54 protein-coding genes and 2 pseudogenes (1 of these 56 cut by a window edge) are annotated in these 54,646 nt (G+C 68.6%); 24 read left to right on the forward strand and 32 right to left on the reverse strand.

Annotated elements, in window-relative coordinates; all coding sequences use genetic code 11:
- Window positions 1–313: 313 nt before the first annotated feature.
- Window positions 314–514, forward strand: coding sequence for a hypothetical protein (locus tag A8M77_RS05790; RefSeq protein ID WP_086920594.1), 201 nt, complete (start codon window positions 314–316; stop codon window positions 512–514).
- An 81-nt stretch (window positions 515–595) separates the two neighbouring features.
- Here the strand turns inward: A8M77_RS05790 and A8M77_RS05795 are convergent, their stop codons facing one another.
- From A8M77_RS05795 to orn, 3 genes are all read right to left on the reverse strand, one after another.
- Window positions 596–2,041, reverse strand: a complete 1,446-nt coding sequence (locus tag A8M77_RS05795) for an NAD-dependent succinate-semialdehyde dehydrogenase (RefSeq protein ID WP_086920595.1) — start codon at window positions 2,039–2,041, stop codon at window positions 596–598.
- A gap of 211 nt (window positions 2,042–2,252) precedes the next feature.
- Window positions 2,253–4,064 carry a DEAD/DEAH box helicase gene (locus tag A8M77_RS05800; protein ID WP_086920596.1) on the reverse strand — a complete coding sequence of 604 codons (1,812 nt, stop codon included), beginning with the start codon at window positions 4,062–4,064 and terminating at the stop codon, window positions 2,253–2,255.
- Window positions 4,065–4,276: 212 nt separating this feature from the next.
- The gene (gene orn, locus A8M77_RS05805) at window positions 4,277–4,873 is read right to left on the reverse strand and encodes an oligoribonuclease (protein WP_086920597.1); all 597 of its coding nucleotides are present in this window, start codon (window positions 4,871–4,873) and stop codon (window positions 4,277–4,279) included.
- Window positions 4,874–4,938: 65 nt separating this feature from the next.
- Here orn and A8M77_RS05810 point away from each other — a divergent pair, with 65 nt between their 5' ends.
- The 4 genes from A8M77_RS05810 to A8M77_RS05825 are packed head-to-tail and all read left to right on the forward strand — an operon-like array spanning window position 4,939 to window position 8,656.
- Window positions 4,939–6,210, forward strand: coding sequence for a M48 family metallopeptidase (locus A8M77_RS05810; RefSeq protein WP_086920598.1), 1,272 nt, complete (start codon window positions 4,939–4,941; stop codon window positions 6,208–6,210).
- Window positions 6,211–6,225: 15 nt separating this feature from the next.
- Entirely contained in the window at window positions 6,226–6,564 is a 339-nt protein-coding gene (locus A8M77_RS05815) for a 4a-hydroxytetrahydrobiopterin dehydratase (protein ID WP_086920599.1), read from the forward strand.
- Window positions 6,565–6,581: 17 nt separating this feature from the next.
- Window positions 6,582–7,532, forward strand: a complete 951-nt coding sequence (rsgA, locus tag A8M77_RS05820) for a ribosome small subunit-dependent GTPase A (protein WP_086920600.1) — start codon at window positions 6,582–6,584, stop codon at window positions 7,530–7,532.
- A complete protein-coding gene (locus A8M77_RS05825; RefSeq protein WP_086920601.1) occupies window positions 7,529–8,656 on the forward strand; it encodes a glycosyltransferase family 4 protein in 1,128 nt (375 codons plus the stop codon). Before rsgA ends, A8M77_RS05825 begins: the two co-directional genes overlap by 4 nt.
- Before the next feature lie 3 nt (window positions 8,657–8,659).
- On the opposite strand, the gene hisC is transcribed toward A8M77_RS05825, so the two are convergent.
- From hisC to rpsP, 7 genes are all read right to left on the reverse strand, one after another.
- Complete coding sequence (gene hisC, locus A8M77_RS05830; protein ID WP_086920602.1) at window positions 8,660–9,739, reverse strand: histidinol-phosphate transaminase; 1,080 nt, start codon at window positions 9,737–9,739, stop codon at window positions 8,660–8,662.
- A gap of 3 nt (window positions 9,740–9,742) precedes the next feature.
- Window positions 9,743–10,744 (reverse strand): CobD/CbiB family protein, encoded by a 1,002-nt coding sequence (locus A8M77_RS05835; RefSeq protein ID WP_086920603.1) that lies wholly within the window; start codon window positions 10,742–10,744, stop codon window positions 9,743–9,745.
- A 56-nt stretch (window positions 10,745–10,800) separates the two neighbouring features.
- On the reverse strand, window positions 10,801–11,520 hold the full coding sequence (locus A8M77_RS05840; protein WP_086920604.1) for a CoA pyrophosphatase: 720 nt from the start codon (window positions 11,518–11,520) through the stop codon (window positions 10,801–10,803).
- A gap of 167 nt (window positions 11,521–11,687) precedes the next feature.
- Window positions 11,688–12,065 carry a 50S ribosomal protein L19 gene (gene rplS, locus A8M77_RS05845; protein ID WP_086920605.1) on the reverse strand — a complete coding sequence of 126 codons (378 nt, stop codon included), beginning with the start codon at window positions 12,063–12,065 and terminating at the stop codon, window positions 11,688–11,690.
- A 107-nt stretch (window positions 12,066–12,172) separates the two neighbouring features.
- Entirely contained in the window at window positions 12,173–12,922 is a 750-nt protein-coding gene (gene trmD, locus A8M77_RS05850) for a tRNA (guanosine(37)-N1)-methyltransferase TrmD (RefSeq protein WP_086920606.1), read from the reverse strand.
- A 21-nt stretch (window positions 12,923–12,943) separates the two neighbouring features.
- Window positions 12,944–13,498: a ribosome maturation factor RimM gene (gene rimM / locus A8M77_RS05855; protein WP_086920607.1), complete on the reverse strand. Its 555-nt coding sequence runs from the start codon at window positions 13,496–13,498 to the stop codon at window positions 12,944–12,946.
- A 17-nt stretch (window positions 13,499–13,515) separates the two neighbouring features.
- Window positions 13,516–13,779 carry a 30S ribosomal protein S16 gene (gene rpsP, locus A8M77_RS05860; protein WP_077000602.1) on the reverse strand — a complete coding sequence of 88 codons (264 nt, stop codon included), beginning with the start codon at window positions 13,777–13,779 and terminating at the stop codon, window positions 13,516–13,518.
- 164 nt (window positions 13,780–13,943) lie between these two features.
- Here rpsP and A8M77_RS05865 point away from each other — a divergent pair, with 164 nt between their 5' ends.
- Both A8M77_RS05865 and A8M77_RS05870 read left to right on the forward strand, forming a co-directional pair.
- Complete coding sequence (locus tag A8M77_RS05865; protein WP_086920608.1) at window positions 13,944–14,465, forward strand: GNAT family N-acetyltransferase; 522 nt, start codon at window positions 13,944–13,946, stop codon at window positions 14,463–14,465.
- Complete coding sequence (locus tag A8M77_RS05870) at window positions 14,462–14,908, forward strand: hypothetical protein (protein ID WP_086920609.1); 447 nt, start codon at window positions 14,462–14,464, stop codon at window positions 14,906–14,908. Before A8M77_RS05865 ends, A8M77_RS05870 begins: the two co-directional genes overlap by 4 nt.
- Before the next feature lie 60 nt (window positions 14,909–14,968).
- Here the strand turns inward: A8M77_RS05870 and A8M77_RS05875 are convergent, their stop codons facing one another.
- Window positions 14,969–16,363: a sigma-54-dependent transcriptional regulator gene (locus A8M77_RS05875; RefSeq protein WP_086920610.1), complete on the reverse strand. Its 1,395-nt coding sequence runs from the start codon at window positions 16,361–16,363 to the stop codon at window positions 14,969–14,971.
- Window positions 16,360–18,162, reverse strand: coding sequence for a sensor histidine kinase (locus tag A8M77_RS05880; protein WP_086920611.1), 1,803 nt, complete (start codon window positions 18,160–18,162; stop codon window positions 16,360–16,362). Before A8M77_RS05880 ends, A8M77_RS05875 begins: the two co-directional genes overlap by 4 nt.
- Window positions 18,163–18,293: 131 nt before the next feature.
- Here A8M77_RS05880 and A8M77_RS05885 point away from each other — a divergent pair, with 131 nt between their 5' ends.
- Both A8M77_RS05885 and A8M77_RS05890 read left to right on the forward strand, forming a co-directional pair.
- A complete protein-coding gene (locus A8M77_RS05885) occupies window positions 18,294–18,926 on the forward strand; it encodes a DUF4166 domain-containing protein (RefSeq protein WP_086920612.1) in 633 nt (210 codons plus the stop codon).
- Window positions 18,923–20,389 (forward strand): TIGR01777 family oxidoreductase, encoded by a 1,467-nt coding sequence (locus tag A8M77_RS05890; protein WP_086920613.1) that lies wholly within the window; start codon window positions 18,923–18,925, stop codon window positions 20,387–20,389. Before A8M77_RS05885 ends, A8M77_RS05890 begins: the two co-directional genes overlap by 4 nt.
- A 20-nt stretch (window positions 20,390–20,409) precedes the next feature.
- Here the strand turns inward: A8M77_RS05890 and A8M77_RS05895 are convergent, their stop codons facing one another.
- The 5 genes from A8M77_RS05895 to hda form a co-directional block, all read right to left on the reverse strand.
- Complete coding sequence (locus A8M77_RS05895) at window positions 20,410–21,420, reverse strand: inorganic phosphate transporter (protein ID WP_086920614.1); 1,011 nt, start codon at window positions 21,418–21,420, stop codon at window positions 20,410–20,412.
- 12 nt (window positions 21,421–21,432) lie between these two features.
- Entirely contained in the window at window positions 21,433–22,077 is a 645-nt protein-coding gene (locus tag A8M77_RS05900; RefSeq protein WP_086920615.1) for a DUF47 domain-containing protein, read from the reverse strand.
- An 89-nt stretch (window positions 22,078–22,166) separates the two neighbouring features.
- Window positions 22,167–22,622 carry a 2-amino-4-hydroxy-6-hydroxymethyldihydropteridine diphosphokinase gene (folK, locus tag A8M77_RS05905; RefSeq protein ID WP_086920616.1) on the reverse strand — a complete coding sequence of 152 codons (456 nt, stop codon included), beginning with the start codon at window positions 22,620–22,622 and terminating at the stop codon, window positions 22,167–22,169.
- Between the two features lie 5 nt (window positions 22,623–22,627).
- On the reverse strand, window positions 22,628–24,193 hold the full coding sequence (gene pcnB, locus A8M77_RS05910) for a polynucleotide adenylyltransferase PcnB (RefSeq protein ID WP_086920617.1): 1,566 nt from the start codon (window positions 24,191–24,193) through the stop codon (window positions 22,628–22,630).
- A 28-nt stretch (window positions 24,194–24,221) separates the two neighbouring features.
- Entirely contained in the window at window positions 24,222–24,911 is a 690-nt protein-coding gene (gene hda / locus A8M77_RS05915; RefSeq protein WP_086920618.1) for a DnaA regulatory inactivator Hda, read from the reverse strand.
- A 206-nt stretch (window positions 24,912–25,117) separates the two neighbouring features.
- Here hda and purM point away from each other — a divergent pair, with 206 nt between their 5' ends.
- The 4 genes and pseudogenes from purM to A8M77_RS05935 all read left to right on the forward strand — a co-directional run.
- Complete coding sequence (purM, locus tag A8M77_RS05920) at window positions 25,118–26,158, forward strand: phosphoribosylformylglycinamidine cyclo-ligase (protein ID WP_086920619.1); 1,041 nt, start codon at window positions 25,118–25,120, stop codon at window positions 26,156–26,158.
- Between the two features lie 16 nt (window positions 26,159–26,174).
- The gene (locus A8M77_RS05925; protein ID WP_238136727.1) at window positions 26,175–27,230 is read left to right on the forward strand and encodes an AI-2E family transporter; all 1,056 of its coding nucleotides are present in this window, start codon (window positions 26,175–26,177) and stop codon (window positions 27,228–27,230) included.
- 109 nt (window positions 27,231–27,339) lie between these two features.
- On the forward strand, window positions 27,340–27,912 hold the full coding sequence (locus tag A8M77_RS05930; protein WP_086920621.1) for an isochorismatase family protein: 573 nt from the start codon (window positions 27,340–27,342) through the stop codon (window positions 27,910–27,912).
- Between the two features lie 16 nt (window positions 27,913–27,928).
- Window positions 27,929–28,276, forward strand: a pseudogene (locus A8M77_RS05935) (AraC family transcriptional regulator); the annotation flags it as partial.
- 104 nt (window positions 28,277–28,380) lie between these two features.
- Here A8M77_RS05935 and A8M77_RS05940 read toward each other — a convergent pair.
- From A8M77_RS05940 to murJ, 3 genes are read right to left on the reverse strand one after another with little or no spacing between them, the layout of a single operon-like run.
- Window positions 28,381–28,806 carry a bleomycin resistance protein gene (locus A8M77_RS05940; protein ID WP_086920622.1) on the reverse strand — a complete coding sequence of 142 codons (426 nt, stop codon included), beginning with the start codon at window positions 28,804–28,806 and terminating at the stop codon, window positions 28,381–28,383.
- Window positions 28,806–29,657 (reverse strand): SirB1 family protein, encoded by an 852-nt coding sequence (locus A8M77_RS05945; RefSeq protein WP_086920623.1) that lies wholly within the window; start codon window positions 29,655–29,657, stop codon window positions 28,806–28,808. Before A8M77_RS05945 ends, A8M77_RS05940 begins: the two co-directional genes overlap by 1 nt.
- A 56-nt stretch (window positions 29,658–29,713) precedes the next feature.
- Window positions 29,714–31,279, reverse strand: coding sequence for a murein biosynthesis integral membrane protein MurJ (gene murJ / locus A8M77_RS05950; RefSeq protein ID WP_086920624.1), 1,566 nt, complete (start codon window positions 31,277–31,279; stop codon window positions 29,714–29,716).
- Between the two features lie 118 nt (window positions 31,280–31,397).
- Between murJ and rpsT the strand changes: the two genes are divergently transcribed.
- On the forward strand, window positions 31,398–31,709 hold the full coding sequence (rpsT, locus tag A8M77_RS05955) for a 30S ribosomal protein S20 (RefSeq protein WP_086920625.1): 312 nt from the start codon (window positions 31,398–31,400) through the stop codon (window positions 31,707–31,709).
- 122 nt (window positions 31,710–31,831) lie between these two features.
- On the opposite strand, the gene A8M77_RS05960 is transcribed toward rpsT, so the two are convergent.
- A complete protein-coding gene (locus tag A8M77_RS05960; RefSeq protein ID WP_086920626.1) occupies window positions 31,832–32,167 on the reverse strand; it encodes a DUF3579 domain-containing protein in 336 nt (111 codons plus the stop codon).
- A 156-nt stretch (window positions 32,168–32,323) separates the two neighbouring features.
- Here A8M77_RS05960 and A8M77_RS05965 point away from each other — a divergent pair, with 156 nt between their 5' ends.
- The 7 genes and pseudogenes from A8M77_RS05965 to A8M77_RS05990 all read left to right on the forward strand — a co-directional run bounded on the left by A8M77_RS05965 (window position 32,324) and on the right by A8M77_RS05990 (window position 38,903).
- Window positions 32,324–33,529 (forward strand): aspartate aminotransferase family protein, encoded by a 1,206-nt coding sequence (locus A8M77_RS05965; protein ID WP_086920627.1) that lies wholly within the window; start codon window positions 32,324–32,326, stop codon window positions 33,527–33,529.
- Window positions 33,526–34,458, forward strand: coding sequence for an ornithine carbamoyltransferase (gene argF, locus A8M77_RS05970; protein ID WP_086920628.1), 933 nt, complete (start codon window positions 33,526–33,528; stop codon window positions 34,456–34,458). Before A8M77_RS05965 ends, argF begins: the two co-directional genes overlap by 4 nt.
- A gap of 83 nt (window positions 34,459–34,541) precedes the next feature.
- Window positions 34,542–35,180: an arylformamidase gene (kynB, locus tag A8M77_RS05975; protein WP_086920629.1), complete on the forward strand. Its 639-nt coding sequence runs from the start codon at window positions 34,542–34,544 to the stop codon at window positions 35,178–35,180.
- Entirely contained in the window at window positions 35,177–36,466 is a 1,290-nt protein-coding gene (gene kynU / locus A8M77_RS05980) for a kynureninase (protein WP_086920630.1), read from the forward strand. Before kynB ends, kynU begins: the two co-directional genes overlap by 4 nt.
- Before the next feature lie 4 nt (window positions 36,467–36,470).
- Window positions 36,471–37,313, forward strand: coding sequence for a tryptophan 2,3-dioxygenase (gene kynA / locus A8M77_RS05985; RefSeq protein ID WP_086920631.1), 843 nt, complete (start codon window positions 36,471–36,473; stop codon window positions 37,311–37,313).
- A gap of 16 nt (window positions 37,314–37,329) precedes the next feature.
- A pseudogene (locus A8M77_RS35105) lies at window positions 37,330–37,437 on the forward strand (4-hydroxybenzoyl-CoA reductase); the annotation flags it as partial.
- Between the two features lie 218 nt (window positions 37,438–37,655).
- Entirely contained in the window at window positions 37,656–38,903 is a 1,248-nt protein-coding gene (locus tag A8M77_RS05990) for an SMI1/KNR4 family protein (RefSeq protein WP_086920632.1), read from the forward strand.
- A gap of 87 nt (window positions 38,904–38,990) precedes the next feature.
- On the opposite strand, the gene A8M77_RS05995 is transcribed toward A8M77_RS05990, so the two are convergent.
- From A8M77_RS05995 to A8M77_RS06010, 4 genes are read right to left on the reverse strand one after another with little or no spacing between them, the layout of a single operon-like run.
- Complete coding sequence (locus tag A8M77_RS05995) at window positions 38,991–40,172, reverse strand: FAD-dependent monooxygenase (RefSeq protein WP_086920633.1); 1,182 nt, start codon at window positions 40,170–40,172, stop codon at window positions 38,991–38,993.
- Between the two features lie 5 nt (window positions 40,173–40,177).
- Entirely contained in the window at window positions 40,178–40,456 is a 279-nt protein-coding gene (locus A8M77_RS06000) for a DUF6587 family protein (RefSeq protein WP_086920634.1), read from the reverse strand.
- Window position 40,457: 1 nt separating this feature from the next.
- On the reverse strand, window positions 40,458–42,356 hold the full coding sequence (feoB, locus tag A8M77_RS06005) for a ferrous iron transporter B (protein WP_086920635.1): 1,899 nt from the start codon (window positions 42,354–42,356) through the stop codon (window positions 40,458–40,460).
- Window positions 42,349–42,630 carry a FeoA family protein gene (locus tag A8M77_RS06010; RefSeq protein WP_086920636.1) on the reverse strand — a complete coding sequence of 94 codons (282 nt, stop codon included), beginning with the start codon at window positions 42,628–42,630 and terminating at the stop codon, window positions 42,349–42,351. Before A8M77_RS06010 ends, feoB begins: the two co-directional genes overlap by 8 nt.
- Window positions 42,631–42,738: 108 nt before the next feature.
- Between A8M77_RS06010 and A8M77_RS06015 the strand changes: the two genes are divergently transcribed.
- Window positions 42,739–44,199, forward strand: a complete 1,461-nt coding sequence (locus A8M77_RS06015) for a C13 family peptidase (RefSeq protein ID WP_086920637.1) — start codon at window positions 42,739–42,741, stop codon at window positions 44,197–44,199.
- A gap of 50 nt (window positions 44,200–44,249) precedes the next feature.
- Here the strand turns inward: A8M77_RS06015 and acnA are convergent, their stop codons facing one another.
- Both acnA and A8M77_RS06025 read right to left on the reverse strand, forming a co-directional pair.
- Window positions 44,250–47,018: an aconitate hydratase AcnA gene (gene acnA / locus A8M77_RS06020; protein ID WP_086920638.1), complete on the reverse strand. Its 2,769-nt coding sequence runs from the start codon at window positions 47,016–47,018 to the stop codon at window positions 44,250–44,252.
- A 118-nt stretch (window positions 47,019–47,136) separates the two neighbouring features.
- A complete protein-coding gene (locus A8M77_RS06025; protein ID WP_086920639.1) occupies window positions 47,137–47,553 on the reverse strand; it encodes a hypothetical protein in 417 nt (138 codons plus the stop codon).
- Between the two features lie 132 nt (window positions 47,554–47,685).
- On the opposite strand from A8M77_RS06025, the gene A8M77_RS06030 reads away from it, so the two are divergent.
- Both A8M77_RS06030 and A8M77_RS06035 read left to right on the forward strand, forming a co-directional pair.
- Window positions 47,686–48,513: an MmyB family transcriptional regulator gene (locus A8M77_RS06030; protein ID WP_086920640.1), complete on the forward strand. Its 828-nt coding sequence runs from the start codon at window positions 47,686–47,688 to the stop codon at window positions 48,511–48,513.
- A 104-nt stretch (window positions 48,514–48,617) separates the two neighbouring features.
- Entirely contained in the window at window positions 48,618–49,118 is a 501-nt protein-coding gene (locus tag A8M77_RS06035) for a pyridoxamine 5'-phosphate oxidase family protein (RefSeq protein ID WP_086920641.1), read from the forward strand.
- Window positions 49,119–49,174: 56 nt separating this feature from the next.
- Here the strand turns inward: A8M77_RS06035 and acnB are convergent, their stop codons facing one another.
- The 5 genes from acnB to A8M77_RS06060 all read right to left on the reverse strand — a co-directional run.
- Window positions 49,175–51,766: a bifunctional aconitate hydratase 2/2-methylisocitrate dehydratase gene (gene acnB / locus A8M77_RS06040; RefSeq protein WP_086920642.1), complete on the reverse strand. Its 2,592-nt coding sequence runs from the start codon at window positions 51,764–51,766 to the stop codon at window positions 49,175–49,177.
- Between the two features lie 61 nt (window positions 51,767–51,827).
- A complete protein-coding gene (locus A8M77_RS06045; RefSeq protein ID WP_086920643.1) occupies window positions 51,828–52,391 on the reverse strand; it encodes a hypothetical protein in 564 nt (187 codons plus the stop codon).
- A 28-nt stretch (window positions 52,392–52,419) separates the two neighbouring features.
- The gene (locus tag A8M77_RS06050; protein WP_086920644.1) at window positions 52,420–53,418 is read right to left on the reverse strand and encodes an HpcH/HpaI aldolase/citrate lyase family protein; all 999 of its coding nucleotides are present in this window, start codon (window positions 53,416–53,418) and stop codon (window positions 52,420–52,422) included.
- Entirely contained in the window at window positions 53,415–54,191 is a 777-nt protein-coding gene (gene tam, locus A8M77_RS06055) for a trans-aconitate 2-methyltransferase (RefSeq protein WP_086920645.1), read from the reverse strand. Before tam ends, A8M77_RS06050 begins: the two co-directional genes overlap by 4 nt.
- Window positions 54,192–54,308: 117 nt before the next feature.
- Window positions 54,309–54,646: the final stretch of a malate dehydrogenase gene (locus A8M77_RS06060; RefSeq protein WP_086920646.1), read on the reverse strand. 649 nt of this gene lie beyond the right edge of the window; only the last 338 of its 987 coding nucleotides appear in the window; its start codon lies beyond the right edge, outside the window — the gene reads right to left on this strand; it ends in the stop codon at window positions 54,309–54,311.

Genomic DNA, 54,646 nt, shown 5'->3' on the forward strand with positions numbered 1-54,646 from the left:
GAACTTTCTCGGTACGCTGGCTATGGGCGAACCGAGGTCACGACCAGAAGAACAAGCGCAAGGCAAACGCCGCCGACAAAAACGGCCTCAGCCAACAACTCACGAAGCGGAGGACGGGGAAAGTCGAGCTGTGCGGCTGTTGGGGATGATGGCTGCTGCGGGGATGCCTCTCGCATGGTTTCGCTCCTCTTTGCCTGACTGGCTCCTTCCACTATAAGTCGAAAGCACCATAGATGGGAACTTTTCACATTTTCCCTCTACTCACATCAATGCTGAGTTCAAAAGTTCTAAATACACCCCGAAAATTGGCGGCATGAAAGACCCGAACGACTTCTACACGAACACCGGATGGTGGGCAGACAAGCCGGAACGGGAGATCCGGCCCTCGTCCTTCCAGCCACTCGCCGGACCTTTTCGTGCCCGGCGGAATGAACGCGTATGGACCAAGGCGGCGCTGATGGTGTCCTTGATGGCCACGTTCGGCTGGGCCGTCCTGCGACTGGCTGGCATGTGATTCGGCCCGGCGCGTTCACGCAGGCGACGTGCAAAAAAAACGCGGGCATGCCGCCCGCGCTCCTGTGTCGGCAGACCGGCTTCAAACAGCCATGATCGACACCGCCTTGGTGTTGAGATAGGCCTCCATCGCCTCCGGCCCGCCCTCGGAGCCGTAGCCCGAGTCCTTGATCCCGCCGAAGGGCATCTCCGGCGAGGGCGCGGCCGGCTGGTTGATCCACAGCATGCCCACCTCCACGCGCTGCGACAGCAGGTGCGCGTTCTTGATCGAGCGCGTGAAGGCATAGCCGGCCAGCCCGAAGGGCAGCCGGTTGGCCTCGGCGATCGCGTCCTCCAGCGCGTCGAAGCCGCGGATCGCCGCCACCGGGCCGAAGGGCTCGTTGTTGAACACGTCCGCCTCCAGCGGCACGTCCGTCAGCACCGTGGGCGCGAAGAAGTTGCCGCTGGAGCCCACGCGCTCGCCGCCCGTGGCGATCGTGGCGCCCTTCTTGCGGGCATCGTCCAGCACCTGCGCCATGGCCGTGAGCCGGCGCGCATTGGCCAGCGGGCCGAGCGTGGTGCCTTCGGCCAGGCCGTCGCCCAGCTTGAGGCTCTCGGCGTTCTTGACCATCGCCTGGGCGAACTCGGCCTTGATGCTGTTGTGCACCAGAAAGCGCGTGGGCGAGATGCACACCTGCCCGGCATTGCGCCACTTGGCGCCGCCGGCGGCCTTCACGGCCAGGGCGATGTCGGCGTCCTCCGCGACGATCACCGGCGCGTGGCCGCCCAGCTCCATGGTGGCGCGCTTCATGTGCTGGCCGGCCAGGGCCGCCAGCTGCTTGCCCACGGGGGTGGAGCCGGTGAAGGTGACCTTGCGGATGATGGGGTGCGAGATCAGGTAGCTGGAGATCTCGGCCGGGTTGCCGAACACCAGGCCCACGGTGCCGGGGGGCACACCGGCCTCGACGAAGGTCTGCAGCAGGGCCGCGGGCGAGGCCGGCGTTTCCTCCGGCGCCTTCACCAGGAAGGAGCAGCCGCAGGCCAGCGCGGCGCCGAGCTTGCGCACGATCTGGTTGATGGGGAAGTTCCAGGGCGTGAAGGCGGCCACGGGGCCGACGGGCTCCTTGATCACCAGCTGCTGGGCCGCGAGGTTGCGCGAGGGGACGATGCGCCCATAGACGCGGCGGCCTTCGTCGGCGAACCACTCGATGATGTCGGCGCCGGCCAGCACCTCGACGCGGGCCTCGGCGAAGGGCTTGCCCTGCTCCAGGGTCAAGAGGCGTGCGATCTCGGGGGCGCGCTCGCGAAGAAGAGCGGCGGCGCGGCGCATGGTGGCGGCGCGCTCGTTGGCGGGGACTTTGCGCCAGGCCTCGAAGCCGCGCTGGGCGGCCTCCAGGGCGCGGTCCAGGTCGGCGATGCCGGCGTGGGCGACCTTGCCGATGGGCTGGCCGGTGGCCGGGTTGATCACGTCCAGGGTCTTGCCGCTGGCAGCGTCGGTCCATTCGCCGTTGATCAGCAGCCGGGTGTCCACGTAGCTCGTTGTGCTCATGTCGGTCCTTGGGATTCTTTCAGGGGGATATTGGGATTCGAACGGGGCGGGCGCGAGGCCGCTCCGGGTGTCATTGTCGCCCGGCCTGGCGCCTCGCTCGGGCCAGGGGTGCAAAGCCCTTCCCCCGGCGCTCCACACCATGGAACTCGGATGCCTCGCGCAGAAAAAAGCCCGCCTCATGGAGGCGGGCTTGGCAAGGAACAGGGGCCGGTCAGCGGCTCGGCTTGAACGCACGCGGCGGGCGCGCATCACGCGGCGCGAAGGCCTTGGTGCCGCCGTGCGCACCACCATGGCCGCGACCCGCGCCGGCGCCGCTGCGCGACGCGTTCTCGCCCCAGCCGGGCTTGCGACCGTAACCGCCGGCCTCGTCACGGGCGCCACCGAAGCCGCCCTTGCCCTGACTCTGGCCTTGGGCCTGGAAGCCGCGGGATGCGCCAGCTCCATGGCCACCGCGCGGCGCCCCGCGCTCGTTGAAGCCGCTGGCACCGGCATAGCCACCACGCGGTCCGCCGAACTTGCGGTCGCGCGAATGGTTGTCGCGGCTCTCGCGGCCACGGCCGCCGAAATCGCCCTGGGGACGGCCCTGCGGGAAGCGCTGCTGCGGCTCCAGGCCGGGGATCACCTCCGCCGTGAAGGGCTGGCGGCTGTAGGCCTCGATGTCGAAGATTTTGCGGCGGTCGCGGAACTCGGCAAAGGTCACGGCCAGGCCGTCGCGGCCCGCCCGGCCGGTGCGGCCGATGCGGTGCGTGTAGTCCTCTGCCTTCATCGGCAGGCCGAAGTTGAAGACGTGGGTGATGGTGGGTACGTCGATGCCGCGCGCGGCCACGTCGGTGGCCACCAGGATCTGCACCTGGCCCTGACGCAGCGCCATCAGCCGGCGGTTGCGCAGGCCCTGGCTCAGCGCGCCGTGCAGCGCGACGGCGCTGAAGCCGTCCTGCTGCAGGTCGGCGGCCAAGCCGTCACACTCGATCTGCGTGCTGGCGAAGACGATGGCCTGGTTGATGGTGGTATCGCGCAGCCAATGGTCGAGCAGCTTGCGCTTGTGCTGGGCGTTGTCGGCCCAGAACAGCACCTGCTTGATGTTGGCGTGCTTTTCCTGCGGGGTGTCGATGGTCACGCGCTGCGGCTCGCGCATCACGCGCTGCGCCAGTTGCTGGATGCGCGGCGCGAAAGTGGCGCTGAACATCATGGTCTGCTGGCGCTCGATGGTGAGCTGGTTGATCTCGGCCAGGTCGTCAGCGAAGCCGAGGTCGAGCATGCGATCGGCCTCGTCGACCACCAGGAACTTGACCTGGTCGAGCTTGATCTGCATCGAGCGCTGCAGGTCGAGCAGGCGGCCGGGCGTGGCGACTACGAGGTCGGCGTTCTGCAGGCGTGCGATCTGCAGTTGGTAGGGCATGCCGCCCACCACATTGGCGATGCGCAGGCCGCGGCAATGGCGCACGAGGTCGATGGCGTCGTGCGCGACCTGCTGGGCCAGTTCGCGCGTGGGGCACAGCACGAGCGCGCCGGGGGTGGCGGGCTTGAAGTGGCGCGGATTGGTCGGGTCCTTGCGCTTGGCCTTCTTGGGCAGCGTTTCTCCGCGCGCGGCGGCTTCGGCGACCAGGCGCTGATGCTCGGCTTGGGCGGCCGCCGCGGCTTCGGCCTGGCGCTGCAGCAGGGTGTGCAGCACGGGCAGCAGGAAGGCGGCGGTCTTGCCGCTGCCGGTCTGGCTGGACACCATCAGGTCGACGAAACGCGTGGCGCCATCGGCGGCGCCGCTGGCGCCCATGGCACGCGGGATCGCCTGCGCCTGCACGGCGGTGGGTTGGGTGAAGCCGAGGTCCTCGACGGCAGCGATCAGTTCACTCGCCAGGCCCAGTTGGATGAAGCCGTTGGGCTGCTTGGGCTCGGCCGCCTCGACGGCGTCGAGCGCCTCGAAGGCCTGACTGTCCTCGGTGGTGGGAATCGACTCGCCGCGGGCGGCGAAATCATCGGATTGCACAGGCGCGAACTCGCCCTGCGCTTCAAAAGCGTCGGTCATTCAGAAATCTCATGCGCGGGTGCCGCCGCAGGCGGCACCCCGTCGGGTGGTGAAAAACATCAACCATCCAACGACGTTCAGCAGTGACTCTCGTCGCTGCCGCGGCCCATTCAACGGGGCGCGATGTGCAAGATAGGGAGATGCGAGAAACGCTGCGGAAGACTTCCGGAACAGCGAAGCCTTCAATTATTGCATGGCTTCGGGGTTTTCACCTAATCCTGCAGGCGCAGAAAGGTATCCCGGTAATGCGCCAGCTCCTCGATCGACTCGTGCACGTCGGCCAGCGCGGTATGGGCCTGCTGTTTCTTGAAGGCGTTGTAGGCGGCAGGCTTCCAGCGCTTGGCCAGTTCCTTGAGCGTGCTGACGTCCAGATTGCGGTAGTGGAAATAGGCCTCCAGCTTCGGCATGTACTTGACCAGGAAGCGCCGGTCCTGGCCGATGGTGTTGCCGCACATGGGCGAGCCGTTCTTGGGGACGTAGCGGGCGATGAAATCCAGCAGCAGCTGCTCGGCGGCCGCCTCGTTCACCGTGGAGGCGCGGACCTTGTCGATCAACCCGCTGCGGCCATGCGTGCCCTTGTTCCAGGAGTCCATGGCATCCAGCACCTCGTCGCTCTGGTGAATCACCAGCACCGGCCCCTCGATGCGCGGCGTGAGCTCGGGGCCGGTCACCACCACAGCGATCTCGAGCAGGCGCTCTTTCTCGGGGTCCAGGCCGCTCATCTCGCAGTCCAGCCAGACGAGATTCTGGTCGCTCTTCTTCAGGGTGGTCGCGGTCGCGGCCGCGGTCGTGGCAATGGAATCGGGCATCGGCCGATTGTCGTCGATGACCCTGCGGCCGAGGGGGCCTGGGGGCGGGCTAAACTCGCTGCGCCATGGCCGCTCCCTTCCCCGCTTCGCTGCTGTTCACGCTCGCGTTCGCCCTCGCGCTGGTCGCCGGGCTGGTCGTGAAGTTCTGGCTGGCGACGCGCCAGGTGCGTCACGTGGTGCGTCACCGCGATGCTGTGCCCGCGGCCTTCTCCGAGGCCATTTCGCTCGCGGCGCACCAGAAGGCGGCCGACTACACGGTGGCAAAGACCCGCTTCGGCCTGCTCGAAATGGTCTGGGGCGCGATGGTACTGATGGGCTGGACCCTGCTGGGCGGACTGGATCTGCTGAACAAGTTGTTGCTCGGCTGGCTGGGCGGTGGCATGTGGCAGCAGTTGGCGCTGCTTGCGGCCTTCGCGCTGGTCGGCGGCCTGCTCGAACTGCCCTTCACGCTGTGGCAGACCTTCCGGCTCGAGGAGCGCTTCGGCTTCAACAAGATGACTTGGCGGCTCTGGCTTGCTGACAGCCTCAAGGCGTTGTTGCTGGGCGCGGTGATCGGCCTGCCGATCGCGGCGCTGATCCTCTGGCTGATGGGCGCGGCCGGCCAGTTGTGGTGGCTGTGGGCCTGGGGCGCATGGATGGGCTTCAACCTGCTGTTGATGCTGATCTACCCCACCTTCATCGCGCCGATCTTCAACAAGTTCCAGCCGCTGGACGACGACTCGCTCAAGGCCCGTGTGAACGCGCTCATGCAGCGCTGCGGCTTCGCGGCCAAGGGCCTGTTCGTGATGGACGGCAGCACGCGCAGCGCGCACGCCAACGCCTACTTCACCGGCTTCGGCGCCAGCAAGCGCGTCGTCTTCTACGACACGCTGCTGCGCCAACTCAATGCGGGCGAGGTGGAGGCCGTGCTCGCGCACGAGCTCGGTCATTTCAAGCACCGGCACGTGTGGAAGCGCATGGCCGCCATGTTCGCACTGAGCCTGGCCGGCTTCGCGCTGCTGGGCTGGCTGTCGGGCCATGCCTGGTTCTACACCGGCCTCGGCGTGCAGCCCAGCATGACGGCGCCCAACGACGCGCTGGCGATCCTGCTGTTCATGCTGGCGGTGCCGGTGTTCGGCTTCTTCGTCGCGCCGCTGCCGGTGCTGATCTCGCGCCGCCACGAGTTCGAGGCCGATGCCTACGCGATCGCCCAGACCAGTGGCGCCGACCTGTCGCGGGCGCTGCTCAAGCTCTACCAGGACAACGCCTCGACGCTGACGCCCGACCCGGTTTTCGTCAAGTTCTACTACTCGCACCCGCCGGCCTCCGAGCGCCTTGCGCGCATGGCGGCGGCCTGACTCCGGAGAACGATCATGAGCAGCATGCTGAAGTCCATCGACTGGAAGACCCGGACACGCCGGGCCCTGAGCGCCACCGAGATCGTGTCTCAGCTGGCCCGCCTCGAGGGCTGGAAGCTGACCGGCGACGGCGCCGACGTCGCCATCGAGAAAACCTACACCTTCGCGAATTACTTCGAGACCATCGCCTTCGTCAACGCGCTGGCCCTGATCGCGCACCGGCAGGACCACCACCCCGATCTCTCGGTGCACTACAACCGCTGCGTGGTGCGTTTCAACACGCACGACGTCGGCGGCATCTCGCCCACCGACTTCGACTGCGCGACGCAGGCGGACGCCCTGCTCGCCGCCTGACGCCATGGAACGCGCCCTTGGCTAGGCCCCGGCCACGCGCCCCAGCCGAGGGGAGCCCCGCCTGGCGCGACGGCCTGGTCGTCGCCAGCCATGGCCGTCACTGCGTGGTGGAGACCCCGGACGGCGAGCGCGTGATCTGTCACCCGCGCGGCAAGAAGAGCCAGGCCGTGGTGGGCGATAGGGTGCGCTGGCAGGCCAGCGAGGACGAGGGCACCATCGAGCAGGTGTTGCCGCGCAGGAACCTGCTCTATCGTCAGGACGAGATCCGCACCAAGTCCTTCGCCGCCAACCTCGACCAAGTCCTGATCCTGGTCGCGGCCGAGCCCGAGTTCTCCGAGGCACAGTTGGCGCGCTCCCTGATCGCCGCGGCTGCGGAACGCATCGGGACGCTGATCGCCCTCAACAAGAGCGACGTGGTGGAGCCCTTCGAGCGGGCCTGGGAGCGGCTGGCACCGTACCGGCGCATGCACCACGGCGTGTTGCCGCTGTCGCTCAAGGCCTCGCCGGAGGTGGACCGCGCCACGCTCATGAAGCTGCTGGCGAGCAAGACCACGCTGGTGCTCGGGCCCTCGGGCGCGGGCAAGAGCACGCTGACCAACCTGCTGGTGCCGCATGCGCGCGCCTCCACGGCCGAGATTTCGCAGGCGCTCAACTCGGGCAAGCACACGACCACCAGCACCACCTGGTACTGGGTGGACGAGGCGCGCACCACGGCACTGATCGACTCGCCCGGCTTCCAGGAATTCGGGCTGCACCACATCGAGCCGATGCAGCTCGCGCATCTGATGCCCGACATCGCCGAGCACGCGGGCGAATGCAAGTTCTACAACTGCACGCACCTGCACGAGCCGGGCTGCGGCGTGATCGCGCAGGTGACCTCGCCGCACCACCCCGGCGGCATCAGCCCGTCGCGCTATCGCATCTATGGCGAGCTGTTCGCCGAGCTGAGCCAGCCCCGCCACAAATGAAAGTCCTGCTGTACTCCCACGTGTTCCACCCTTCTGTGGGCGGCGTCGAAACGGTCTCTCGCGCCCTGGTCGAGGGCTTCGTGGCCCAGGGGGTCGACTGCAAGGTGGTCACGCAGACGCCTGCGGAAGGAGGCACAGACGAATCCTTTCCCTTCGACGTGGTACGCCGGCCCTCGGCGGTGCGCGTGCGCGAGCTGCTGCGCTGGGCCGACGTGGTGCTCTTCAACGGCGCCAGCCTGGCATTGCAGCCCTGGGTGCTGCTCTACCGCAAGCCCTTCGTCTGGGTGCACGTGGGCTACCAGGCCAGTTGCATCGACGGCGCCGGCTGGGTGGACGGCAAGCCCGCGCCGCTGACGCCCGTCGCCTCCGTCCTCTTCCACGCGCGTCGTGGTGGCTGGCTGCGCGCCATGAAGGACGGCATGAAGCTGCTGCTGCGCCGGGGCATCGCGAAATTCGGCGTCACCCGCAACGTCGCGATCACCGAGTGGATGAACCGGGCCCTGCCGCTGCCGCGCCAGGTGCAGATCTACAACCCCTTTCCGATCGAGCGTTTCCGCGCGGCCGATCGCGAGGGGGCCGAGTACGAGTTCTTCTACATGGGCCGCCTGGTGCAAGAAAAGGGCGTGGACACGCTGATCCGCGCCTTCGCCAGGGTGCTGGCGCGCCAGGCCGGCCGGCCGCGCCTGCTGCTGATCGGCGACGGCAGCGCCCGCCCCGAGCTCGAGCGCCTGGTCGCGGAACTCGGCATCGGTTCGTCGGTCTTCTTCGCCGGCGCCCAGTCAGGCGAAGGCCTGGTCGACTGGGTGGCCAAGGGCATGATCGGCGTGCTGCCCTCAGTGTGGTACGAGCCCATGGGCGGCGTCGCGGTGGAACTGTTGGCCGCCGGTAAGAGCCTCATTGTGTCGGCCCAGGGCGGACTGGCCGAATGCGTGGGCAACGCTGGACTTACGTTTCCGAACGGTGACGACGAAGCGCTTGCCGCTCAGATGCTGCGCGTGCTCGAGGACCCTGCCCTGCGCGCGGAACAGGCGTCAAAGGCGCGCGAACGCGCCGCCGGCTTCATGCCCGGACGCTTCGTCACCCAGTACATCGAGATGCTCGGCGGCATCGCGCGCAAGGCCTGAGACTCAGCCCAGGATCTGCGCCAGCGCATCGATCAGCGCCGTGCATTGGTCACGCGTGCCGATGCTGATGCGCAGGTACTGCGCAATGCGCGGTTGCTTGAAATGCCGCACCAGCACGGCGCGCTCGCGCAGCGCTGCGGCGAGCATGGCCGCGTCGTGTGCGGGATGGCGCACGAACAGGAAGTTGGCCTGCGAGGGCAGCACCTCGAAGCCCAGGTCTTCCAGCTGCAGCGTGAGGCCTTCGCGGATGTCGACGACGTCGAGACGCGTCTTGTCGAACCAGGCCTGGTCCTCGATGGCCGCGATGGCGCCGGCACTCGCCAGGCGATCCAGCGGGTAGGAGTTGAAGCTGTTCTTGACGCGCCGCAAGGCCTCGATGAGCGGTGCCTGCCCGCAAGCGAAGCCGACCCGCAGGCCCGCGAGCGAGCGCGACTTGGACAAGGTGTGCACGACCAGCAGGTTCGGATGCCTGTCGATGAGCGGCAACGCGCTCTTGCCGCCGAAGTCGACGTAGGCTTCGTCCACCAGCACCACGCGGCCGGGACAGGCGGCCAGCAGGCGTTCGACGGCGGCGAGCGGCAGGCCGATGCCGGTGGGCGCATTGGGATTCGCGATCACGATCCCGGCGCAGCCACGCGCGGCACGCGCCGCCATCGCCTCGCCGTCGATTCGCAGTCCGGCATCCACCGGCATCAGCTCGCAGGGGATGTCGTAAAGCTGCGCATAGACGCGGTAGAAGCTGTAGGTGATGTCCGGGATCAGCAGCGGCTCGGCCTGCTGGAAGAAGGCAAAAAAGGCATGCGCCAGCACCTCGTCAGAGCCATTGCCGGCGAACACCTGCTCGCTGCGAAGCCCATGGCGAGCGGCGATCGTTTCGCTCAATTCGACAGACTCGGGATCGGGATAACGCTCGAGGCCCTGCGAAGCTGCGCGCTCGATGGCCGCGATGGCCCGCGGCGAAGGCGCAAAGGGGTTCTCGTTGGTGTTCAGCTTGACCAGGTTCGGGATGCGAGGCTGCTCGCCTGGCACGTACGGCTCGAGGGCCGCGACGCGTGGACTCCAGAAGCTCGGAACGGTCGCCAAGGGTCACCCCAGCAGGCGCGCCAGGGTAAGCAGCGCGAGCAGCACCATCCACATCACGACCGAGCGCCAGACGAGGCCGACCACGCTGCGCAGGTGCGCCGGCTCGGGCTCGCGCCCCGGCGTGCTGCCGCTGTCGGGCCCGCGCGTCGCGGCCAGCGGATCGCCGGCCTGTGCGCGCGACAGCGGATCGGTCAGCGGCACCGGGCTCAGCGCACCGCCGCCCAGCCGCACGTTGACCGCGCCGGAGGTCGCGGCCAGGATCACGCCGTCGTTCTCGTTGGGGAAGCGCCGGGCGTCGTTGCGCCAGCAGTCGATCGCTTCCTCGAAGCTCCCGACCACAGCGAAGCCGATGGCGGTGATGCGGGCCGGGATCCAGTCGATCAGCGCCCAGGCCTGGTCGGCCGCCTGCTGAACCCAGACGCTGGAAGGCTGGACCGAGGCGTTGTGCTTGTGCGCCCAGTAACGCGAGACGAACTCGCTCATGCGGTAGAACACCGCCCCGGCCGGCCCGAGTCCGAAGGCGGCCAGGATCGAGAACCAGGCCAGCACGCCGAACACATGCCGGTGCGCCGCGATCACCGAGTGCTCGATCACGTGGCGCACGATCTCGCTGCGCGGCAGGTCCGCCGCATCGACGCGCTGCCAGTGGGCGAGCAGCGAGCGCGCCAGTGCTTCGTCACCGATGTCGAGGGCGTCGCGGATGCCGGTGAAATGATGGCTGAACTGCCTGAACCCCAGCGTGACGTAGAGCACCGCCACGCTCCATAGCACGGCGAAAGGCAGGCCCAGCGTGAGCACCAGCAGCCAGTGCACACCCAGCGCCAGCACCGTGGGCACCAGCACTGCCAGTGCCCATGCCACCCATCCATGGTGTGGCTTGCCGGCATCGAAGTTGCGGCTGGTCCAGCGCGTCCAGGCCAACACGCCGCCGTACACCGGGTTGTGATAGGCGAGCGGTCGCACCTGCTCGATCAGCAAGGCGCACAGGATCGCGAAGAAGCTCATCCGTCGATGATAGCGAGTGGTCCGCAGGGCCCCGCCCGCATCCGAGGACCCGACCCTCAGGCGGAGAGGAAGCGATAGAGGTTGCGCAGCATGCCAGCGGTGGCGCCCCACACGTAGCGCTCGTGGGGCCCGTCCTGATAGGGCATGGAGAACCACTCGCGCGATCTTTTCTCGCCATCGACCACCGCATGGCGACGGTGGTTCGCCGGGTCCATCAGATAGGCCAGCGGCACCTCGAAGGCCTCCGCGACCTCGTAGGGGTTGATGTTGAGCTCGAAGCCCGGCTGCACCAAGCTGACCACCGGCGTCACGATGAAAGAGGTGACGGTGGTATAGGTCGGCAGGCTGCCCAGCACCTCGATGTATTCGGCCGAGAGGCCGACCTCCTCCCAGGCCTCGCGCAGGGCGGCCGCAGGGATGTTGGCATCCTCGGGATCGACGCGGCCGCCAGGGAAGGCGACCTGGCCCGAGTGCGTCGACAGGTTGGCGGTGCGCTCGGTCAGCAGCACCGTGGGCTCTTCGCGCATCACGATCGGCACCAACACGGCCGCCCGGGCCGGCGCACGATCGAACATGCGCGGCTCGCGCCGCAGTTCTGGGGTCCAGGTCGGCGGCGTGGCAAAGCGGGCGCGCAGGGCCTGCGCATCGAGATGGGCGACAGGAACGGCAGGAAGCGCACTGTCGACGCCAACCACCGGTACCTGGCGCGGGTCGAAGGAGGGCGGCACCGCAGGCAGTACGGCATTGACGGTCTCTTCGACGGGGGCGGCGCGCATGGCGGGTGATGGAGGGGTCGTCAAGAAGGATCTACCGAGTAAAGCGCAAAACGGCGCCGCACAGGACAGGCAACGCCACAACAAAAATCACGAACGCCCCGATTCCTCGAGGCACCAACGCAAAGAGCCGCCAGGAGTGGCGGCTTTTTGCAAGGCAGGAGGCGCTCCTACTGAGCGGCCGCTGCGGACTTGCCCGGCAGCTTTTCCTTGATACGCGCCGAGCGGCCGCTACGGTCGCGCAAGTAGTACAGCTTGGCACGGCGCACGTCGCCGCGGCGCTTGACCTCGATGCCGGCGATCAGCGGGCTGTAGGTCTGGAAGGTACGTTCCACGCCTTCGCCACTGGAGATCTTGCGCACCGTGAAGCCGCTGTTGAGGCCGCGGTTACGCTTGGCGATCACCACGCCTTCGTAGGCCTGCACGCGCTTGCGGTTGCCTTCGACGACGTTCACGCTGACGATAACCGTGTCACCGGGCATGAAATCGGGAATCTTCTTGCCGAGCCGGGCGATTTCTTCCTGCTCGAGGGTCTGGATGAGGTTCATGGCTTTCCTGGATTCGATCGTGCGCGCGCTACACAAGGGGCGTCTTGCCAACTTCAGAACGTCTGGTTGGGGCCGACGCGGCCGGCAGAGGATCGGGCAACCCGGGATTATAGCTTTTTTTGGAGCGCCTTTTCATCCGCCGCGCTGAGCCGGCCTGCTGCGCGCGCCGCCTCGATCAGCTCGGGCCGCCTCTCCAAGGTGGCGGTCAGGCGCTGATCACGTCGCCAGCGCTCGATCTGAGCATGGTGGCCCGAGAGCAGCACCCCGGGCACGCCCTGCCCCTGCCATTGCTCGGGCCGGGTGTAGTGAGGACAATCCAGCAGGCCGTCCAGCGCAGGATTGAAGCTGTCCTCGATGTGGCTCGCCTCGTCGCCCAACACGCCCGGCTGGAGCCGGGCCACCGCGTCGAGCAGGGCCATGGCGGGAATTTCGCCGCCCGAAAGAACGAAATCGCCCAGGCTCAACTGGTGCGTGACTCGCGCGTCGATGAAGCGCTGGTCGATGCCTTCGTAGCGGCCGCAGACCAGAACCGCGCCCTCGCCCTCCGCCCACCGCTCGACGGCTGCATGACGCAAGCTTTCCCCGGCCGGCGAAAACAGGACCACCGGCGCCGCGCCGCCCCCCCGGTCAGCCAACGCCGCATCCAGGCAGGCCGACAGGGGCTCGGCCATCATGACCATGCCGGGCCCACCGCCGAAGGGCCTGTCGTCCACCCGCCGGTAGTTGCCCTCGGCGAAATCGCGCGGGCTCCACAGCACCACCTCGACCTGCCCCGTCTCGAAGGCGCGCCGCGTCACGCCGCTCGCCAGGAAAGGCGTGAAGAGTTCGGGAAACAGGGTGATGACGTCGAAGCGCATGGGCGCCGGGGCCGGAACGGGTCAGTAGTCCGGCTGCCAGTCGACCTTGATCAGCCGCCCGGGCAGATCCACCGCGTCGACGAAGGCCGAGACGAAAGGAATCATGCGCTCGACCGGCTTGCCGTCCTCGAGGGCCTCCAGCACCAGCGTGGTCTGCGGCCCGTTGGCCAGCAGATCGCGCACCGTGCCGAGCGCGATACCCTCGCGGTTCGTCACGACCAGTCCGATCAGGTCGACCCAGTAGTACTCGTCGTCGCCGGTAGTGGGAAAACTGGAGCGCGGCACGAACACGCGCGCGCCGCGCAAGGCCTCGGCCGCATTGCGGTCGGGCACTTCCTCCGAGGAGGCGACGATGCAGTCGGAATGTTCCCTGGCTTCGCGGATAGGAAGCCGAAACGCGCCGCGGGCCTGGCCGCCGGGCGGCTGCAGGAACCAGCGCTTGGAGGAGAAAAGCGCCTCGGGCTGGACGCTGTGGGGCAGGACCTTGAACCAGCCCTTGATGCCCCAGGCATCAGCGATGCGCCCCACCTCGATCGCATCCGCCGGCAGTTCGGCCGCTTCGAGCGTGGGCAGCATCGCCGGATGCAGGCGGCTTAGGCGGCCGCCTTGGGAGCGGCCGCGGCGGCCTGTTTGATCAGGCGCGTGACCGTGGGCGAGGCCTGGGCGCCGACGCCCTTCCAGTAGGCCAGCCGATCCTGCGCGATGCGGATGCTCTCTTCATTCTCCTTGGCGGTGGGGTTGTAGAAGCCCAGGCGCTCGATGAAGCGGCCATCGCGGCGGACGCGCTTGTCCGACACGACGATGTTGAAGAACGGACGGCCCTTCGAGCCGCCGCGGGAAAGTCGAATGACGACCATGATTTATCCTTCGGGTGGTGGCGAACACATTGAAAAGTTCGCCCACGGAGTTCTTTCAGCGTCGAGACACGCGACATGGCCACCCGGCCAGCGCACGCTGAAAAGCCCGCGATTATAGCCCGAGCGAAGTATCCCACCCTACCCGGCCTCTGCCGGGCCCTTCGATGACCACCATCCGTCCCAGCCGCGACGAGGACCTCGCCGCGATCACATCCATCTACGCCCACCATGTGCTGCACGGCACCGGCACCTTCGAGACCGAGGCCCCGACTTCCGCCGAGATGGCGGCACGGCGCGCCGACGTACTGGCCAAGAATCTGCCCTACCTGGTGGCCGAGCGCAGCGGCGAGTTGCTGGGCTTCGCGTATTGCAATTGGTTCAAGCCCCGCCCGGCCTACCGTTATTCGGCCGAAGATTCCATCTACCTCGCCGAGGCCGCCCGCGGCCAAGGCATCGGCACCCAGTTGCTCGCGGCGCTGACCGAAGCCGCAGAAGCTGCCGGCGTGCGCAAGCTCATCGCGGTGATCGGCGACTCGGCCAACGCAGGGTCGATCGGCGTGCACCGCGCGCAGGGCTTCGAGCACGTCGGCGTGCTCAAGGATTGCGGCTGGAAGTTTGGCCAGTGGCGCGACGTGGTGCTGATGGACAAGGTGCTGGGCCAAGGCAGCACAACGAACCCCGAATGAAGAACAAGACCACGGCCGCCTGGCTCGCCTTTCTGGGCGGGCCGCTCGGCCTGCACTGCTTCTATCTGCGTGGTTTCGGGAGCATGCTCGGCTGGCTGCTTCCCATCCCGACCGCCCTGGGCCTCTACGGCATCGAGCGCACGCGCGCCTACGGTGTCGACGACGCCCTGAGCTGGCTCTTGCTGCCGCTGCTCGGCTTCACCATCGCGGGTTGCGCCCTCACCGCCATCGTCTACGGCCTGATGACGCCTGAAAAATGGAATGCGCGCTACAACGCCGGCGCCGCGCCCGGCGCAGCGGCCGGCCGGAGCAGTTGGCTCACCATCGGCGCCGTGGTGCTGGCATTGTTCTTCGGCAGCACCATCCTGATGGCCAGCATCGCCTTCAGTTTCCAGCGCTTCTTCGAGCACCAGATCGCGGAAGGCCGGAAGATCTCGCAGTAAACCTGGCAAAGCGCCCGCGCAGGGCGGCGCTTGGTCTTCATGCCCCAGGCGGGTTGGCCGCTACGGCCCGCGGCCATCGCCTTTCAGGCCGAGCCGCCCCAGCTTCTTGATCAGGCCGACACGCGAGATGCCGAGTTGGCGAGCCGCTTCGGACTGGTTGCCGCGGCTCGCGGCAAGGGCCTCCGAGAGCAGGCGGATCTCCAACTCGGCGATGGCCGCGTCGAGAAACCCCAGCCCCTCGATGCCGCCGGCAGGTTTGCCGTCACCCTCTGCAAAGCCCTGCGGGTCGCCGCTCGCGAGGCGCAGCAGGTCCGCACTCACCTGCGTGCTGCCGGGCAGGATGAGCGCGCCGGCCGCCTCGACCACCGCACGCAGCTGGCGAACGTTGCCGGGCCAGGCCTGGGTACGCAACCAGGCGAGTGCGTCGGGGCCCAGCGCCGCCCTGGGCGCGACGCGCTGCAGGAAGCGGGTGGCGAGCAGCGGCACATCGCCGGGGCGCTCGGTGAGCGCGGGCGTGCGCAGCACCACGCCCTTGAGGCGGTAATACAGGTCTTCGCGGAAGCTGCCTTCTCGCACCATCTGCTCGAGGTCACGGTGCGTGGCCGCCACCACGCGCACATCCGCATGCTTCGGCGTGCGGCCGCCCACCGGAATGAAGCTGCCCTCCTGCAGAAAACGCAGCAGCTTCACTTGCATGGGTGCGGGCATCTCGCCCACTTCGTCGAGGAAGAGCGTGCCACCGTGTGCCGTCTCGACCAGGCCGGGTTGGTCGCGATAGGCGCCTGTGAAGCTGCCCTTCAGATGGCCGAAAAGCTCGCTTTCCAGCAGCTCGGTCGACAAAGCGCCGCAGTTGATGGTGGCGAAGGGGCCGTCGACGCGGGTGCTGCACTGGTGGAGCGCGCGCGCGGCGAGCTCCTTGCCGGTGCCCGTCGGTCCCAGCACGATCACGCTCACGTGCGTGGGCGCCACGCGACGGATCATGGCGCGCAGGTTCTGCATCGTCGGCGCCTGCCCGACCAGTCCCAGGTCCTGGTCGGCGTCGCGCGCACGCAGCGCCTTGAGCTCGGCATCGAGCCGCGCCTTGTGCAGCGCGCGTGCAACCACGAAGCCGAGCATGTCGGGGTCGATGGGCTTGGTGAGGAAATCCCAGGCGCCGAGCTCGACCGCCTTCAGGTTCAGCTCGCGGTCGCCATGGCCGGAGAGCACGACGACCACCGCAGGTGCGAGGCGAGGAATCAGCGCCAGCCCCGCCTGAGGGTCCATGCTGGGTGGCATCGCAAGGTCGAGCAAAACGACGTGCGGCCGGTCGGCATCGAAGGCAGCGAGCGCCTCGTCCGCATCGCCGGCCACGCTCACACGATGACCGAGGTTCATCAAGAACGAGCTGCCCAGCCGCTGATAGGCCGGTTCGTCGTCCACCAGCAGCACGTGACCGCGGGTCAGGGAGAGATTCATGAAGCCGCCGCCGGAAATGTGAGGGTGAAGCATGTGTTCCATGGGGGCCTGTCGTTGAGCCGCACCGAGCCGCCATGTGCGGCCATGATGCGGGCCACGATGGCCAGCCCCAGGCCGGTACCGGCCGGACTGCGCGACGCGAAGGGCTCGAAGAGCCGTTCGCGCAGATCCGCGGGCACACCGGCGCCGTCGTCGCACACGTGCAGGTGTACCTGCGCGCCTTCACGCTCGGCATCCACCAGCACGCGCCGCACGCCGGGCGCGGCGCGCGCATTGGAGAGCAGATTGCCGATGGCCTGCGCGAAGCGCATTGGATCCGCCTGCAATGGCAAGGCGTCTTCGAGCCCGCGGCCGATCTCGACCTCGGGCGCGTGGCGGACCGCCTCGCGGACCTGCAGCGCAGCATCGACCGCCATCGGCCGCACCTGCCACGGCTTGGCATAGTCCAGCAGATCCTCGGCCAGATGCGAGATGCGCCCGACCTGGTCGCCGACCTCGCGCCGTACCTCGGCCGACGTGGTCGCCACGGCCATCGCGATGATGTTCAGCGGATTGCGCAGATCGTGCGCGACGCTCGCGGCCAGCGCACCCAGTTCGGCCAGCCGCGCCTGCAGCTGCCGGTCGCGCTCGCGTTGCTCGGCCAGCGCCGCCTGCTGGAGCCGGCCGGCCGCCTCGCTCAGCACCTCGGCGAAAAGCTCGGCGAGGCGACGCGATCCGGGCGGCGCCGAATCCCAGCCGTGCAGCTCGGTGGTCCAGCCCGATGGCGATTCGCGGCAGGCCAGCAGCGGAACGGCGGAGACCGGATCGTCCGTTGCCCCCACCCGCACGTCGATGCGAAGCCCGACGCGCGTCGACAGCAGTTCGGCGGCTTCGGCCTCGAGCGCGCGCCACGTGCCGGCTCGCGCAAGCGCATCGCGCCAGCCTTGAAGGTCCGCGGCACTGGCGCTGCCACCGGGGTAGACGATGCGCTCCGCGAAGCGCCGCACCGGCCCGTTGAGGGCCAGGCACACCAGGGCCACGGCGGTGCCGCTGAGCCAGCGCGAATCGAGCGGCAACAACAGCGTCAGCGGCACGCTCAGCAGACCCAGCCCGACGAGCAGCGTCCAGGCCAGCGCGCGCCGCGCCCAGGCATTGGCGACGAAGACCTGGTAGCGCAGGATGCCGTAGACCAGGATGACCGGATAGGCCGGCATCGCGAGCACCTGCCAGGGGTACCACGGAATGCCCAGCGCAGCGAAGCCGTAGCCGGATGCGCAGACCAGGCCCCAGCCGCAGGACACCGCGACCGCCGCGAGCTGCCGGCGCTCCCGGGCGTCGCCGGTGCGCCAGAGCCGATGCAGAAGGATGGCGACGCCCGCCGCGGCCAGCAACGCCCAGACCATCGAGGCCGTCCAGCCTGCCCAGTTCGGCACCACCACCCACTCCACGCCGGCGAAGGGCGGGAAGTGGATGAACTCGCCCGGCAGCACGATCCAGGTCAGCAGCATCACGGCGATCGCTGCGCCGTAGGCCAGTTGCACCGCGCGCCCGAAGCGTTGCTCGTAGCCGCAGAAGCGCACGCAGAAATGCAGGAAGGCAGCCGAGGTCAGCGGAATGGTGGCCCCCAGCCGCAGGGCCCAGGGAATGGCGGCCGGGCCCACCCAGTTCGGCAACTCGTTGCTGACGATCCAAGCCGCCACGCCGAGCAGGAACACCGTCAGCAACCGCGCACCCGGCACGGCCTTGGCCCAATGCAGCAGCACGCCGGCCAGAACCAGCGTCTCCACGAGTGACAGGGCCAGGACGATGTGCAACGCCATTGCTGGGGACGGACTGTAAACCAGGTAGACAACGCACCCTCGCAAACTGTCAATCTCGGCAACAGGCCTGCGGAAAAGTTGTTTTGCATCAACCACTTGGCGCGTGGCACGGTGGCTGCAAAAGGAAAGGCATGAATCACCTTTCCGACACCTTCGACGCCGAGACACGGACCCAGCTGGACCTGCAAACTCTGGTCGGCGCAGAAGGGTGGCGCCGCCTGCCGGTCGCCGTGCAGCGCCGCTTCGCGCATGCGCATCGCGACGTCGTCTATGCCGGCGAACTGACGTTGCACTGCTCGCCGATCGGCCGCGTCTTCGCGTGGGCGAGCGCGCTGCTCGGCGGCCCGCTGACCGCCGCGCGAGGCGACGCGCCCGCGCGAGTCCGCGTCCACGGTGACGGCCGGGGCGGCGTGGTGTGGGAGCGCCATCTCGCGCTCGCAGGGCACGACAAGGTCGTGCGGTCCACCAAGCTCGCGGACGCCCGCGGACGCCTGGTCGAGCGCACCGATGGCGGCCTCTCGATGGCGCTCGACGTCTTCGAGGACGGCGGCGCACTGGTCTTCGAGAGCCGCTGCTACTTCTTCGCGCTGGGCGGCAGCCGCCTGCCGATCCCGCATCTGCTCACGCCCGGCACCTGCCGCGTCGAGCACCACGACCTGGGGGCCGGCCGCTTCCGCTTCGTGCTTTCCATGGCCCATCCGTGGTGGGGCACCACCTTCCGCCAATCCGGCGTGTTCCATGACCCCGAGGAGATCCGCTCATGAATTCCGTCTATTCCCTTCTATTGGCGCAGGCGCTGCTGGGCGCTTTCGACAATCTCTGGCATCACGAACTCGGCGCGCGCCTGCCGCAGCGGGCTTCCGCGCGGCACGAGCTCGCGCTCCATGCGGCTCGGGAAGCCATCTACGCGCTGCTCTTCGTCGGCCTCGCCTGGCTCGAATGGCGCGGCCTCTGGGTCCTGATGCCTACGGGCCTGCTGCTGATCGAATTGGTCATCACCGGCGTCGATTTCCTCGAAGAAGATCGCACGCGCACCCTGCCGCCTCTGGAGCGCGTGCTGCACACGGTGCTTGCCGTCGGCTTTGGCGCCCTGCTCGGATTGCTGGCGCCGGTGTTCCTGCAATGGTTGCGCAGTCCGAGCGCGCTGATCGTCGTTCACCAGGGGACGTGGAGCTGGTGCTTCACGTTCGGCGGCCTCGCAGTGATGCTCTGGAGCGTGCGCAATCTGCGGGCCGCGATGCACTGGCATGCCGCGGCAGGCAGGCAGGACGTGACGCCGGCGCGTGTTCGCCGGACTTCGGTCGGTGCGAATGCGCCAGCGGTTCTGGTCACCGGCGGCACCGGCTTTCTGGGTGCTGCGCTCGTGCGAGGCCTGCTCGACGATGCCCAGCGCGTCATCGTGTTGACCCGCGACGTGCGCCAGGCGCGCCGTCAGTTCGACGACCGCGTGTGGGCCGTCGATCGGCTCGACGACATCCCGCCCGAGACGCGCATCCAGGCGGTCGTTCACCTGGCGGGGGCGCCGGTGCTCGGCCTGCCGTGGACGGCCCCGCGCCGCCGGCTGCTCATCGAGAGCCGCACGCGGACCATGCAAAGCCTGCTGCAGCTCATGCGCCGTCTCGACGACCCGCCGCGCGTGCTCGTCAGCGCATCGGCCGTGGGCTACTACGGTTTGCCCGGTGCGCAGCTTCAGCTGAACGAAGCAGCGCCACCGGACCCGGATCGATTCCAGTCGGCGCTGTGCGTTGCCGCCGAGCACGAAGCCCGGCGCGCCGAAGCCCTGGACGTGCGCGTGGTATGCCTGCGCCTGGGCATCGTGCTGGGCCATGGCGGCGGCGCCTTTCCCGGGCTGGACGCCGCGGCGCGCCTCGGCCTCGGCGCGCGCATCGGCAGCGGCCGGCAGCCGGTGCCCTGGGTGCACGTGGACGACGCCATCGCGCTGATGCGCTTCGCGATGGCGCACGAGGGGCTCCATGGCCCCGTGAACGGCGTGGCGCCCGGGATGGTTGCGCAGGCGCAGTTCGCACGCGAGATAGCCGCGGTGCACGGGCGCAGGGCCAGACTGCGCGTGCCTGCATGGCTACTGGAGCGCCTGCTGGGCGAGATGGCGGAGTTGCTCACGCAAGGTCAACGCGTGGCGCCGATCGTCGCGCTGCGGGCCGGCTTCCGATTTGCCTATCCCTCGTTGCCGGTTGCGCTGCGGCAGCTCGCGGCTGCCGATGCATGAGCTGGCGCCGGGCGCAAGACTTAGAACACCTGAAGTCCGACCCAGTAAGCAATGGCCGCAACGAAGGCCGAGGCCGGGATGGTGAAGATCCACGCCCAGACGATGTTGCCGGCCACGCCCCAGCGCACCGCGCTCGCGCGCTGGGCCGAGCCCACACCGACGATCGCGCCGGTGATGGTGTGGGTGGTCGAGACCGGAATGCCCAGCGCCGTGGCGAGGAACAGCGTCAGCGCCCCGCCCGTCTCGGCGCAGAAGCCGCCCACCGGCTTGAGCTTGGTGATCTTCTGGCCCATGGTCTTGACGATGCGCCAGCCGCCGAACATCGTGCCCAGGGCGATGGCCGCGTAGCAGCTCACGATGGTCCAGGTCGGCGGTGTCTCGGCGTTGGCGGACCAATGGCCGGTGGCGATCAGCAGCATCCAGATGATGCCGATGGTCTTTTGGGCGTCGTTGCCGCCATGGCCCAGGCTGTAGGCGCCAGCCGAGACCAGCTGCAGCGAACGGAACCAGCGGTCGACCCGCGACGGCGTCGAGCGCCTGAAGATCCAGGCCACCAGCACCATCATGGTCGAACCCAGCAGGAAGCCCAGCAGCGGCGACACGAAGATGAAGGCCACCGTCTTCCAGATGCCGCCAGCGACCAAGGAACTCACGCCGGCCTTGGCAATCACTGCGCCCACGATGCCGCCGATCAGGGCGTGCGATGAACTGCTCGGAATGCCGTAGTACCAGGTCACGAGGTTCCAGCTGATGGCACCCACCAGAGCCCCGAAGACCACGTGCACGTCGACCACACCAGGCTGCACGATGCCCTTGCCGACCGTCGTGGCCACGCTCAGGTGGAACACGAAGATCGCGATCAGGTTGAAGAAGGCAGCGAACACCACCGCCTGGCCGGGCCGCAGAACGCCGGTGGACACGACGGTGGCGATGGAGTTCGCCGCGTCGTGAAAGCCGTTCATGAAGTCGAAGGCGATGGCCAGAGCGACCAGCAGCACCACCACCCACAGGGCGACCTGTACGGTTTCCATGAGGATCCCGGTTCAGGAATTCTCGAGGACGATGCCCTCGATCACGTTGGCGACGTCCTCGCACTTGTCGGTGATGGTCTCCAGCAACTCGTAGATGGCCTTGAGCTTGATCACCTCCCGCACGTCCGGCTCCTCGCGGAACAGCTTGCTCATGGCGCTGCGCATCACGCGGTCGGCGTCGGACTCGATCCGGTCGATCTCCTCGCAGGTCTTGAGCGTGGCCTCGGCGGTGGCCGGATCGGCGATCTGGCCGAGGAACTTGACGGCGTCCTTCACCCGCTCGCAGCACTTCACGCTCAGTGTGGTGAGGCGCGAGATCTCTTCGGTCATGTGACGCACGTCGTACAGCGCCATGGTCTCGGCCGAGTCCTGGATCAGGTCGGCGACGTCGTCCATCGTGTTGATGAGCGTGTGGATCTGCTCGCGGTCGATGGGCGTGATGAAGGTCTTGTGGATCAGCCGGTTGACATCGTGCGTCACGCGGTCGGCGGCGCGCTCGGCGTTGTCCACGTCACGGTTGTACTGCTCACGCAGGTGCAGGTCGTTGTAGTTGGCCACCAGTTGCTCGAAGGCGCGGGCGGCCTCGACGATGCGGTCGGCATGCTGATTGAACATCTCGAAAAAATTGCCCTCGCGGGGCAACAGCTTGCCGAACATGGCGCGCACTCCTGGGTTTTCGGCTATCACGCGCTCGTGACGCCGTCATGAAAAACCCGCCGAGTGTAAAGGGCAAGCCCGGGGAGTGTTCAGAGTCGCTCGATGCGCTGGTCGGCCACCCGCGCCAGCCGGGCCGGTTCGACACGGGCCGGCGCGATCTCGGCCAGCGGCAGCAGCACGAAGGCACGCTCGTTCATGCGCGGATGCGGAAGGGTCAGCACGGCGTCCTGCAGAACAGCGTCGCCGTGCAGGAGGAGATCCAGGTCGAGCGTGCGCGGCGCGTTGCGGTAGGGCCGCTCACGGCCCGCCTCGCGCTCGAGCCGTTGCAGCTCAGCCAGGAGGGCCAGGGGATCGAGCCGGGTGTGCAGCTCGACCACCGCATTGATGAAATCGGGGCCTTGCGCCTCCAAGGGTGCGCTGCGATAGAGCGACGACCGGGCCGCGAGCCGCGTGTGCGGCAGGCCCGCCAGATCGTCGATCGCCCGCCTCACCGTCGCCTGCGCGTCGCCGAGATTGGCGCCGATCGCGACATAGGCCGGCGCCATGGCGCTCACTCCGCCGCGACGCCGCCGCCTGCTTCGCCGCCGCGCGGCTTGCGGCGGCGGCGGCGCTTGCGCGGCGCGGCGGCGGCGACTTCCCCATCCGGGGGCAGCGCCTGCTCGGCATCTCGTTCTGCCGGCCCGGCCGCGGCTGCGGGCACGCGCGTCGGCGCCCGTTGGCGCGTCCTCTTGTGCTGCTCGTCGCGCACCTGGTCCAGCAGGTCCTGGCGCCGCAGGTCGTCGGAGGTGCTGAACTCCTGCCACCATTCGGCGATCGCCTCGCTGACTTCGCCGATGTCGGCACGCAGGCGCATGAAGTCGAAGCCGGCGCGGAAGCGTGCCTGCTCGACCAGGCTGTAGGGCGTGGCACCGCTGCGCTTGTCGAAGCGCGGCTGCATCATCCAGATCTCGCGCATGTCGGCGGCCAGCTTGCCGCGTCCGGAGACATCGCCGATGCGCGCGTTGAACACGTCGTCGATCGCATCCTCTAGCGCCGGGAAAGGGGCCTGCGGACGCTGACCGTGGCGCCCTTCGATGCGCTGCGCCCAGCCGTCGCGCACGTCGGCCCACAGCACGCAGGCCAGCAGGAAACTGGGGGCCACGGGCTTGCCCTCGCCGACGCGGCGGTCGGTGTCCTGCAGCGCGGCGGTCACAAAAGGCTGGTCGGCGCGCTCGACGACCACGTCCAGCAGCGGGTAGATGCCGGTGGCCAGGCCCAGCTTGCGCAGTTGCGCGACGGTGGCGACCGCATGCCCCGTCTGCAGCAGCTTGAGCATCTCGTCGAAGAGGCGGCTCTGTGGCACGTCGGCCAGCAGCTTGCTGCATTCGACCAGCGGTGCCGCGGTCTTCGCTTCCAGCGAGAAGCCCAGCGCCGCCAGCTTGGCCGAGAAGCGGATCGCACGAATGATGCGCACCGGGTCCTCGCGGTAGCGGGTGACGGGGTCGCCGATCATGCGCAGCGTGAGCTTCTTTGCGTCCTTGATGCCGTTGTGGTAGTCGACCACGGTTTGGCTCGCCGGGTCGTAGTACATCGCGTTGACGGTGAAGTCGCGACGCGCGGCATCCTCCTCCTGCGGCCCCCAGACGTTGTCGCGCAGCACGCGGCCGCTGGCATCCACCGCGTGCTTCATGCCGGCCAGTTCGCCCTTGCTGGTGCGCTCGTTGCCGGCCACCTGTTCGGCGCCGGTGCTGTCCATGTAGGCACGGAAGGTCGAGACCTCGATCACCTCGTGCTCGCGCCCGCGGCCGTACACCACGTGCACGATGCGAAAGCGCCTGCCGATGATGAAGGCGCGGCGGAACAGGCTCTTGACCTGCTCGGGCGTGGCATTGGTGGCGACGTCGAAGTCCTTGGGCCGCAGGCCCAGCAGCAGGTCGCGCACCGCGCCGCCGACCACATAGGCCTCATAGCCGGCGTCCTGCAGCGTGGTGACCACGTTCCTGGCGCGTTCGTCCACCAGGGCCGGGTCGATGCCATGCACCGAGGCCGGCACCTCCTGGCGCTTGCCGAAGCGGGCCTTGCCGCCCGCGGCGCTGCCCGTTTTGCCCAGGAGTTTGTCGATGAATTTCTTGATCATTGGAAAGGCTTCGGCGCGCGGGGCGCCCTCATTCATTTTCGAGCATCGACCGGATCAGCGGGATCGTGATCGCGCGCTGGGTCTGCAAGGCATAGCCGTCGAGTTGGACGAGCAGTTCCATCAGGCTGCCCAGGTCACGGCTGAAGCGGTGCAGCATGTAGTCGAGCACCTCGTCCGACAGCATCACGCCGCGGCTGTCCGCCGCCTGGCGCAACACCGCGCGTCGCTCCGACTCGCCCAGCACCTGCAAGTGGAACACATGCCCCCAGCCGAGCCGCGTGCGCAGGTCCTCGCGCAGCGGCAGGTCCGCCGGCGGCAATGCGCCGGCCGCCACCACGCCGCGCTGCAGGCTCTGCGCATTGACGAACCAGTTGAAGGAAGCGTGCTGCTGAACGGCGGTGTACAGGTGCACGTCGTCGAGCAGCACCGCGCCCCAGCGTTCGTCGAACTCGGGCGGATCCGCCAGCCCCGGATGCAGCCAGCCCACGCTCGCGCCCTGATCGCGCAAGGCCGCGCGCACTGCCTCCAGCAGGTGCGTCTTGCCACTGCCGCTCTCGCCCCAGAGGTAGGTCGGCACCGGCGAATGCAGCGCGCTACCCCCGCGTCCATCGCCCACCCACAGCCGCAGGTGCCGCAGCGCCGGCTCGTTGGGCCCGGCAAAGAAGCCGGCGAGCGTCGGACCGGAGGCAATGCCGATGTCGAGCGCGAGTTGCTTCATGCCAGGACCGCGGCGAGCGGCCGGGAGGGCGCGGAGGACGCGGGAGAAAGGTTCATGGAATGGGTGGAAGGGCCGCATGGCGAACCGGCGGCAGGGGACACGGGGCCCTTAAAATCGTGGGGAATTCTATCGGCCCGTCCGCTTCGGTTGCCGGCGTCATCGTCCTCCTCCCTTCGACCTTCCCTTCTTTTCGTCCGGCCCGCCCCATGAACTCCACCACGCCCACCCCGCTCAGCTACAAGGACGCCGGCGTCGACATCGATGCCGGCGACGCGCTGGTCGACCGCATCAAGCCGCTGGCCAAGAAGACGATGCGCGAGGGCGTGCTGGCCGGCATCGGCGGCTTCGGCGCGCTGTTCGAGGTGCCCAAGCGCTACAAGGAGCCGGTGCTGGTCAGCGGCACGGACGGCGTGGGCACCAAGCTCAAGCTGGCCTTCGAGTGGAACATGCACGACACGGTGGGCATCGACCTGGTGGCCATGAGCGTCAACGACGTGCTGGTGCAGGGGGCCGAGCCGCTGTTCTTCCTGGACTATTTCGCCTGCGGCAAGCTGGATGTGGATACCGCCGCCGCGGTGGTCGGCGGCATCGCCCGCGGCTGCGAGCTGAGCGGTTGCGCGCTGATCGGCGGCGAGACGGCCGAGATGCCGGGCATGTACCCGGCCGGCGAGTACGACCTGGCCGGCTTCGCAGTCGGCGCGGTCGAGAAATCGAAGATCCTGACCGGCCGGGACGTGAAGCCGGGCGACGTGGTGCTGGGCCTGGCCTCTGCCGGGGTCCATTCCAACGGCTTCAGCCTGGTGCGCAAGGTGATCGAGCGCGCCGGCGCACAGGTGCCCGCCACGCTGGACGGCCAGCCCTTCCGCGAGGCGGTGATGGCGCCGACCCGCCTGTACGTGAAGCCGGTGCTCGCCGCCCTCGCGAAACATCCGATCAAGGCCCTGGCCCACATCACCGGCGGCGGGCTGCTGGAGAACATCCCGCGCGTGCTGCCCGAGGGCACGGCGGCCCATCTGAAGAAGGGCAGTTGGCCACAGACCGAGCTCTTCGCCTGGCTGCAGAAAGTGGCCGGCATCGACGACCAGGAAATGAACCGCACCTTCAACAACGGCATCGGCATGGTGGTGGTGATCGATGCGGCCGAGGCCGCAGCCTGCGCCGCCACGCTGCGCGCCGAGGGCGAAATGGTGCACGAGATCGGCCTCATCGCCGAGCGCGGTACCGGCGCGACCGTGGTCGTCGCCTGAAGAAGACACCCGCCGCGTGAGCGATATCGCGCCTCCACTCCCGTCGCGCAGGCTGCTGACGGCGAGCTACCTGCTGATCGCGGGCGCCCTGCTGCTGATCATGTGGCAGGGCCTGCTGCCCGGGCTGCTGTGCGTCTGCGTGGGCTTCCTCGGCACGCGCTGGCTCGCCCGGGCGATGGACTCGGGCTTGCACCGCCTGAAGCCGGCGCGCCCGGCGCCCGCTGACCCACCTTCTTCCGGCGCACGCATCCTTGCCTCGACCCTGGTGTCGCTGGCGCCAATCGGCCTGCTGATGCTGGCCTTCTCGGAGGCACGCGAGTTCGTGCTCAACGCGCCCGAGCAGTACCAGGAGCTGCTCGACTACATCGCCCGCACCGTGCTGGAGCTGCGGCTCAAGCTGCCGCCCGACATCGGCGTCTACCTGCCGGAGGGGACGGCCGAGGTGCAGCGCGTCATCGCCGGCTACCTGCGGGCCCAGGCCGGTGCGCTGGCGCTGACCGGCCGCGCCTGGCTCGGCGGGCTGCTGTTCGCCTATGTGGGGCTGATCGTCGGCGCCCTGGCCGCCGTGGCGCGGCATCCTTCCAGCGGCCGGCCACTGGCCGAATTGCTGAAGCAGCGCATCACCTTCTTCGGCCAGGCCTTCGGCCAGATCGTGGCGGCGCAGTTCTGGATCGCCGCGTTCAACACGCTGCTGACCGCGATCTTTCTGCTCTTCGTGCTGCCGCTGTGGAAGATGGAGCTGCCGTACACCCCGGCGCTGATCACGCTGACCTTCGTCGCGGGCCTGGTGCCGATCGTCGGCAACCTGCTGTGCAACACGGTGATCACGCTGGTGGGCCTGTCGGTGTCGCCGATCACCGCCCTGGCCTGCCTGGCCTTCCTGATCCTGATCCACAAGGCCGAGTACTTCATCAATGCCAAGGTGGTCGGCGCACGCACGCAGATGGGCGTCTGGGAACTGCTGGCAGTGATGTTCGTGGCCGAGGCGGTGTTCGGCCCGGCAGGATTGGTGGCGGCGCCGCTGTTCTATGCCTACCTCAAGAAAGAGCTGCAGGCGGCACGGCTGGTCTGAGCCCATTCATGTCCTGATCTGATCGATTCCTGTCCCGCCAGCCACGGGCACGTGGCTGGATGCCAGGAAAAACAGGGCTCACATCCATCCACCCAGGAGATCGCCCGTCATGAAATCTTGTCTGATTGTGATCGACGCCCAGGAGTCGTTCCGTCACCGCCCCTACTTCACGCCGCGCGACCTGGGCGCCTATGTCGCGGCGCAGAACGCCCTGATCGAGGGCTGCGCGGCTGCCGGCATCCCGATCGTTCGCATCTTCCACGTCGACGGCCCAGCCGAGCCGGGCAATCCCTTCGCGCTCGAATCCGGCCACGTGCGCGCCCTGACCGAGCTGACGCCCTTCGAATCGGCCGCCACGTACACCAAGCATCGCCATAGCGCCCTGGTCGGCACTGGGCTCGATGTCTGGCTCACCCAGCAGGGCATCGGCCGGCTGATCATCAGCGGCATCCGCACCGAGCAGTGCTGCGAGACGACCACCCGCCATGCCTCGGACCTGGGCTGGACGGTCGACTTCGTGACGGAAGCCACCCTCACCTTCGACATGACGCAGCCCGATGGACGGCCGCTGCCCGCGGCCGACATCCGGACCCGCACCGCGACCGTGCTCGAAGGCCGCTTCGCCAAGGTCTGCACGGTCGCCCAGGCGCTGGAGCGGGCTGGGGCGACGCAAGCCGCCTGACGGACTGCACGCCACGATGAGCAGCCCGTCGCCGATCCAGGTCGTCTTTGCGCTCCTGCCCCACAGCCTGGTCCTGGACTGGGCCGGCCCGGCCGAGGCGCTGCGCATCGCCAATCAGCAGTTACGCGCCGGCGGCCAGGCCGAGCGCTTCGCGATCGAGTTCGCCTCGCCGAGCCCGGCCTCGGCCGGTTTGGTCGGCATCATGCTCAGTGGACTGGCGCCCCTGCCGACTCGCTGGAATGGTCCTGCCTGGATCGTGCTCGTGGGTCTGCCGGGCCACCGCATCGCGACCGACAGCGCGGAGGCCCAGGCCCTGCTGCACTGGCTGCGAGGCCTGCGCTTCGAGCCCGGCCGGCTCGAGCTGCAGTCGGGCGCCAGCGTCACGCAGGCGGCCGAGATGTCGGGCTTCGGCTCCGACACGCAGCTGCGCCGCGCCTGGCGGCAGTTCGGCCTCGCGGGCTCGCCTTCTCAGAGATAGCCGCAGAAGCGCAGCACGTGGCCGTCGGGCTCGCGGATCGCGAATTCGCGCAGGCCCCAGGGCTGCGACGTCGGGGGCTCGATCACGCGGACGCCTCGCTTCACGTAGGCCTCGTGCAGACCGTCGACATCCAGGCCGACATGAATCACGATTTCGCCGCGCCAGGGCTCGGGTTCGCGCCGGCCGCATTGCCACAGCCGGATGTAGATCGGGTCGCCGTAGCTGCGGTCGCCCTTCTTGACGCGCGCATAGCTCGGCGGCTCGCCCGCGATGAAGTCGAGCTCGAAGCCCAGCACCTCGCAGAAATAGCGCGCCGCACGCGCCGCGTCGGCCACTGGCAGCACCGGCTGCACGCCATGGAACTCGTGCCGCGTCCCCAGGTCAGCAGGCGCGGTCTTGCTGCCGTCCTGGGCCATCAGCTCTCCGCCCGCCGCAACGTGGCGACGCGCTCGGTGATGGCGTCGATGTCGAGCGCGTCCTCCGCATGCGCCAGGTAGGTCTCGAGATCACGCACCGCCCGCGCAGTGTTGCCCTGCTCCGCGTGCGCCAGGCCGCGGTCGCGGTGCTCGCCCCAGGCCTCCGGAAGCAGCGCGACCAGCCGGTCTTGCACCGCTATGGCACGCTGCCAGTCTTCCTGCGAGCGATGGATCTCCTTCAGGTTGCGCAGCATCCGGCCGATGATTTCGCGTGGCGAAGCCGGCTGCAGGTACAGGCCCAGCGGCACGTCGAAGTCGCCCACCAGGCCGCTGCTGCGCTTGTAGGGCTCCAGGCGTTCGCTCAATTCTTCGCGCGAGAGCGACTTGCCGGTGAAGGGGTCGATCACCACCTGCCCCTTGGGCAGCGTGACCTTGAGCATGAAGTGGCCCGGAAAGCCCACGCCGCGGGCCTGCAGGCCCAGGCCCTGCGCGAGCTCCATCCACAGCACGGCCAGCGAGATCGGGATGCCACGTCGCGTGCGCAGCACCGCGTTGAGGTAGCTGTTGTCGGGGTCGTAGTAGTCGTTGACGTTGCCGCCGAAGCTCAGGTCGTGGAAGAAGAACTGGTTGAGCGCGCGCAGGCGCTGCAGCGGGGCGGCATCGGCGGGCAGGCGGCGCTTGAGGCGCGCGAGCAGCTGGTCGACATCGCCCAGCACCTGCTGGACGTCGAGCTCGGGGTATTCGTCCTGCGCCAGGCTGGCGGCGGCTTCGAGCAGGGGGAAATGGTCGTCGCTTCGGACCAGCGATTCGAAATACTCGAGCGCCGTGGGCGCCTGGAAGCTGAACGTCATGTGGCTTTGTAGAGGAGGCCGTGCCGAGCGTCAAGGCAGGGCAAGCACCGCTGGATTCAATGGCGGACGAAGCTGCGCAGCCGGACGCCCGTGAGCGCCAGCACCGCGAAGTAGAGCGCCGCCGCGCCCGTCACCAGCGCGGCCAGCAGGCCGATGCGCAGCAGGCGCTGCGCCTGCAGGCCGATCCAGTCGAAATGGCGGTCGCCCCAGATGAGCAGCGCGCCCAGGACGGCGGTGGCCGCCAATACCTGCAGCAGGAAGCGGCCCCAACCCGGCTCGGGCTTGTAGCTGCCGCGCCGGATCAGCCCGACCAGTAGCCACAACGCATTGACCATCGCCCCGATCGCGATGGTCAGCGTGAGTGCCGCATGCTGGAGGACGGGCACCAGCGCGACGTTGAGCAATTGGGTGAGCACGAGCACGGCCACCGCGATCAGCATCGGCGTGCGGGTGTCGTGCTTGGCGTAATAGCCCGGGGCCAGCACCTTCACCGCCACCAAGCCCACGAGCCCGACGCCATAGCCCATCAGGGCCAGGCTGGTGCGCTGAACGTGGAATTCATTGAAGGCGCCGTTGTGGAACAACACCGCGACCAGCGGACGCGAGAAGACCAGCAGCGCCAGCGCGCAGGGCACCGACAGCAGCACCACCAGGCGCAGGCCCCAGTCCAGCATGGCCGAGTAACGCGCATCGTCCTTGGCTGCCCGCGCACCCGCAAGCTGGGGCATGAGCACCACGCCGAGGGCGACGCCCAGCAGCGCCGTCGGGAATTCCATCAGGCGGTCGGCATTGGTGATCCAGCTCACGCTGCCGATGGCGAGGTGCGAGGCGATCTGCGTGTTGATCAAAAGCGATATCTGCGCCACGCTGACGCCGATCAGCGCCGGCAGCATCAGCCGCGCGATGCGCCGCGTGTCCGCATCGGCCCAGGCGGTGCGGAGGGCGCCCAGGCCCAGCCCGATGCGGGGCATCATGCCCAGGGCGCGCAAGGCGGGAATCTGCAAGGCCAACTGCAGCAGCCCGCCGACCATCACCCCGGCGCACTGGGCATAGATCGGCTCGATGCCCAGCCGCCGGAACCAGGGCGCGCCCAGCACGATCGAGAGGATCAGCGCCACGTTCAGCAGCACCGGCGCCGCCGCCGGCACGGCGAACCTGCGCCATGTGTTGAGGATGCCGCCGGCCAGCGCCACCAGCGACATGAAGCCGATGTAGGGAAACATCCAGCGGGTCATGAGCACGGCGGCCTCGAAGCTCTCGGGGTTCTTCTGCAGACCGCTGGCCATGGCCCAGACCATCAGCGGGGCGCCCACCACCCCCGCGACGCAGAACAGCACCAGCATCCAGGTCAGCAGGGTTCCCACGTGATCGACAAGCGCCTTGGCGCCGGCATCGCCCCGCTCGGTCTTGCAGGCCGCCAGCACCGGCACGAAGGCCTGGCTGAAGGCGCCCTCGCCGAAGACCCGCCGGAACAGATTGGGAATGCGGAAGGCGACGTAGAAAGCGTCGGTCATCGCGCTGACGCCGAACACCGAGGTCATGAGCACGTCGCGGATGAGCCCCGTGATGCGGGAGGCGAGCGTCAGGAGAGAGACGGTGGAGGCGGATTTGAAGAGCGACACGGCCGGAAGTGTATGTGCCGGCGCGTGCTCTCCCCAGCCGAAGGGGCCGGCGGCGGCGCTTCGCCTATAATGGAAGGCTTTGCTGCATCATCCCCAGACACTGTAAGGAACACCAGTCATGGCATCGTCCAAGCCCAAGAAAAAGAACCCGCGCCTCGCGTCGGGCCGCAAGCGAGTCCGTCAGGACACCAAGCTCAACGCCGCGAACACCTCGCTGCGCTCCAGGTATCGCACCGCCGTGAAGAATGTCGAGAAGGCCGTCGTGGCCGGCGACAAGACGAAGGCGACGGAACTCTTCGCGAAGGCCCAGAGCATCGTCGACAGCGTCGCCGACAAGGGCATCTTCCACAAGAACAAGGCCGCTCGCGACAAGAGCCGCCTGGCAGCCAAGGTCAAGACCCTGGCCCTCGCCGAGAAGGCCGCCGCCTGACGTTTTCAGGCAAGCCCGGACCGGCCCCGCGCCAGTCCGCCGTTTGACCGGGTGCGCTGCAGCAAAGTGAAAAACCGCCTTCGGGCGGTTTTTTCATGGGCGCAACAATTGTTTACTTGTATCTACTTCCGTCCGGCGGCCGGCGGCGGCGGTGCGTCGGGCACCAGACAGGCCTCGGCGACCTGCAGCTCGTTGTCCCGGGCGAAGTTCATGACGAAGTCCCAGGCCATCACCTCGGCCTCGCGCAGTTCGCGGCTGACCACCACGCACTTGATGCCGTTGACCACCGTCGGCACGCACCAGGGCGAGTAGCTCAGGTGGCTGCCCGGCTGCGGCCCGCCGGGCCGGAAGGAGCACATCACGCCCGCCAGCCGCTCCGCCCAATCGCTCGGGCGAAAGGTCCGGCCATCTTTGGTGATGCCCTGGATGAAGACTTCTTTGGCGGTGGGGGAGACCATGGATCGCGAGGAGACGCAGGCGGTGCTGCACTGCACAACGGATTCTATCCGGCGTCCCCGCGCGACACGGCAGCAGGACATTGCTGTGATGCGCAATCCTCAACGCCGCTGTCAAAACGCACACCTAGAATCCTTCTTCCCTGTATCGGAGATCCCATGAGCGCCACTGCCGCCCCCTCCTCGCCCCATGTCATGAACACCTACGGCCGCCTGCCGATCGCGCTGTCGCACGGCCAGGGCTGCCGAGTCTGGGACACCGAGGGCCGAGCCTACCTGGACGGGCTGGGCGGCATCGCGGTCAACACGCTGGGCCACAACCACCCCGAGCTGGTGCCGGCCCTGCAGGACCAAGTCAGCAAGCTGATCCACAGCTCCAACTACTACCACGTGCCCGGCCAGGAACAGCTCGCGGCCAAGCTGACCGAGCTGTCCGGCCTGACCAACGCCTTCTTCTGCTGCACCGGCCTGGAGGCCAACGAGGCCGCGCTGAAGCTGGCGCGCAAATTCGGGCACGACAAGGGCATCGAACGCCCCGAGATCGTGGTCTACGAGGCCGCCTTCCACGGTCGCAGCATCGCCACCCTGTCCGCCACCGGCAACCCGAAGGTGCAGAAGGGCTTCGGCCCCCTGGTCGAGGGCTTCATCCGCGTGCCGCTCAACGACATCGAGGCCTTGAAGAAAGCCACCGAGGGCAACCCGAACGTCGTGGCCGTGTTCTTCGAGACCATCCAGGGCGAAGGCGGCATCCACCCGATGCGCTGGGAATACCTGCGCCAGGTGCGCCAGCTGTGCGACGACCGCGACTGGCTGATGATGATCGACGAGGTGCAGTGCGGCATGGGCCGCACCGGCAAATGGTTCGCACACCAGTGGGCGGGCATCAAGCCCGACGTGATGCCCCTCGCCAAGGGCCTGGGCTCGGGCGTGCCGATCGGCGCGGTGGTGGCCGGCCCGCGCGCCGCCAACCTCTTCGGCCCGGGCAACCACGGCACCACCTTCGGCGGCAACCCGCTCGCCATGCGTGCCGGCATCGAGACCATCCGCATCATGGAAGAGCACAAGCTGCTCGACAACGCGGCCAACGTGGGCGCGCACCTCAAGGGCGCGCTGGAGCGCGAACTGGGCGGCCTGCCGGGCGTGAAGGAGATCCGCGGCCAGGGCCTGATGCTGGGCATCGAGCTCGACCGGCCCTGCGGCGTGATCCTCAACCGCGCCTGCGAGGCCGGCCTGCTGCTGAGCGTGACGGCCGACAGCGTGATCCGCCTGGTGCCCCCGCTAATCCTCAGCGTGGCCGAGGCCGACGAGATCGTCGCGATCCTCGTGCCGATCGTGAAGGCCTTCCTCGCGGAGCCGACGCCATGAGCAATGCTCCCGCCCTGCGCCACTACCTCCAGTTCTCGGACTTCACGGCCGACGACTACGCCTATCTCTTCGAGCGCGCCGCGCTGATCAAGAAAAAGTTCAAGGCCTACGAGAGGCACCAGCCGCTCACCGACCGCACCCTGGCCATGATCTTCGAGAAGGCGTCCACGCGCACCCGCGTGAGCTTCGAGGCCGGCATGTACCAGCTCGGCGGCAGCGTGGTGCACCTGACCACCGGCGACAGCCAGCTCGGCCGCGCCGAGCCCATCGAGGACAGCGCCAAGGTCATCAGCCGCATGGTCGACCTGGTGATGATCCGCACCTACGAGCAGACCAAGATCGAATCCTTCGCGGCGCACTCCCGCGTGCCGGTGATCAACGGCCTGACCAACGAGTTCCACCCCTGCCAGATCCTGGCCGACATCTTCACCTTCATCGAGCACCGCGGCTCGATCAAGGGCCGCACGGTGGCCTGGGTGGGCGACGGCAACAACATGGCCAACACCTGGCTGCAGGCCGGCGAGATCCTGGGCTTCAAGGTGCACGTGAGCACGCCCAGCGGCTACGAGGTCGACCAGTCGGTCGCCGGCATCCGCTCGGCCGACAGCTACCGCGTCTTCAAGGACCCGATGGAAGCCTGCCGCGGCGCCGACCTGGTGACCACCGACGTCTGGACCAGCATGGGCTACGAGGCCGAGAACGAGGCCCGCCGCACCGCCTTCGCCGAGTGGTGCGTGGACGAGGACATGATGCGCGCCGCCCAGCCCGACGCCCTCTTCATGCACTGCCTGCCCGCGCACCGCGGCGAGGAGGTCCAGGCCGAGGTGATCGACGGCCCGCAGTCGGTGGTGTGGGACGAGGCCGAGAACCGCATGCACGTGCAGAAGGCGCTGATGGAATTTTTGCTGCTCGGCCGCCAGCCGAACTGAAAGCCTGAGCGTGGCAGGCGTTGTTTCCAACCTGTTGGAAATAACCGACACCACGACCCCGTTCGCGGCGCTACCTTCGCGCCATGAACCAACGCATCTGGGATATCTCGCCGCCGGTGCTTGAAGGCGCGCCGGTGTTTCCCGGCGACACGCCCTACCGCCAGCGCTGGGCGGCGACCATCGCGCCGGGCTGCCCGGTCAACGTCAGCGAGATCACGCTCTCGCCCCATGTCGGCGCCCATGCCGACGCGCCCCTGCACTACGACCCCGAGGGCCAGGCCATCGGCGCGGTGGACCTCGCACCCTACCTCGGCCCCTGCCGCGTCATCCATGCCATCGAATGCGGGCCGCTGGTCGAGTGGGCGCACATCGCCCACGCGGTGCAGGACCTGCCGCCACGGGTGCTGGTGCGCACCTATCGCCGGGCGCCGGTCGACCGCTGGGATGGCGCCCTCGCCGCCTATGCGCCTTCGACGGTCGAGCGCCTGGCGGCGCTGGGCGTGACGCTGATCGGCATCGACACCGCCAGCATCGACCCGGCCGACAGCAAGACCCTCGACAGCCACCAGGCGATCCGCCGCCTCGGCCTGCGCGTGCTCGAGAACCTCGTGCTCGACGAGGTGCCCGAAGGCGACTACGAACTCATCGCGCTGCCGCTCAAGCTGGTGACGGCCGATGCCTCCCCCGTGCGCGCCGTGCTGCGCGAACTCCAAACCCCATGACCATGAACCTCGACGATTGCCGGCGCCTCGACGCCGAAGACCCGCTCGCCGCCCTGCGCGGCCATTTCATCCTGCCCGACGGCGTGATCTACCTCGACGGCAACTCGCTCGGCGTGTTGCCGAAGGCCGCCCCGGCGCGCATCGCCGAAGTCGTGACCCAGGAATGGGGCGAAGGCCTGATCCGCTCCTGGAACAGCGCCCGCTGGATCGACCTGCCCCAGCGCCTGGGCGACAAGCTCGCGCGCCTGATCGGCGCCGCGCCGGGCGAGGTGGTGTGCACCGACGGCACCTCGGTCAACCTCTACAAGGTGCTGTTCGCCGCGCTCTCGCAGATGAAGGACAGCGGCCGCAGGGTGGTCGTCAGCGAGCGCAGCAACTTCCCGACCGACCTCTACATCGCCGAGTCGCTGTGCCGCGAGCGGGGCTTCGTCCTGAAGCTGATCGACGACCCGGGCGAGCTGCCAGCAGCCTTGGACGGCGAGGTCGCCGTGCTCATGCTCACGCACGTCAACTACCGCACCGGCGCGATGCACGACATGCAGGCGCTCACCGCCGCCGCCCATGCGGCCGGCGCGCTCGCGGTGTGGGACCTCGCGCACAGCGCCGGCGCGGTGCCGGTCGCGCTCAACGACTGCGATGCCGACTTCGCGATCGGCTGCGGCTACAAGTACCTCAACGGCGGCCCCGGCGCGCCGGCCTTCGTCTGGGTGCATGCGCGCCATGCGAGCCGCTTCGAGCAGCCGCTGTCGGGCTGGTTCGGCCATGCGGCGCCTTTCGAGTTCTCGCCGCACTACCGGCCGGCGCAGGGCGTGGCGCGCTACCTCTGCGGCACGCAGCCGATCATTTCGCTGTCGGCCCTCGAATGCGGGCTCGACAGCGTGCTCGCCGCCGAGGCCCACGACGGCGGCCGCGGCAGCATGGCGGCGCTTCGCGCCAAGTCGCTGGCTCTGACCGATGCCTTCATCGCCCTGGTCGAACAGCGCTGCCCCGGCCGCTTCACGCTGGTGACACCCCGCGCACACGCGCAGCGCGGCTCGCAGGTCTGCCTGGCGCTCGCCGACAACGGGCCCGGCGCCTACGCGATCGTGCAGGCACTGATCGCGCGGGGTGTGATCGGCGACTTCCGCGCAGGCGACAGCCGGATGCCGGACATCCTGCGCTTCGGCTTCACGCCGCTGTACCTCGGCTATGAGGATGTGTGGAACGCGGTGGAGCATCTGGCGCAGGTGTTGGAGCGCGAGGAATGGAAGCGCCCCGAGTTCAACCAGAAGCTGGCGGTGACCTGAAGGAATGATCATGAGCACCGAACGCATCGTCCATGACGAAGGGGCCAAGCTCGACTTCAGCGCCTCGATGAGCTACAGCGACTACCTGGGCCTGGACGCCATCCTCAATGCCCAGCACCCGCGCTCGCCGGCGCACGACGAGATGCTCTTCATCGTCCAGCACCAGACCAGCGAGCTGTGGATGAAGCTGATGCTCCACGAGCTGCGCGCCGCCATCCGCTGCATCGCCGAGGACGAACTGGCCAGTGCCTTCAAGATGCTGGCCCGGGTCTCGCGCATCATGGAGCAACTGGTCCATGCGTGGGACGTGCTGGCCACCATGACGCCGCCCGAGTACAGCGCGATGCGGCCCTACCTGGGCAGCTCCAGCGGTTTCCAGAGCTGGCAATACCGCTGCATCGAGTTCGCGCTGGGCAACAAGAACGCGGCCATGCTCAAACCCCACGCGCACCGGCCCGAGCTGCTGGCCGAGGTGGAGGCGGCCTGGCGCTCGCCCTCGCTCTACGACGAGGCGCTGCGCCTGCTGGCGCGCCGGGGTTTCGCCATCCCGGCCGACCATGTGGAGCGCGACTGGACGAAGGCCTATGAGCTCAGCGAAGGCGTCGAGCAGGCCTGGCTCGTGGTCTACCGCGATCCGAAGAACCACTGGGACCTGTACCAGCTGGGCGAGGAGCTGACCGACCTGGAAGACGCCTTCCGCCTCTGGCGCTTCCGCCACGTGACCACCGTGGAGCGCGTGATCGGCTTCAAGCGCGGCACCGGGGGCACCGGCGGCGTGAGCTACCTGCGCAAGATGCTCGACGTGGTGCTGTTCCCCGAGATCTGGAAGCTGCGCACCGATCTCTAGCCGGCACGGCCCGGCGGTCAAGGTCGACGTACTGGGACGCCTGGGCAGCTTCGGCCTGAGCGTGATGAAGACCAAGGCCGACCGCATGTGGGACGAGTTCGGGCAGAAGCTGGCGAAGCGGATCCCGATGGTGCAGACGGTGCTCGTGCAGGTCGAGAAGTGCGGGTCGCCTCTACCGGTCACCGGCTTCGAGCCGCCGCCCTTTGCCGCCCGCGCGGCATGAACCCAAGCCCGGATGGGCATCCAACGCGCGGGGTGGTGCGCCTCCTTGCCGAAGAACTTGATACTCTCCTTCATGGCCCGGCGCCCTGCCACCGGGCACGCCAACGACAAGGAGACGACATGAGCGACCACTTTGCCGATGACGAACTGGCCCTTCTGCGCGAGCACGGCATCGTGCTTTTCGCCGGGCGCGTGATCTTCGATGCCCGGCCCCCGATGACGATCGAGCAGATCGCCGCCGTCCAGGCCGTGTGCGCGGGCCCCCTCCCCGCCGAGCTGGTCGAGCTCTGGCAGCGCACGGCGGGCGGCCGCATCGACTACGACCTGCACCTGCGAATGAACGGCAGCGAGGAGGCGGTCGGCTGGAGTGAGCTGTTCTGGAACGGCAGCGATGCGTACCACGACCTGCAGGGCTGGATCGCCCACGAGCAGGAGCGCGCACGGGAGGCCGCCGCGGCGCGCGGCCAGCAGTGGGACGGCCTGCTCACCGCCCTGCCCTTCGGCGGCTTCGAATACACCGACCGCATCTACGCGGTGGTCGAGCGCGGTGCCGACTACGGCCACATCCTGGCCTGGAAGCAGGGCCTGCCCGAGACCTGGGCTCACGCGATGCACGAGGACGGGCTGACCACCATCGCCCACGACCTGCCCGCGGCCTTCGCCATGCTGCGTCTGGACGAGGACCCGCTCGAGCCGGCCGGCGACTACTTCACCGGACAGGCGCTGCTCGAGTACCTGGACGAGCGGCACCAGGACCACGGCCTCGCGCTCGAGCTGATGGACAAGGTGGTGGCCTTCTACCGGCGCGCGACGGTCGACTGGCGCACGCCGCTGGCCGCGGGCACGCTGGACCGCGACGGCGCGCTCTCGCGCATCGCGCTGCGCCACGCGGTCGCAACCGACGATGCGGCCCTGGTCGAGCGGCTGGCCGCCACCGGCGTGGCATTCGATGGGCCGCTGCAGGGGAGCGCCACGGCCACCGACCTGGCGCTGTCGCACGGCGCCCACCACGCCGCCGCCGCGCTGGCGCGCGCCGGCGCGCCGGTCTCGCCCGATGCGCTGGACGGCATCGACAGCGCGGTCTCGCCCGAGCTGGTGACCCTGCTGCTGGAACGCGGCGCGCAGCCCAGCGTCACCGCGATTGCCGAATGCGTGGCCTGCGGCGCGCCCGCCGCCGCGCGCGTGATCGCCGACGCCTACCAAGGCAGCCACGACGACCTGCCGGCCGTCTTCGAGAAGACGCGCCTGGACATGCTGGCCGAGCTCGAGCGCTCGCTCGCCGAGGTGCGCACCGGCCAGGTCAGCCACTACCTCGGGGCCGAGGGCCTGGCCGAGCGGGTCGACCATCTCCAGAGCTTCCGTCTTTGACCGCCAAGGCGCCCGCGGCGTTGTCAGTTATAGACGACAAACAGTGGAAAGATGTGATCCATTGCCAGTTATGACTGGCATACGCTACTAGGCCCCGTAAAGCCAAGGCACGTCGAGCAGCCTCGACCCCAGCAGCCGCAGCGCAGCATCGCGCCCCATCCGCATCAGCCCGGTGGCATGGAAGATCTCGCCGTTGCGGCGTGCCCGGGCCTGCACCTGCGCGTTGCGCTGCCAGCGCTCGCGGGCATAGCGTTCCAGCCGCAGCGGCACCTCCTCCGCGCCGCAGCCGTCCAGCGCCTCGGCCAGCGCCACGCCGTCTTCGATCGCCATGCCGGCGCCCTGCGCCAGGTAGGGCAGCATGGGATGCGCCGCATCGCCGGCCAGGGCGACGCGTTCGCCGGCCATCTGTTCCGGGCCGCTGAGCGGCGGACGATCGCACAAGGTCCAGGCGCGCCAGGCGGGCATCGCCTCCAGCAGCGCCTGCAGGCTCGCGTCGGTGCGGCCGGTGGCGGCCTGCAGGGTGGCCAGGCTGCTGGCCTGGTCCCAGTCGCGCGCATCGCCCGACGGCGCCGCCTCTGCCAGCACCACGACGTTCAGGGCCTCGCCGCGGCGCACCGGGTAGGCCACCGCATGCAGGCGCGGTCCGAGCCAGACGTTGATCTGCGTGCTGCGCAGCGACGCCGGCAGCGCCGACTGCGCGACCAGGGCCCGCCAGGCCGTGTGGCCGGTCGCGCGCGGCAGCGATGCGTCGCCGACCACGCGCGCGCGCACCGCGCTCCACAGACCATCGGCCCCGACCAGCGCATCGCCCTCCCAGGCCCGCATGCCGGTGCTGGCGACGCACACCGCGCCGCCACGCGCCACCGCCTCGGTGACGCGCGCACCCGTATTGAGGGTGACGGCGCCGCTGCCGCGCACGGCGGCCAGCAGCAGCCCATGCAGATCGGCCCGATGGACGCAGAGGTAGGGCGCGCCATAGCTGCGCAGCATGGCGTTGCCCAGCGGCAGCCGGGCGATCTCGCCGCCGTGGACCGCGCTGCGCACGACCAGGGCCTCGGGCTTGGCCGCGATACGCATCAGCGGCTCCCAGACGCCCAGCGTCTGCAGCCGGCGGACCACGTTCGGGCCCAGCTGGATGCCCGCGCCGACCTCGGCGAAGGCGACAGCCTGTTCGAACAGGTCGATTCGATGGCGGCGGCGCGCCAGGGCGAGCGCGCTCGCCAGGCCCGCGATGCCGCCACCGGCAACCAGGATGTGGGCGGCACGCATGCCGCTCAGGGCTTGTGCGTGGCGGGCGTCGCTTGGCGCTTGTCCGCAGACGGCGCCGTGGGTGTCGCGCAGCTGCCGCAGCTGTCGCAGGAACCGCAGCCGGAGGTCTTGGCCAGCGAGTCGGCCAGCTTCCGGGCGCGTTGTGCATCGACCAGGCCCGCACGCTGCGAGCCCGAAGCAAGACGGGCCGCCGCCGAGCGGCGCCAGCCCGCGGGCATCCAGCGCCAGACCGCGTACACCGCGGCCAGGGCGACGATCAGCCCGACGATGATCTGTTGTGTCATCTCATCCTCCTGTGAGTGCCAGGGCGACACGATAAGTCACCCAGCACGCAATGTAGGCGAGCGCAAACAAATAACCAGCCATGATCCACACGTAGCGCCAGGAGCCGGTCTCGCGCTTCACCGTCGCCAGGGTCGAGATGCACTGCGGCGCGAACACGTACCAGACCAGCAGCGACAGCGCTGTCGCCAGCGACCAGCTGCCGGCGATCAGCGGCTCCAGCGCGCCCGCGACGTCGTCGCCGGTGGCCGAGAGCGCATACACCGTGCCGAGCGCGCCCACCGCCACCTCGCGCGCCGCCATGCCCGGCACCAGCGCGATCGAGATCTGCCAGTTGAAGCCGATGGGCGCGAAGACATGCTCGAGGCCGCGGCCGATGATGCCGGCCAGGCTGTACTGGATCGCCGGCCCGGTGGCGCCCTCGGGCGGCGCAGGGAAGGTGGACAGGAACCACAGCAGGATGGTGAGCGTCAGGATGATGGTGCCCACGCGCTGGATGAAGATCCACGCCCGCTCGTACAGGCCCAGCGCCAGGTTGCGCAGGCTGGGCCAGCGGTAGGCCGGCAGCTCCATCATCAGCGGCGAGCGCTGCTTCGAATCGCGGAAGCGCTTCATGACCCAGGCCACCGCCATGGCCGAGACGATGCCGAAGACGTACAGCGCGAACAGCACCACGCCCTGGAGGTTGAACACGCCGCCCACGGTGCGCGCCGGGATGAAGGCGGCGATCAGCAGGGCATACACCGGCAGCCGCGCCGAGCAGGTCATCAGCGGCGCGATCATGATGGTGGTCAGCCGGTCTCGCCAGTTGCTGATGGTGCGCGTGGCCATCACGCCGGGGATGGCGCAGGCGAAGCTCGACAGCAGCGGGATGAAGGAGCGGCCCGACAGCCCCACCGTGCTCATCACGCGGTCCAGGAGGAAGGCCGCCCGCGGCAGGTAGCCCGAGTCTTCCAGCGCGAGGATGAACAGGAACAGGATCAGGATCTGCGGCAGGAACACGATCACGCCGCCGACGCCGGCGATGATTCCGTCCACCAGCAGGCTCTGCAGCATGCCTTCGGGCACCGCCTGCTTCACCAGCTCGCCGAGGGCGGCCGTGCCGTTCTTGATGGCATCCATCGGCAGCTCGGCCCAGCTGAAGACGGCCTGGAACATCAGGAACAGGGTGACGGCCAGCACCAGCAGCCCCCACAGCGGATGCATGACGACGCGGTCGATGCGGTCGCTCAGGTCCAGGCTGCCGGCCGGCTCGCGCACCACCGCCGCGAGGATACGGCGCACCTCGCGCTGGGTGGCGAGCACGTCGTCCAGGTCCGGCGCCTGCCAGTGGACGGTCTGCGGCACCGCCACCGGCGTGTCGAGGGCCGCGAGCAGGTCCTGTGCGCCGCCGACGTGCACGCCGACGGTCTGGATCACCGGCACGCCGAGCTCGCGCGACAGCAGGGGCACGTCGATCGCGATGCCCTGCTTCTTCGCCATGTCGGTCATGTTCAGCGCCACCACCATCGGCAGGCCCAGGCGCTTGGCCTCGAGCACCAGCCGCAGGTTCAGCCGGAGGTTGGTGGCATCGGTCACGCACACGAGCAGGTCGGGCAGCGACTCCTGGCTCTTGCCCGTGACCACGTCGCGCGTGACCGCCTCGTCCGCCGACAGGGCGTTGAGGCTGTAGGCGCCCGGCAGGTCGAGCACGAACACGCGCCGGCCGGAGGGCGTGCGCAGCAGGCCCTCCTTGCGCTCGACCGTCACGCCGGCGTAGTTCGCCACCTTCTGGCGGCTGCCGGTCAGCAGGTTGAAGAGCGCGGTCTTGCCGCAGTTGGGATTGCCCAGCAGCGCGATGCGCCCGGGCGGCGCGGAGGACACGGCGGCGCCGGGCTGGAAGTTCAGGGTCGCCTCAGCCATGGCCCGCGGCTCCCGGCAGTACGCGCACCAGCGCGGCCTCGTGGCGGCGCAGGGCGAAAGTCGTGTGGCCCAGGCGAACGGCCAGCGGCTCGCGGCCCGGCACGCCGCTGGCGACGATGCGCACCACCTCGCCGGGCACGAAGCCGATCTCGGTCAGCCGCAGCACCAGCTCGCGTTCTTCCGCTTCGTCGGGCCTGGAGACATCCAGCACCGTGGCCCATTGATGGCTGGGCAGCTGATCGAGGCTGATGGCGGCCGCGGCCGCGCCATTCATTGTGGTCACCCGCAAATCCCAATCGACAAAATGAGAATTATTCTCGAAAACACGGGCCATGGGCAGATGGCGGCGGAAGTACCCCCGCCAGGGAGGCATGATCGACGCATGAACGATGCACAAGCTGATAGTGACAGGGAGGCCGAGCGGCCAAACGACGACACGCTCGCACCGGCAACGACGCTGCCGCTGCAGCGCTGGATGGCCGAAGGACTGCGCGCTTCGGTTCTGCTGGCTCCGCGCATCACTGGCTCGCCTTCGCCCTGGCAGCTGATCCTCATCGTGCTCATCCCGAGCCTGCTGTACCTGGGCCTCGAGCGCCTGCAGATCGAGGGGCCGGCCACCTTCCATCCCACCGTCGAGCTCCATACCTACTGGGTCGTCGCGATCACCTTGTGGATCGGCTGGCTGGCGCTGTCGCAGCGCCCGGCCGGTGGCGGCGATCCCGCGGGCGGCGCCAGCCTGGGCGGATGGTTCGCGCTCACCACCTGGGCCGGCGTACCGTGGACTCTGCTGATGGGCGGCATGTCGCTGGCGTATTCCCGCGGCTGGCTGCCGAGCGCGCTGACCACGCCCATCGGCTTCTGGACCGTCTATGGCTGCCTGCTGGGGATCTGGTTGGTGGCGAGCGTGCGGCTGATGGCGCGCTACGTACCCCGGCGCACCTGGGTCCTGCTCTTCATGCCGGGCATGCTCGCGATCACCGCCCTCGGGTTCTGGCAGGCGCTGCAGGACAGGGAACGGCCCTGGCAGGCGGACGCGAGCGCCTCTGCGGCACCCGAGCGGCCCCGGCTGCAGCTGTCGCAGGAGACCTTCGAGGCGCAGCAGGCCGTGTGGCAGCGCGCCATCGCCGGCATCGCGCCCCGGCGCGCCGGCGAGACCAATGTCTATGGCCTGGTGTTCGCGCCCTATGCCTCCGAGGACGTCTTCCTGCGCGAGAGCGGCATGGTGGCCACCCTGCTCGAAGAGCGCTTCGATGCGCGGGGCCGCGTGCTGCGCCTGCTCAACCATGCCACCACCGCACAGGAGCTGCCCTGGGCGACGCCGCTGAACCTGCGCCGCGCCATCGAGTCGATGGCCGAGCGCATGGACCGCGAGCAGGACCTGCTGGTGATCTACATGACTTCCCACGGCGCCAGCGATTTCAAGCTGGCCTCCGCGCACTGGCCGCTCTCGGTCCCCTGGCTGACGCCGCAGGAACTGCGCGAGGCGCTGGACGCGGCGGGCATCCGGCACCGGGTGATCGCGATCTCGGCCTGCTATTCGGGCGGCTGGATCGAGCCGCTGGCCACGGAGCACAGCCTGATCATGACCGCCGCCGACGCCGAGCACACCTCCTACGGCTGCGGCCACCGTTCGGAGCTCACCTTCTTCGGGCGCGCCGTGTTCGACGAGGCCTTGCGCAAGACCCATTCATTCGAAGCCGCCTTCGCGGAAGCGGTGCCGGTGATCCAGCAGCGCGAGATCGAGGCCGGCAAGGAAGACGGCTTCTCGAACCCGCAGATCCGTGTCGGCGACGGCATCCGGCCGGTGCTGGACAAGCTCTCGCAGCGACTGGACGAGGGCTGAAAAACAAAGGCCGGCACGTCGTACGCGCCGGCCTTGGGCGGAAGGCCTGCTCAGGCAGCCAGCAACTGCCGCAGCACGAACGGAAGAATGCCGCCGTGCTTGTAATAGTCGACCTCGATCGGCGTGTCGATGCGCAGGCGCACCGTCACCTCCTGGTGCGTGCCGTCCCCGCGGTGCACCACCAGCTTCACGTCCATCTGCGGCTTGAGCTCGCCGCCGATCACCACGTCGATCTTCTCCTCACCGGTCAAGCCCAGGCTTTCCCATGAATCGGCGCCGCGGAACTGCAGGGGCAGCACACCCATGCCGACCAGGTTGGCGCGGTGGATGCGTTCGAAGCTGCGCGCAACCACCGCCTTGATGCCCAGCAGCTGCGTGCCCTTGGCCGCCCAGTCGCGCGAGGAACCGGTGCCGTACTCCTCGCCGCCGAAGACGATGGTCGGCACACCCTGTTCGATGTACTTCATCGCCGCGTCGTAGATGGCCATCTTCTCGCCGCCGGGCTGGAACAGCGTCAGGCCGCCCTCCTCGCGCGAGCCGTCGGGGCCGGGCGGGATCATGAGGTTCTTGATGCGCACGTTGGCGAAGGTGCCGCGCATCATCACGTCATGGTTGCCGCGGCGCGAGCCGTAACTGTTGAAGTCCGCCTTCGAGACGCCGTGCGCCTTCAGCCAGATGCCCGCCGGCGAGCTCTCCTTGATCGAGCCGGCCGGCGAGATGTGGTCGGTGGTGATCGAGTCGCCGAACAGCGCCATGATGCGCGCGCCCTTGAAGCCGGCGTCCGACGCGTGCGGTTCCATCTTGAAGCCGGCGAAGAAAGGCGGCTCGGCGATGTAGGTGGACGTCGGCCAGTCGTACACCTGGCCCGTGGTGCCCTTGATGCTGCTCCACAGCTTGCCGGGGTTGTCCTGGATCTGCTCGTAGTTCTTGCGGAAGGCCTTGGCGTTCATCGCGTAGCGCAGGTTCTCGTCGATCTCCTTCGCGCTCGGCCAGATGTCGCCCAGGTAGACGTCCTTGCCCTTCTTGCCCTTGCCCACCGGCTGGGTCATGAGGTCGACCATCACGTTGCCCGCGATCGCGTAGGCCACCACCAGCGGCGGCGAGGCCAGGAAGTTGGCCTTGATGTTCGGATGGATGCGCGCCTCGAAATTGCGGTTGCCCGACAGGACCGCGGCGCCCACCAGGTTGTTCTTGGTGATGACCTCGTTGATCTCCGGCGCCAGGTCGCCCGCATTGCCGATGCAGGTGGTGCAGCCGTAGCCGGCCAGGTAGAAGCCCAGCTTCTCCAGGTAAGGCAGCAGCCCCGCCTTCTCGAGGTACTCGGTCACGATGCGCGAGCCGGGCGCCAGCGAGGTCTTCACGTGCGGCTTGACCGTGAGCCCCGCCTCCACCGCCTTCTTGGCCAGCAGGCCCGCGGCCAGCAGCACGCTGGGGTTGGAGGTGTTGGTGCAGGAGGTGATGGCCGCGATCAGCACGTCGCCGTTGCCGATGCCGACCTCGCCCTCGTTGGCGCGCGTGCCCTCCGGCGAGGCCGCCATTTCGATCGGATAGCGTGTCTTGAGCTGCTCGGCCGGCTGGTTGAAGCCATTGGCCTCGATCGGCTTGCTGTAGAGCTCGGAGAAGCGCGTCGCCAGGTGGCCCAGGTCGATGCGGTCCTGCGGCCGCTTGGGGCCGGCCAGGCTGGGCGTGACGGTGCCGAGGTCGAGCTTCACCACCTTGGTGTAGTTCAGTTCGCCTGGGGCCGGCATGCCGAACAGTCCCTGCGCCTTGTAGTAGGCCTCGAAGCGCTCGATCTCCTTGTCGGTGCGGCCCGTGCCCTTGAAGTATTCGACCGTGGCCTCGTCGACCGGGAAGAAGCCCATGGTCGCGCCGTACTCGGGCGCCATGTTGCCGATGGTGGCGCGGTCGGGCACGGGGATCGAGGCCGCGCCGGGACCGAAGAACTCGACGAACTTGCCCACCACCTTCTCGCTGCGCAGGATGTTGGTGACGTACAGCACCAGGTCGGTGGCGGTGACACCCTCGCGCAGCTTGCCGCCGAGCTCGAAGCCCACCACGTCCGGCGTCAGGAAATAGACCGGCTGGCCCAGCATCGCGGCCTCGGCCTCGATGCCGCCCACGCCCCAGCCCACCACGCCGATGCCGTTGATCATCGTCGTGTGGCTGTCGGTGCCGACCAGCGAGTCGGGGTAGTAGACCGGCGGGTCGCCCTTGTCGTTCGGGCTCTTGTAGACGCCGCGCGCGAAGTACTCGAGGTTGACCTGGTGCACGATGCCGAAGCCCGGCGGCACCACGCCGAAGGTGTCGAAGGCCTGCATGCCCCACTTCATGAACTGGTAGCGCTCGTTGTTGCGCTGGAACTCCAGCTTCATGTTGAGGTCCAGCGCCTTCGGCGTGCCGAAGTGGTCCACCATCACCGAGTGGTCGACCACCAGGTCCACCGGCACCAGCGGCTCGATGGTCTTGGGCGACTTGCCCAGCGATTGGGCCACGCTGCGCATGGCGGCCAGGTCGGCCAGGAGTGGCACGCCGGTGAAGTCCTGCAGCACCACGCGCGTCACCACGAAGGGAATCTCGTCGGTGCGATCGGCGTTCGGCTGCCAGTTGGCAAGCTGCTCGACATGCTCGGGCGTGACCTTCTGGCCATCGCAGTTGCGCAACACCGACTCGAGCACGATGCGGATCGAGACCGGCAGCTTGTCGACGTTGGGGTATTGCTTCGCGAGTTCCTTGAGGGACCAGTATTTCCCGGCTTTGCCCGATGCGGTCTTGAAGGTCTTGAGCGTGGAGGCAAAGGCGTGCGCCGGTTCTTGGGCCATGAGGAACTCCTTCTGGGGGGATCGTGGAAGCGCCTCAAAGATAGCAGGGTTCGATGACAAGGTGAGCATCGAAAGGCGCATCCCTGAGCCCGCCCTCCGGGTTCTGCGTTCCCGCCCTTCAGGCCGCGACGACGCCACGGCGGCCGGTGCGCGTGTGGCGCAGGCCCATCCACTGCAGCTCGGCCAGCACCACCACCGTCGCGGCCTGGGCCAGCACCCAGGCCCAGCCCAGCACACCGAGGCCCGCACCGGCCAGGGCCAGCAGGGCGATGCATCCCAGGGCCCAGGCGAAGTTGCCGGCCACGACCAGGCCGATCAGCCGGCGCGGCGGCTCGGCGCGCATGGCCATCCAGGCCGCGGCCGCCGCATAGGCCAGCAGGAAGACGCCGGTGCCCAGCAGCAGCGGCGCCGGCAGCCCGGTCATCCGGGCCAGCGCGCCGGTGCAGAGCAGCTGGAGGGCCCCGGACGCGGCGCAGGAGACGGCATCGGCCGCCATCACGCGGGGAAGAAAACGAGGAGAGGCGAAGACGGACATGGCAAGGCTCCTTGGTTGCACGCTGCAGGCCCTTCCTGCCGCGTCGTGACTTCATCATTTCGGCGCCGGCGCAGACGGTCGATGACCTGGCACGTCATAGCCGCCGCGCGCCGCTTCACTAGGATGGCGGCCATGACTTCGCAACCGACGCCGCCCACCGCCGCCGACTCCTTCGGCGCCCACCTGCGCCACTGGCGCCGGCACCGCCGCCTGAGCCAGCTCGACCTGGCGCACGAGGCCCAGGTCTCCACCCGCCACCTGAGCTACGTGGAGACCGGCCGCGCCGAGCCCAGCCGCGAGATGGTGCTGCGCCTGGCCGAGCGGCTGGACGTGCCCCTGCGCGAACGCAACACGCTGCTGGTGGCGGCCGGCTACGCGCCCATGTACAGGCAGCGCTCGCTGGACGACCCGGCGCTCGCGCCCGCCCGCCAGGCGGTAGAGCTGGTGCTCAAGGGGCACGAGCCCTTCCCGGCGCTCGCGGTGGATCGCCACTGGAACCTGGTGGCGCACAACGCGCTGGTGCCGCTGCTGATGGACGGCGCGTCGCCCGCGCTGCTGACACCGCCCGTCAACGTGCTGCGCCTCAGCCTGCATCCCGAGGGCGTGGCGCCACGCATCGCGAACCTGGCCCAGTGGCGCGCCCACCTGCTGGAGCGGCTGCAGCAGCAGATCGCCGCCACCGGCGACGCGACCCTGACGGCGCTGCACGACGAGCTGGCCGCCTACCCCGCGCCGCAGGTCAGCCACGACACGCCGGCCAACCACAGCGCGCTGGCCGGCGTCGCCGTGCCCTTCCAGTACGTGACGCCGCAAGGCGTGCTGAGCTTCATCAGCACCACCACCATCTTCGGCACGCCGGTCGACGTCACGCTGCAGGAGCTGGCGGTCGAATCCTTTTTTCCCGCGGATGCCCATACCGCGGCAGTGCTCGCGGCGATGGCGACGCAGGCTTCGGGCTGACGCCGGGTCGGCGGCGGACGACATGCGGACGCGATCAATCGCGTCGGCGCGCGAGCGCGCTGGGTCCTAGCGTGGTCGGCATCCCTCAATTCAATGGAGATGCAATGCCCACCAACGAACCGCACGCCAAGCTCTGGGACCTGATCAAGGACACCCGCTACGGCATGCTGACCCACCGCCACGGCGATGGGCAGCTGCACAGCCATCCGCTCACTACACAGAGCAAGAACCTCGACGAGGCCGCCACGCTGTTCTTCTTCATTCCCAAGGACGGCGAGATCGCCCGGCACGTCGGCGCCGACCCGGTCGTGAACGTGTCCTATGCCAACACCGACGCCGACAGCTACGTCTCCGTGGCCGGCCGTGCCTCGATGGTGGACGACATGGCGATGAAGGAAGCGCTCTTCAACACGATGGCGAAGGCCTGGTTTCCGAAGGGCACGTCGGATCCCAACCTGGGGCTGCTCGCGGTCCAGATCGTCGAAGCCGAGTACTGGGACGTCACGGACAGCAAGATGGTGCAGCTGCTCAAGATGGCCGCCTCCGCCGTCACCGGCAACCCGCCGAAGCAGTTGGCGGATCACGAGAAGCTGCGCGTCGGCTGAGGCAATGAAAAAGCCCGCCGGGCGGCGGGCTTCGGGGCGCGACGCGCGCCGTGCCCTCAGGCCGTGACCGTCGCAGCGACCTCGGTGTAGTCCTCGATCTTGTCGAAGTTGAGGTACTGGTAGATCTGGTCGCTCGCCGCATCGAGCACGCCGACGCTGGCCATGTACTCTTCCTTGGTCGGGATGCGGCCCAGACGCGAGCAGATCGCGGCCAGCTCGGCGCTGCCCAGGTACACGTTGGCGCCCTTGCCGAGGCGGTTGGGGAAGTTGCGCGTGCTGGTGGACATCACGGTCGCACCCTCGCGCACCTGCGCCTGGTTGCCCATGCACAGCGAGCAGCCCGGCATCTCGGTGCGCGCGCCGGCGTTGCCGAACACGCCGTAGTGGCCTTCCTCGGTGAGCTGATGCGCGTCCATCTTGGTGGGCGGCGCGATCCACAGCTTGACCGGGATGTCGCGCTTGCCTTCCAGCAGCTTGGAGGCAGCGCGGAAGTGGCCGATGTTGGTCATGCACGAGCCGATGAAGACCTCGTCGATCTGCGCACCGGCCACGTCGGACAGCGTCTTGACGTCGTCCGGATCGTTGGGGCAGGCCACGATGGGCTCGTGGATCTCGGCCAGGTCGATTTCGATCACGGCGGCGTACTCGGCGTCGGCGTCGCCCTCGAGCAACTGCGGGTTCTTGAGCCAGGCTTCCTGCGCGGCGATGCGGCGCTGCAGGGTGCGCGGGTCGGCATAGCCCTCGGCGATCATCCACTTCATCAGCGTGATGTTGCTGTTGATGTACTCGGCGATGGGCTCCTTGTTCAGGTGCACCGTGCAGCCGGCGGCCGAGCGCTCGGCCGAAGCGTCGCTGAGTTCGAAAGCCTGTTCCACCTTCAGGTCCGGCAGGCCCTCGATCTCGAGGATGCGGCCGGAGAAGATGTTCTTCTTGCCCTTCTTCTCGACCGTCAGCAGGCCCTGCTTGATGGCGTAGAGCGGGATCGCGTTGACCAGGTCACGCAGCGTCACGCCGGGCTGCATCTTGCCCTTGAAGCGCACCAGCACCGATTCGGGCATGTCCAGCGGCATCACGCCGGTGGCGGCCGCGAAGGCCACCAGCCCCGAGCCGGCCGGGAAGCTGATGCCGATCGGGAAACGGGTGTGGCTGTCGCCGCCCGTGCCCACGGTATCGGGCGTCAGCAGGCGGTTGAGCCAGCTGTGGATCACGCCGTCCCCGGGGCGCAGCGAGACGCCGCCGCGGGTGGCCATGAAGTCCGGCAACTCGTGGTGCATCTTGACGTCGACCTTCTTGGGGTAGGCCGCCGTGTGGCAGAAGGACTGCATCACCAGGTCGGCGCTGAAGCCCAGGCAGGCCAGGTCCTTGAGCTCGTCGCGCGTCATCGGGCCGGTGGTGTCCTGGCTGCCGACGGAGGTCATCTTGGGCTCGCAGTAGGTGCCGGGACGCACGCCCTGCCCTTCCGGCAGGCCGCAGGCGCGGCCCACCATCTTCTGGGCCAGGGAGAAGCCCTTCTTGGTGTCCACGGGGCTGACCGGCAGGCGGAACAGCGTCGACGGCGCGAGGCCCAGCGCTTCCCGCGCCTTGGCCGTCAGGCCGCGGCCGATGATCAGCGGAATGCGCCCGCCGGCGCGCACCTCGTCGAACAGCACGTCGCTCTTGACCTTGAACTCGGCGATGACCTTGCCGTCCTTGAGGGCCTTGCCCTCGTAGGGACGCAGCTCGATCACATCGCCCATCTCCATCTGGTTCACGTCCAGCTCGATGGGCAGCGCGCCGGCGTCTTCCATGGTGTTGTAGAAGATCGGAGCGATCTTGCTGCCCAGGCACACGCCGCCGAAGCGCTTGTTCGGGATGAAGGGGATGTCCTGGCCCGTGAACCAGAGCACCGAGTTGGTGGCGCTCTTGCGCGAGGAGCCGGTGCCGACCACGTCGCCCACGTAGGCGACCTGGTGGCCCTTTTCCTTCAGCGACTCGATGAACTTGACCGGGCCGCGCTTGCCGTCTTCCTCCGGCGTGAAGGGCGCGCCCTCGCGCTTGTTCTTCAGCATCGCCAGCGCGTGCATCGGGATGTCGGGACGGGTGGTGGCGTCCGGCGCGGGCGAGAGGTCGTCGGTGTTGGTCTCGCCGGGCACCTTGAAGACCGTGACGGTCAGGCTCTGCGGCACCTCGGGACGGCTGGTGAACCACTCGGCGTCGGCCCAGCTCTGGAGCACGGCCTTGGCGTTGGCATTGCCCTTGTCGGCCTTTTCCTTGACGTCGTGGAACTGGTCGAACATCAGCAGCGTCTTCTTCAGGCCCTCGGCGGCGACGGTGCCGACCTCGGCGTCGTCCAGCAGGTCGATCAGCGGGCTGATGTTGTAGCCGCCCAGCATGGTGCCCAGCAGTTCGGTGGCATGGGCACGCGAGACGAGCAGGCTTTTCTCGGTGCCATGGGCCACCGCCGCCAGGTAGCTCGCCTTGACCTTGGCCGCGTCGTCCACGCCGGCCGGCACGCGGTGCGTCAGCAGGTTCAGCAGGAACTCGCCGTTGTCGGCGGTCGCGGTCTTCATCAGTTCGATGACTTCGCTGGTCTGCTTGGCCGACAGTGGCAGCGGCGGGATACCGAGCGCGGCGCGCTCGGCGACATGGTCAACGTAGGCTTGCAACATTTTTCTCTCCGGATCGGGAACCGTGGCGGCCTAGCAAAAGGCGGGCCGCCTGCGCCTTGGCTTATTTCTTGGTGTCGGAATCCGCGCCCTCGAACAGGCTCTTGGGCGGGTTCTTCTTCATGTCCTCGGCCATCATGGCCTGCTCGGTAGCCTGGCATTCGTCAGCCAGGCGCAGGCCCTGTTTCTGGCTCATCAGCATGGACTTGTTGCCCAGCTGCAGCCACATGGCCTCGGCCTTGGGGTCTTCCAGCCGGATGGCGCCGGTGCGGCTGTTGACCGGGTGCATGAAGTACTTGGTGCTGCCGTGCGTCAGGACGAAGAAGCCTTCCTTCTTCTGGCTGGCCTCGATCGCGACGCTCGCGCCGAGCTCGCACTTGATGGTGCCGGTCAGCACGCGCTTCGAGACGGCCAAGTCCTCGGGCGTGAGCACCACGTCGGACTCTTCGCTGATGGGCTTGGCTTCTTCCATCTTCTTGATGACGCGCTTGGGCACCACCTTCTGCGTCACCTTCTTGGCCGTGTTCGCGGCCCGCTCCTTGAGCGGCGGCTTGGCGGCGTCGGCAGCGCCCTGGGCCAGGGCCGACAGGGGCAGTGCAAGGGCGACAGCGATGGCGATCTTTCTCATGGGTCTTTCCTTTGGAGGATTTCGGTTTTCAGGACGACTCCGGCGCAAACCAGGCCTGCGCTTCGGATGGCAGCGCACGCCCGGTGGCGTGCGCCCGCGAAAGTACCTGCCAGAAATGACGGTAGCTCGCGCGGTCGTGCAATGTGCCATCAAAACTGACCGGGGCCCAATCGGCCGCGACCGCGGCTGCTATGATTTTTGTAGCCATTTGAATCTGCCGCTCGTCGGGCGCGAAGGCTTCGAGAATGGGGCGAATCTGGTTCGGATGGATGCTCCACATGCGCGTGTAACCGAACTCGCGGGCCGCCCTGCCGGCGGCGGCGCGCATGGCCTCAACGTCGTTGAACTCGGTCACCACGCAATGCGAGGGCACCTTGCCGTGCGCATGCGCAGCCGAGGCGATCTCGAGCTTGGCGCGCACCACCAGCGGGTGCGTGAACTGGCCCGCGGCGCCCATGCCGTCCGCAGGAATCGCGCCACCATGGGCGGAAACGAAGTCCATCAAGCCGAAGCTCAGGGACTGCACGCGCGGATGGGAGGCGATCTCGAAGGCGTTGTGCACGGCGAAGGGCGACTCGATCAGCACGTGCAGCGGCAGCGCCTCGGCGCCCACCGCATTGAGCGCCTCGACGGCTTCGCGCACGTCCTGGGCCGACTCCACCTTCGGCACCATCAGGTGGCTCAGGCGGTGGCCGGCACGGCCGGCGATCGTCATCACGTCGCCGGCGAAGGCCGCATGGTCGACCGGGTGCACGCGCACGCCCACCCGCATGTCGGGCGCGGCGGCCAGGGCCAGCTCGGTCACCAGCGCCGCATGCTCGGCCTCGCCACCGACCGGGGCGCCATCCTCGCAGTCGAGCGTGACATCGAACACGCAGGCGCCGAACTCCTGGGCCATCTCGGCCTGCAGGGCGAGACTCTTGCGCATGCGGGCCTCGACGCCGCTGTAGTGGTCGCACACGGGCAGCACCACGGCGCCGCCCTGGGCGCCGAGCAGCACGTCCTTCGGATGGGCGGATCCGCTCATGGCTTGCGCTGCGCGACGATGAACATGCGCGGGAAGGCCAGCAGCCGCTTGCCGTCGCTGCGCGCGGGATAGGCGCGGTCGACGCGCCGCTCGTACTCGGCCAGGAAGCTCGCCTGCAGGTCGGCCGGCAGACGGTCGACGAAGGGCTTGAGCCCCGTGCCGCGCACCCATTCGACGATGGCAGCGGCCGAAGCCATGGGATGCTGGTAGGCCGTGCGCCAGACATCGACCTGTGCGGCCACCGCGGCCAGCAGGTCGTAGTAGCCGGACAGCGGCAGCAGTTGGGTGCGCAGCTTGTCCGCGTCGCCGATGGCCGCGGCCCACGGCGCCTCGGCCGCGACCTCGCGCATCAGGCGATGCGTGGGCTCCTCGCGGTTGTCCGGCATCTGGATGGCGAGAACGCCACCGGGCGCCAGGGCGGCGAACAGGCGCGGGATCAGCGTCTCGTGATCGGGCACCCATTGCAGCGAGGCGTTGGCGTAGATCAGGTCCGGCGGCTGCGCCGGCTGCCAGGCCGCGATGTCGCTGAGCTCGAAGCGGGCCTGCGGCAGGCGCTCGCGTGCGCTGACCAGCATCGCTTCGGAGTTGTCGGTGCCGACCGCCTCGGCACCGGGAAAACGGTGCACCAGCAGCTCCGTGGAATTGCCGGGTCCGCAGCCGAGATCGACCACGCGGGTCGCCCCGGCCAGCGGAACCCGCGCCAGCAACTCCTGTGCGGGGCGCGTGCGCTCGTCCTCGTAGCGGCGGTAGAGCGCGGGGTTCCAGTCCAGCATACCGTTCACCTCAAACAGCGCTGAGGCGGCCGCCGCCGGGCCGCCCCAAGGCGAGCCGCGCCTCACCCTCGGGGGGTGGAGTTACATGAGCGCAGCGAGTGAAAAGCCGGGGGGCCATCAAAGAAGATGCGCGACGCCGGCCTGCTCGTCCTGCAGCTCCTTCAGCGTCTTGTCGATGCGTTCCTGGCTGAATTGGTCGATCTCCAGGCCTTCGACCAACTTGTACTCGCCGTTTTCCGTGATGACGGGGAAGCCGAAGATCACGTCCTTCGGGATGCCGTACTGGCCGTCGGACGGGATGCCCATCGTGACCCACTTGCCGTTGGAGCCCAGGGCCCAGTCGCGCATGTGGTCGATGGCGGCGTTGGCGGCCGAGGCGGCGGAAGAGAGGCCACGCGCCTCGATGATGGCGGCGCCGCGCTTGCCCACGGTGGGCAGGAAGGTGTCGGCGTTCC

This window comes from Variovorax sp. JS1663 (genome assembly GCF_002157355.1).
Classification (GTDB): Bacteria; Pseudomonadota; Gammaproteobacteria; order Burkholderiales; family Burkholderiaceae_C; genus Variovorax.

Excerpts from the sequence above, each read along its gene's own strand:
- A8M77_RS05895 (WP_086920614.1), bottom strand. The coding sequence starts at position 21,420 with ATGGAAACCGTACAGGTCGCCCTGTGGGTGGTGGTGCTGCTGGTCGCT.
- A8M77_RS06015 (WP_086920637.1), top strand. The coding sequence starts at position 42,739 with ATGAACGATGCACAAGCTGATAGTGACAGGGAGGCCGAGCGGCCAAAC.
- feoB (WP_086920635.1), bottom strand. The coding sequence starts at position 42,356 with ATGGCTGAGGCGACCCTGAACTTCCAGCCCGGCGCCGCCGTGTCCTCC.
- kynA (WP_086920631.1), top strand. The coding sequence starts at position 36,471 with ATGATCATGAGCACCGAACGCATCGTCCATGACGAAGGGGCCAAGCTC.
- A8M77_RS05945 (WP_086920623.1), bottom strand. The coding sequence starts at position 29,657 with ATGACGTTCAGCTTCCAGGCGCCCACGGCGCTCGAGTATTTCGAATCG.
- purM (WP_086920619.1), top strand. The coding sequence starts at position 25,118 with ATGAACTCCACCACGCCCACCCCGCTCAGCTACAAGGACGCCGGCGTC.
- rplS (WP_086920605.1), bottom strand. The coding sequence starts at position 12,065 with ATGAACCTCATCCAGACCCTCGAGCAGGAAGAAATCGCCCGGCTCGGC.
- kynU (WP_086920630.1), top strand. The coding sequence starts at position 35,177 with ATGACCATGAACCTCGACGATTGCCGGCGCCTCGACGCCGAAGACCCG.
- orn (WP_086920597.1), bottom strand. The coding sequence starts at position 4,873 with ATGCCCGATTCCATTGCCACGACCGCGGCCGCGACCGCGACCACCCTG.
- A8M77_RS05890 (WP_086920613.1), top strand. The coding sequence starts at position 18,923 with ATGAATTCCGTCTATTCCCTTCTATTGGCGCAGGCGCTGCTGGGCGCT.
- A8M77_RS05900 (WP_086920615.1), bottom strand. The coding sequence starts at position 22,077 with ATGTTCGGCAAGCTGTTGCCCCGCGAGGGCAATTTTTTCGAGATGTTC.
- A8M77_RS06030 (WP_086920640.1), top strand. The coding sequence starts at position 47,686 with ATGACTTCGCAACCGACGCCGCCCACCGCCGCCGACTCCTTCGGCGCC.
- acnB (WP_086920642.1), bottom strand. The coding sequence starts at position 51,766 with ATGTTGCAAGCCTACGTTGACCATGTCGCCGAGCGCGCCGCGCTCGGT.
- A8M77_RS06035 (WP_086920641.1), top strand. The coding sequence starts at position 48,618 with ATGCCCACCAACGAACCGCACGCCAAGCTCTGGGACCTGATCAAGGAC.
- trmD (WP_086920606.1), bottom strand. The coding sequence starts at position 12,922 with ATGCGCTTCGACGTCATCACCCTGTTTCCCGAACTCTTCACGCCTTTC.
- kynB (WP_086920629.1), top strand. The coding sequence starts at position 34,542 with ATGAACCAACGCATCTGGGATATCTCGCCGCCGGTGCTTGAAGGCGCG.
- A8M77_RS05800 (WP_086920596.1), bottom strand. The coding sequence starts at position 4,064 with ATGACCGACGCTTTTGAAGCGCAGGGCGAGTTCGCGCCTGTGCAATCC.
- A8M77_RS05840 (WP_086920604.1), bottom strand. The coding sequence starts at position 11,520 with ATGCGCGCCGCCCCCGTCGAAGAGACCGTCAATGCCGTACTGCCTGCG.
- A8M77_RS05815 (WP_086920599.1), top strand. The coding sequence starts at position 6,226 with ATGAGCAGCATGCTGAAGTCCATCGACTGGAAGACCCGGACACGCCGG.
- A8M77_RS05875 (WP_086920610.1), bottom strand. The coding sequence starts at position 16,363 with ATGAATCTCTCCCTGACCCGCGGTCACGTGCTGCTGGTGGACGACGAA.
- rimM (WP_086920607.1), bottom strand. The coding sequence starts at position 13,498 with ATGCTGCCCACGCTCGAAGCGGCCGAACTGCCGGCGGATGCGATCGAG.
- A8M77_RS05995 (WP_086920633.1), bottom strand. The coding sequence starts at position 40,172 with ATGCGTGCCGCCCACATCCTGGTTGCCGGTGGCGGCATCGCGGGCCTG.
- folK (WP_086920616.1), bottom strand. The coding sequence starts at position 22,622 with ATGGCGCCGGCCTATGTCGCGATCGGCGCCAATCTCGGCGACGCGCAG.
- A8M77_RS05930 (WP_086920621.1), top strand. The coding sequence starts at position 27,340 with ATGAAATCTTGTCTGATTGTGATCGACGCCCAGGAGTCGTTCCGTCAC.
- A8M77_RS05835 (WP_086920603.1), bottom strand. The coding sequence starts at position 10,744 with ATGAGCTTCTTCGCGATCCTGTGCGCCTTGCTGATCGAGCAGGTGCGA.
- A8M77_RS06025 (WP_086920639.1), bottom strand. The coding sequence starts at position 47,553 with ATGTCCGTCTTCGCCTCTCCTCGTTTTCTTCCCCGCGTGATGGCGGCC.
- A8M77_RS06010 (WP_086920636.1), bottom strand. The coding sequence starts at position 42,630 with ATGAATGGCGCGGCCGCGGCCGCCATCAGCCTCGATCAGCTGCCCAGC.
- A8M77_RS05990 (WP_086920632.1), top strand. The coding sequence starts at position 37,656 with ATGAGCGACCACTTTGCCGATGACGAACTGGCCCTTCTGCGCGAGCAC.
- A8M77_RS06000 (WP_086920634.1), bottom strand. The coding sequence starts at position 40,456 with ATGACACAACAGATCATCGTCGGGCTGATCGTCGCCCTGGCCGCGGTG.
- A8M77_RS05880 (WP_086920611.1), bottom strand. The coding sequence starts at position 18,162 with ATGGCGTTGCACATCGTCCTGGCCCTGTCACTCGTGGAGACGCTGGTT.
- A8M77_RS05795 (WP_086920595.1), bottom strand. The coding sequence starts at position 2,041 with ATGAGCACAACGAGCTACGTGGACACCCGGCTGCTGATCAACGGCGAA.
- A8M77_RS05960 (WP_086920626.1), bottom strand. The coding sequence starts at position 32,167 with ATGGTCTCCCCCACCGCCAAAGAAGTCTTCATCCAGGGCATCACCAAA.
- rpsP (WP_077000602.1), bottom strand. The coding sequence starts at position 13,779 with ATGGTCGTCATTCGACTTTCCCGCGGCGGCTCGAAGGGCCGTCCGTTC.
- pcnB (WP_086920617.1), bottom strand. The coding sequence starts at position 24,193 with ATGATCAAGAAATTCATCGACAAACTCCTGGGCAAAACGGGCAGCGCC.
- A8M77_RS05810 (WP_086920598.1), top strand. The coding sequence starts at position 4,939 with ATGGCCGCTCCCTTCCCCGCTTCGCTGCTGTTCACGCTCGCGTTCGCC.
- rpsT (WP_086920625.1), top strand. The coding sequence starts at position 31,398 with ATGGCATCGTCCAAGCCCAAGAAAAAGAACCCGCGCCTCGCGTCGGGC.
- A8M77_RS05965 (WP_086920627.1), top strand. The coding sequence starts at position 32,324 with ATGAGCGCCACTGCCGCCCCCTCCTCGCCCCATGTCATGAACACCTAC.
- A8M77_RS05940 (WP_086920622.1), bottom strand. The coding sequence starts at position 28,806 with ATGGCCCAGGACGGCAGCAAGACCGCGCCTGCTGACCTGGGGACGCGG.
- A8M77_RS05885 (WP_086920612.1), top strand. The coding sequence starts at position 18,294 with ATGAATCACCTTTCCGACACCTTCGACGCCGAGACACGGACCCAGCTG.
- tam (WP_086920645.1), bottom strand. The coding sequence starts at position 54,191 with ATGCTGGACTGGAACCCCGCGCTCTACCGCCGCTACGAGGACGAGCGC.
- hda (WP_086920618.1), bottom strand. The coding sequence starts at position 24,911 with ATGAAGCAACTCGCGCTCGACATCGGCATTGCCTCCGGTCCGACGCTC.
- A8M77_RS05870 (WP_086920609.1), top strand. The coding sequence starts at position 14,462 with ATGAAGAACAAGACCACGGCCGCCTGGCTCGCCTTTCTGGGCGGGCCG.
- acnA (WP_086920638.1), bottom strand. The coding sequence starts at position 47,018 with ATGGCCCAAGAACCGGCGCACGCCTTTGCCTCCACGCTCAAGACCTTC.
- argF (WP_086920628.1), top strand. The coding sequence starts at position 33,526 with ATGAGCAATGCTCCCGCCCTGCGCCACTACCTCCAGTTCTCGGACTTC.
- A8M77_RS05865 (WP_086920608.1), top strand. The coding sequence starts at position 13,944 with ATGACCACCATCCGTCCCAGCCGCGACGAGGACCTCGCCGCGATCACA.
- A8M77_RS06050 (WP_086920644.1), bottom strand. The coding sequence starts at position 53,418 with ATGAGCGGATCCGCCCATCCGAAGGACGTGCTGCTCGGCGCCCAGGGC.
- A8M77_RS05825 (WP_086920601.1), top strand. The coding sequence starts at position 7,529 with ATGAAAGTCCTGCTGTACTCCCACGTGTTCCACCCTTCTGTGGGCGGC.
- A8M77_RS05790 (WP_086920594.1), top strand. The coding sequence starts at position 314 with ATGAAAGACCCGAACGACTTCTACACGAACACCGGATGGTGGGCAGAC.
- A8M77_RS06045 (WP_086920643.1), bottom strand. The coding sequence starts at position 52,391 with ATGAGAAAGATCGCCATCGCTGTCGCCCTTGCACTGCCCCTGTCGGCC.